Annotated in this window: 40 protein-coding genes; 24 read left to right on the forward strand and 16 right to left on the reverse strand. The window is 46.1% G+C overall.

Features of this window, described 5'->3' with window-relative positions; all coding sequences use genetic code 11:
• The coding region (locus K5Q92_RS17085) for a hypothetical protein (RefSeq protein WP_220770134.1) at window positions 1–539 on the reverse strand (539 nt) is incomplete at its 3' end.
• A gap of 267 nt (window positions 540–806) precedes the next feature.
• Between K5Q92_RS17085 and K5Q92_RS17090 the strand changes: the two genes are divergently transcribed.
• The 3 genes from K5Q92_RS17090 to K5Q92_RS17100 are packed head-to-tail and all read left to right on the forward strand — an operon-like array spanning window position 807 to window position 6,715.
• Window positions 807–1,751, forward strand: coding sequence for a thioredoxin family protein (locus tag K5Q92_RS17090; protein ID WP_024015935.1), 945 nt, complete (start codon window positions 807–809; stop codon window positions 1,749–1,751).
• 2 nt (window positions 1,752–1,753) lie between these two features.
• Window positions 1,754–3,142, forward strand: a complete 1,389-nt coding sequence (locus K5Q92_RS17095; protein ID WP_024015936.1) for a conjugal transfer protein TraH — start codon at window positions 1,754–1,756, stop codon at window positions 3,140–3,142.
• A 3-nt stretch (window positions 3,143–3,145) separates the two neighbouring features.
• Window positions 3,146–6,715, forward strand: coding sequence for a conjugal transfer protein TraG N-terminal domain-containing protein (locus K5Q92_RS17100; RefSeq protein ID WP_064497034.1), 3,570 nt, complete (start codon window positions 3,146–3,148; stop codon window positions 6,713–6,715).
• A gap of 32 nt (window positions 6,716–6,747) precedes the next feature.
• On the opposite strand, the gene eexS is transcribed toward K5Q92_RS17100, so the two are convergent.
• Genes eexS through K5Q92_RS17135 form a run of 7 tightly spaced genes read right to left on the reverse strand, consistent with a single transcriptional unit; the run spans window position 6,748 to window position 10,423 of the window.
• Window positions 6,748–7,179, reverse strand: a complete 432-nt coding sequence (gene eexS, locus K5Q92_RS17105) for an entry exclusion protein EexS (protein ID WP_024015938.1) — start codon at window positions 7,177–7,179, stop codon at window positions 6,748–6,750.
• Between the two features lie 57 nt (window positions 7,180–7,236).
• A complete protein-coding gene (locus K5Q92_RS17110; protein WP_000566755.1) occupies window positions 7,237–7,770 on the reverse strand; it encodes a FlhC family transcriptional regulator in 534 nt (177 codons plus the stop codon).
• Entirely contained in the window at window positions 7,767–8,066 is a 300-nt protein-coding gene (locus K5Q92_RS17115; RefSeq protein ID WP_000210563.1) for a flagellar transcriptional regulator FlhD, read from the reverse strand. The genes K5Q92_RS17110 and K5Q92_RS17115 overlap by 4 nt, the downstream gene beginning before the upstream one ends.
• Window positions 8,063–8,611, reverse strand: coding sequence for a lytic transglycosylase domain-containing protein (locus tag K5Q92_RS17120; RefSeq protein ID WP_024015939.1), 549 nt, complete (start codon window positions 8,609–8,611; stop codon window positions 8,063–8,065). Before K5Q92_RS17120 ends, K5Q92_RS17115 begins: the two co-directional genes overlap by 4 nt.
• On the reverse strand, window positions 8,598–9,260 hold the full coding sequence (locus K5Q92_RS17125) for a DUF6475 domain-containing protein (RefSeq protein WP_024015940.1): 663 nt from the start codon (window positions 9,258–9,260) through the stop codon (window positions 8,598–8,600). The genes K5Q92_RS17120 and K5Q92_RS17125 overlap by 14 nt, the downstream gene beginning before the upstream one ends.
• Entirely contained in the window at window positions 9,247–10,116 is an 870-nt protein-coding gene (locus K5Q92_RS17130; RefSeq protein ID WP_024015941.1) for a hypothetical protein, read from the reverse strand. Before K5Q92_RS17130 ends, K5Q92_RS17125 begins: the two co-directional genes overlap by 14 nt.
• Before the next feature lie 55 nt (window positions 10,117–10,171).
• Window positions 10,172–10,423, reverse strand: a complete 252-nt coding sequence (locus K5Q92_RS17135) for a helix-turn-helix domain-containing protein (RefSeq protein ID WP_024015942.1) — start codon at window positions 10,421–10,423, stop codon at window positions 10,172–10,174.
• Between the two features lie 117 nt (window positions 10,424–10,540).
• Here K5Q92_RS17135 and K5Q92_RS17140 point away from each other — a divergent pair, with 117 nt between their 5' ends.
• From K5Q92_RS17140 to deoD, 10 genes are all read left to right on the forward strand, one after another.
• Window positions 10,541–11,188, forward strand: coding sequence for a LexA family transcriptional regulator (locus K5Q92_RS17140; RefSeq protein WP_000854920.1), 648 nt, complete (start codon window positions 10,541–10,543; stop codon window positions 11,186–11,188).
• Window positions 11,189–11,444: 256 nt separating this feature from the next.
• The gene (prfC, locus tag K5Q92_RS17145; RefSeq protein WP_220770135.1) at window positions 11,445–13,031 is read left to right on the forward strand and encodes a peptide chain release factor 3; all 1,587 of its coding nucleotides are present in this window, start codon (window positions 11,445–11,447) and stop codon (window positions 13,029–13,031) included.
• 293 nt (window positions 13,032–13,324) lie between these two features.
• Window positions 13,325–13,516, forward strand: a complete 192-nt coding sequence (locus K5Q92_RS17150; RefSeq protein ID WP_220770162.1) for a hypothetical protein — start codon at window positions 13,325–13,327, stop codon at window positions 13,514–13,516.
• A 10-nt stretch (window positions 13,517–13,526) separates the two neighbouring features.
• Entirely contained in the window at window positions 13,527–14,300 is a 774-nt protein-coding gene (locus K5Q92_RS17155; RefSeq protein WP_220770160.1) for a TatD family hydrolase, read from the forward strand.
• Window positions 14,301–14,479: 179 nt separating this feature from the next.
• Window positions 14,480–15,739 (forward strand): NupC/NupG family nucleoside CNT transporter, encoded by a 1,260-nt coding sequence (locus K5Q92_RS17160; protein ID WP_220770136.1) that lies wholly within the window; start codon window positions 14,480–14,482, stop codon window positions 15,737–15,739.
• A 341-nt stretch (window positions 15,740–16,080) separates the two neighbouring features.
• On the forward strand, window positions 16,081–16,923 hold the full coding sequence (locus tag K5Q92_RS17165; protein WP_220770137.1) for an outer membrane protein OmpK: 843 nt from the start codon (window positions 16,081–16,083) through the stop codon (window positions 16,921–16,923).
• 584 nt (window positions 16,924–17,507) lie between these two features.
• On the forward strand, window positions 17,508–18,281 hold the full coding sequence (gene deoC, locus K5Q92_RS17170; protein WP_220770138.1) for a deoxyribose-phosphate aldolase: 774 nt from the start codon (window positions 17,508–17,510) through the stop codon (window positions 18,279–18,281).
• A gap of 163 nt (window positions 18,282–18,444) precedes the next feature.
• On the forward strand, window positions 18,445–19,776 hold the full coding sequence (gene deoA / locus K5Q92_RS17175; RefSeq protein WP_220770139.1) for a thymidine phosphorylase: 1,332 nt from the start codon (window positions 18,445–18,447) through the stop codon (window positions 19,774–19,776).
• Window positions 19,777–19,789: 13 nt separating this feature from the next.
• Complete coding sequence (locus tag K5Q92_RS17180) at window positions 19,790–21,010, forward strand: phosphopentomutase (protein ID WP_220770140.1); 1,221 nt, start codon at window positions 19,790–19,792, stop codon at window positions 21,008–21,010.
• A 103-nt stretch (window positions 21,011–21,113) separates the two neighbouring features.
• Window positions 21,114–21,824, forward strand: a complete 711-nt coding sequence (gene deoD / locus K5Q92_RS17185) for a purine-nucleoside phosphorylase (RefSeq protein ID WP_220770141.1) — start codon at window positions 21,114–21,116, stop codon at window positions 21,822–21,824.
• Window positions 21,825–21,930: 106 nt separating this feature from the next.
• Here deoD and K5Q92_RS17190 read toward each other — a convergent pair whose 3' ends face one another.
• Complete coding sequence (locus K5Q92_RS17190) at window positions 21,931–23,028, reverse strand: YtjB family periplasmic protein (protein ID WP_220770142.1); 1,098 nt, start codon at window positions 23,026–23,028, stop codon at window positions 21,931–21,933.
• A 78-nt stretch (window positions 23,029–23,106) separates the two neighbouring features.
• Between K5Q92_RS17190 and serB the strand changes: the two genes are divergently transcribed.
• Window positions 23,107–24,108, forward strand: coding sequence for a phosphoserine phosphatase SerB (serB, locus tag K5Q92_RS17195; RefSeq protein WP_220770143.1), 1,002 nt, complete (start codon window positions 23,107–23,109; stop codon window positions 24,106–24,108).
• Window positions 24,109–24,409: 301 nt separating this feature from the next.
• Complete coding sequence (locus tag K5Q92_RS17200; RefSeq protein WP_220770144.1) at window positions 24,410–25,318, forward strand: alpha/beta fold hydrolase; 909 nt, start codon at window positions 24,410–24,412, stop codon at window positions 25,316–25,318.
• Between the two features lie 18 nt (window positions 25,319–25,336).
• On the opposite strand, the gene K5Q92_RS17205 is transcribed toward K5Q92_RS17200, so the two are convergent.
• The gene (locus K5Q92_RS17205; RefSeq protein ID WP_220770145.1) at window positions 25,337–25,948 is read right to left on the reverse strand and encodes a response regulator transcription factor; all 612 of its coding nucleotides are present in this window, start codon (window positions 25,946–25,948) and stop codon (window positions 25,337–25,339) included.
• 229 nt (window positions 25,949–26,177) lie between these two features.
• On the opposite strand from K5Q92_RS17205, the gene K5Q92_RS17210 reads away from it, so the two are divergent.
• From K5Q92_RS17210 to nrfD, 4 genes are all read left to right on the forward strand, one after another.
• Window positions 26,178–27,962, forward strand: a complete 1,785-nt coding sequence (locus K5Q92_RS17210; RefSeq protein ID WP_220770146.1) for a sensor histidine kinase — start codon at window positions 26,178–26,180, stop codon at window positions 27,960–27,962.
• Window positions 27,963–28,307: 345 nt separating this feature from the next.
• Window positions 28,308–30,584 carry a thiosulfate reductase PhsA gene (phsA, locus tag K5Q92_RS17215; RefSeq protein WP_220770147.1) on the forward strand — a complete coding sequence of 759 codons (2,277 nt, stop codon included), beginning with the start codon at window positions 28,308–28,310 and terminating at the stop codon, window positions 30,582–30,584.
• A 12-nt stretch (window positions 30,585–30,596) separates the two neighbouring features.
• On the forward strand, window positions 30,597–31,169 hold the full coding sequence (locus K5Q92_RS17220; protein WP_220770148.1) for a 4Fe-4S dicluster domain-containing protein: 573 nt from the start codon (window positions 30,597–30,599) through the stop codon (window positions 31,167–31,169).
• Entirely contained in the window at window positions 31,166–32,113 is a 948-nt protein-coding gene (nrfD, locus tag K5Q92_RS17225; protein ID WP_220770149.1) for an NrfD/PsrC family molybdoenzyme membrane anchor subunit, read from the forward strand. The genes K5Q92_RS17220 and nrfD overlap by 4 nt, the downstream gene beginning before the upstream one ends.
• A 535-nt stretch (window positions 32,114–32,648) precedes the next feature.
• On the opposite strand, the gene K5Q92_RS17230 is transcribed toward nrfD, so the two are convergent.
• Complete coding sequence (locus tag K5Q92_RS17230; RefSeq protein ID WP_220770150.1) at window positions 32,649–33,380, reverse strand: DedA family protein; 732 nt, start codon at window positions 33,378–33,380, stop codon at window positions 32,649–32,651.
• A gap of 397 nt (window positions 33,381–33,777) precedes the next feature.
• Between K5Q92_RS17230 and K5Q92_RS17235 the strand changes: the two genes are divergently transcribed.
• Window positions 33,778–34,239 (forward strand): DUF2127 domain-containing protein, encoded by a 462-nt coding sequence (locus K5Q92_RS17235; RefSeq protein WP_220770151.1) that lies wholly within the window; start codon window positions 33,778–33,780, stop codon window positions 34,237–34,239.
• A gap of 144 nt (window positions 34,240–34,383) precedes the next feature.
• Here K5Q92_RS17235 and K5Q92_RS17240 read toward each other — a convergent pair whose 3' ends face one another.
• Window positions 34,384–36,801: a PilZ domain-containing protein gene (locus tag K5Q92_RS17240; RefSeq protein WP_220770152.1), complete on the reverse strand. Its 2,418-nt coding sequence runs from the start codon at window positions 36,799–36,801 to the stop codon at window positions 34,384–34,386.
• A gap of 466 nt (window positions 36,802–37,267) precedes the next feature.
• On the opposite strand from K5Q92_RS17240, the gene radA reads away from it, so the two are divergent.
• Window positions 37,268–38,641, forward strand: a complete 1,374-nt coding sequence (gene radA, locus K5Q92_RS17245) for a DNA repair protein RadA (protein WP_220770153.1) — start codon at window positions 37,268–37,270, stop codon at window positions 38,639–38,641.
• Between the two features lie 80 nt (window positions 38,642–38,721).
• On the opposite strand, the gene K5Q92_RS17250 is transcribed toward radA, so the two are convergent.
• From K5Q92_RS17250 to K5Q92_RS17260, 3 genes are all read right to left on the reverse strand, one after another.
• On the reverse strand, window positions 38,722–39,123 hold the full coding sequence (locus tag K5Q92_RS17250) for a PilZ domain-containing protein (RefSeq protein WP_220770154.1): 402 nt from the start codon (window positions 39,121–39,123) through the stop codon (window positions 38,722–38,724).
• 115 nt (window positions 39,124–39,238) lie between these two features.
• Window positions 39,239–39,769: a YgjV family protein gene (locus K5Q92_RS17255; protein ID WP_259649615.1), complete on the reverse strand. Its 531-nt coding sequence runs from the start codon at window positions 39,767–39,769 to the stop codon at window positions 39,239–39,241.
• Between the two features lie 193 nt (window positions 39,770–39,962).
• The gene (locus K5Q92_RS17260) at window positions 39,963–41,150 is read right to left on the reverse strand and encodes a BamA/TamA family outer membrane protein (protein ID WP_259649616.1); all 1,188 of its coding nucleotides are present in this window, start codon (window positions 41,148–41,150) and stop codon (window positions 39,963–39,965) included.
• Window positions 41,151–41,376: 226 nt separating this feature from the next.
• Between K5Q92_RS17260 and K5Q92_RS17265 the strand changes: the two genes are divergently transcribed.
• The 3 genes from K5Q92_RS17265 to K5Q92_RS17275 all read left to right on the forward strand — a co-directional run bounded on the left by K5Q92_RS17265 (window position 41,377) and on the right by K5Q92_RS17275 (window position 45,423).
• Window positions 41,377–42,357 (forward strand): hypothetical protein, encoded by a 981-nt coding sequence (locus tag K5Q92_RS17265; protein ID WP_220770156.1) that lies wholly within the window; start codon window positions 41,377–41,379, stop codon window positions 42,355–42,357.
• A 127-nt stretch (window positions 42,358–42,484) separates the two neighbouring features.
• Window positions 42,485–43,723 (forward strand): DEAD/DEAH box helicase, encoded by a 1,239-nt coding sequence (locus K5Q92_RS17270; RefSeq protein WP_220770157.1) that lies wholly within the window; start codon window positions 42,485–42,487, stop codon window positions 43,721–43,723.
• 341 nt (window positions 43,724–44,064) lie between these two features.
• The gene (locus tag K5Q92_RS17275; RefSeq protein WP_220770158.1) at window positions 44,065–45,423 is read left to right on the forward strand and encodes an NCS2 family permease; all 1,359 of its coding nucleotides are present in this window, start codon (window positions 44,065–44,067) and stop codon (window positions 45,421–45,423) included.
• A gap of 429 nt (window positions 45,424–45,852) precedes the next feature.
• On the opposite strand, the gene K5Q92_RS17280 is transcribed toward K5Q92_RS17275, so the two are convergent.
• The gene (locus tag K5Q92_RS17280) at window positions 45,853–47,208 is read right to left on the reverse strand and encodes a YjiH family protein (protein ID WP_220770159.1); all 1,356 of its coding nucleotides are present in this window, start codon (window positions 47,206–47,208) and stop codon (window positions 45,853–45,855) included.
• Between the last annotated feature and the right edge of the window lie 172 nt (window positions 47,209–47,380).

Here is a 47,380-nt window from a genome sequence, read left to right on the forward strand (position 1 = left end):
AGACCCCGAAGCGTTTCTAAGTTTCCTGACTTAGGCTTTTCTTTATATTGGGAAGCGTACTCTTCAACAAGAATTTCTTTTACTAAATTAATTGTATCGTCTGAAACATCATCAAACGATTGAAGAATTTCTAAAATTGGTTTTTCTGGTAGAGCTATTTCTTTACCGCTATTGAGCTTGGATTTTCTTTCCTTACCGACATCCCTCGTCGTGTAAAAGCCCAAATATACGCTGTTGCTGGTGCGAAATTGATCTACATAGATGTCATAAAAACTGACCAACGTATTTATAACCGGAGGACTAAAAATTGTGAAATTGCCATTCAAGTCATAATTCTTGTCTTCTTCGAAGTAATTACTGACTTCTCCATCTACAATAGTCTGATGGGAAACATCTTCGAGATTTTCCACCGCAGTAAAAAATACAGTACTTCTATCCTGCTGAATCGTTTGCAGCATGAGCTTAATCGCCCTTATGAGCTGTAATCTAAAGCCTTTGCCAGAGTCTCCAGCTTCCCTATTGATAGTCTCTACTGCCATAAAAAAGTGTCATCTTGATTTAATCTGGCCAATGTACACGATCACTCTTTAAAAGTTAACCCACAGCTATATTTCCTCTGCAAAGTTTGATAGTTCGATGTCCGCTCCTAGCTCAAAACGGAAAACCATATTTTTGGCTCATTAAAGTTAGCTGTTACTGGTCAAGACAGCTAGTCAGAAACACACACGATTCATTCATCTATCTGGCTAATCGCCCTGACGGGGATCTTTAGCATGTTAGCTCTATGAAATTTTCTGGAGCTGACAATGAGAACCCCCTTGTTCCCTTGGTTCATCCTATGGGTGACCATCCCAATCATTATTTTCTTGCTATTCATCTTGCCCGCCCATGCCAGTGATGGACCATTCTATCAGCGTGGTCAGGAAGGCTGGTTTTGGTATCAGGTTATTCCTGAACCTGAGCAGCCTGATGAGCTGATAGAGCCGGAAACTGGTGTCGTGGAGTCCAGTCAGAGCGAACTAAAGCCCTTCAGTGCCGCATGGTTCCGAGAGCATATGCAATCGTTCATGGACAAGGCAATTGATGAGCCGACGAATGAGAACGTCAGAGCCTATCTGTATCTCCAGCGCGTCATGATGGATAAGGGCTCACAGTTTGCTGATGTTAGTCAGCAGGTGGTCATGGGCGATCCTGTTTTGGATGAAATCAGTCGCAGACCCTTGGCGACCTATGCTGCCAATCGGATGGATCGAGAAGCTGGCGCTCAACGTGATGTAGCTTTAGGTGAAGTAGCGAAGCGGGCTGGTTTGTTCTTTTTCTATCGTTCGGATTGCCCTTATTGCCATGCTCAAGCGCCTATCATCGAATCTATGGCCTTGAACTATGGGTTCGAGGTGTTTGCTATTGCTGTCGATGGCTTGCCTTTACCCGGTGGAGAGTTTCCCAATTACAAAGTCGATTCAGGACAAGCCCAATCCTTGTCCGTTACGACTGTCCCTGCCGTGTTCTTAGTTGACCCGCCTAACGTTATTACTCCGATTGGACAAGGCGCAATGAGCCTTGATGAGCTCAATAATCGAATCATTCTCGCAGCCCATCAAGCCGGTTGGATTGACGATCAAACTTACTATGCCACCAGACCTGTTCAACCCGGCGTGTCACTCGCGATGTCAGCCCAAGAGCTTAACGAAAAGATATTACAGGACCCTGAGTTCCTTGTTCGCTATCTGCGTGCACAAGGAGGGTTATAACAATGAAAAAAGTAATCCGAGTATCGCTAATCGCCTGTGCGATTGGTTTTTCATCTATGAGCCAAGCAAGCTTGCAACAGGAGATGAACCAGTTGTTTGGTTCAATGACCAACACCACTGCGCCTGGTGTATTCGAGAGTCAGCGGCGTGGCGTTATATCTGGAGGAAGCGTTGTTGTTCGTAACAGGATCATGAACGAGAACCTCGTCTCTATGGTGCCACCGTCATTCCAAGCCGGTTGTGGCGGCATTGATATGTTCGCGGGAAGTTTGTCATTTGTTAACGCGGATCAGTTTGTTCAATTACTTCGCTCTGTTGCTGCAAACGCCAAAGGATATGCATTCCAATTGGCGCTCAGTGCTATGTGTGAGAAATGCTCCCAGCACATGGAGACACTGCAAAAGAAAATCCAGCAGTTGAACGAATATTTTGGCAATTCCTGTCAAATGGCTCAGGGAGTCGTGAACGATACCCTAGCTGCTTTTGGTAAGAAGGGGCAAACAGAGGCCAGCATGTTGAGCTCACTTAAAGGGGCTGGAGACATTTTTACCAGTTGGAGTGAATCCAATGGTAAGAACCCATATGAGAACGCTTCGAGTGTCGCGGCATCTGATGTGAACAAAACGATTAAAGGTAATTTGGTTTGGCGAGCATTGAAACGTCACTCGGCATCAAGCTGGTTTGCATCTGGGGATGACCGTTTTCTTGAAGCGGTTATGTCCGTGACGGGCTCGATCATCGTTGGTGATTTAGCGAATGCGGCTGATGGTCAAGGTAAAGCCCCAAAACTGACCAGACTGAATGGCAATAAAGTGACTATTGAACATCTAATTCATGGCGGTAACGTCGCTATGTACCGATGTGACACAGTGACGCAAGACGGTTGTCTGAACCCAATAATCACTAACGTGACTCTTACCGGGTTATCAACTCAGGTAGAAAATTTACTTCTTGGTACAGGTTCTAGTAACGGCATTATTTTTAAGTTTGCTCGAAATACAGGGGCTGCTAGCGCCACCGAAAAGGCTTTTATGACCTCGGCTCCTGCCAGCATTGGGGGCATGATTCGAACTCTTTCTGCATTAAATGAAGGGGCCGCTAGGTCGTTTGCTTCACGAGCGGCACCATTTATTGCTGTTGAGATGGCCCGAGCATTAGTTGAAGACATGCTCAATGCAGCTAGAAGTACCTCCGGTGTGGAAGATCATGCCTATGCGAAGTTATTAACGGAAGACCTTGAACGTGCACGTCGCCAAATCAATGAGGAGTACGCCGCGTTGCAGCGAAGATACGGCTCAGAGCAAGAGTTGCTGGCACATTTTAACCAGGTGATACAGACCATTCGCAAACAGCGTTATTACACCGTTAAATCTACGGCGCTGGGGGAATAGGTCATGTGGGAAATCTATTCCATCGGGGATTCGGCTTTTTTAGAGCAGGTCCTGAACGCTGTCGCGATGATCACTGGTACAGGCGATTTTACTTCAATGGTTCGCATTGGCTTGCTCATTGGGGTATTGATGGTCTCTGTCCAGGCCTTAATGCAAGGCGGTCGTGGGATTAACTTTCAACACGTTTTAGTCTCATGGCTAGTCTTTGCAACCATGTTTGGACCCAGTACCCGAGTGAGCATTGAGGATGCGTACACCGGACAAGTTCGAGTGGTTGATAATGTGCCCATCGGTGTTGCTGCCGCAGGTAGTACGATTTCGACTGTTGGCTTTCAAATCACGCGATTGTTTGAAACCGCCTTCTCAACTCCCGCGATGACGGAATACGGCTTTGCATCCAGTTTACAGTCACTGATTAAAGTGAGAAAACAGGTGATGGATCGCTCTGGGTTGGGTGATGCAAATCGTGTCGGCGGCTCGGACATCGAGCAATCGTGGTTTAACTACATCAAAGAGTGCACCTTGATTGGTATCGACATCGGCCAAAAGAACCTCGATCAGGTGCTGAGTGATCCTAACCCGATGACAGCGATTAGGTTTGATTCGCGCATTTATGGCACTCGAATCATGCTCAGTGGTAGCAGTAGCGATCTGGACTGCACCGATGCCTATAGCCAACTGAAACTCATGACAGAATCAACCTTCATTCCAAGGCTTAAACAGGTTCTGTCAGCCTCATTGGGGACTTCGTCAGCAACGGACACTGATGACGTGATCCGAAATGCACTGAATAACCTTGGTTTGGCTTCGGTTAACACCCAAGAGTATATGACCGCGTCAGTGCTTTTGCCTATTTATGAGCAAAGCGTGACGGGCAAGTATATGGATGATCAAGCTTTCACCGCAGCCGTTATGGTTAACCAAGCGATTGAGCAGCGTAATACGCAATGGGCGGCGGAGCAGACCCTGTTCCAGAGTATCGTTCGTCCGATGATGACGTTTTTTGAGGGGTTCATTTACGCCATCACCCCATTGATGGCCTTTGTGATAGCCCTTGGCCAAATCGGGATGCGAATGGCTGGGAAGTACTTGTTAATCCTGCTTTGGATTCAACTTTGGATGCCTGTCATGGCCATCATTAACCTGTATATTCATTTAACCGTTGCAGGGAAAATGTCTGCTCTTGATGCCTTTGCAGGTACAGAAGTGCCATCTTTTGCTGGGATGATGCAGATGGATTCAGTGCTGCAAACCTGGATAGCTACTGGCGGCATGTTGGCGTCGAGTGTTCCGGCGATTTCGCTCATGCTCGTTTATGGCTCAGCAATAACCGCTACCCACTTGGCTGGGCGTCTACAAAACGGTGATGCCATTGATGAAAAGCTGGCAAGTCCAGATGTCGCGAAAAATGCCCCGGTAATGCAATCACAGTCAATGTTCCAAAATTCAGCCCTCACTGGTTCTGCTATGACCGGCGCGTCAAACCTACTAAGCAGTTTCTCTGTCGGAAACGCAGTGGGTTCAATGGTCGGCTCTGCAAAAGAATCCATGACTCAGGCAACTCAAGCCTTTAGCCGTCAGGTTGGCAATACCATGAGTCGAACCTTTGGTGAAAAGCTAAGTTACGACAACCTTTCTTCGGTTGGACGTCAGATTGGTTCTTCTAACTCCGCATCTAGCGCCGTTGTTAATCAGGTTACTGATGACCTGCAAACTCGGTATGGTTTTGGAGACGATAAAAAAGATGCTGTACGTGGCTTGGTATCGGGCGTGCTATCGGGAGGCCTAAGGGTCGGTGGCGATGGAACCATTACTAATCCCGGTGAGAAAGAAGTTGCTGATAAGGGCTTTCTTGGAAGGCTTCTTGGTACTGGCGGCAATGATTCTCCACAGGGCAACTTGCCAGGAGTCGATAAGCCAGACTCATCTCGTGTACCAAAACTATCAAGGGTACGAGCAGGGCTGGATTTAGGTGGTAACTTTAGTGGCCAAGTTGAGTCGTCAGAAGGCAGTTCTCGATCTACGACCGCAAATACGCTCACTGGGGAGATGCAAAGCTTGGCATTAAGTGATTCACGACGTGCTGAGTATCGCGATGCGATGGTTAAGGACCTTTCAGATTCAAGACGTTCTGGCGTTGAAATGTCGTTGTCTAACCAAGACTATCAGTCACTTCAGAGTTCAGCACAAGACGTTGTCACGGCATCAAATCGCTTTAGTGAGCTTGATCAGGCCAGCTACAGTCTATCAGGACAAAGAAATACTGATGGTGCGACGTTAACCCGATTAGCGGCGGACAATCCTGAAGTCATGGATTATTTAGGTCGCTATATGAACCAGCATGTTGAAGCAGGTAACCGTTTACGTGAAAACCTTCCAATGTATCAGCGCTTGCTACCTGATGATAATCAGGCGTATGTAGCGGCAGCTATGGAGTCTTTAACCTATAGCAACTCTTCAACGCCCGCTGAACGCGACAATGATTATCAAGCTGCAATGACGGTTATGGCCATGGCTACCGGAGCCGATTTACGATCAATTCAGCCGCGCTCAAATGAAGGCTTGTCATCAACTGCACCTACTTTTGGTGGTACTCAAAGCCAAGTTGAATCGGGTGTATTGGGCGGCTACGAGGATGCAGCAACAGTTCAAACTCAGTTCAACGCAGCTCAATCGGCTTACCAAACCAATCTGTCTGGTATAGATGGACAGTTGAATGCGCATCAGCAGCAAGCTCAGCAGGCCGTAGCTACTGACACAAGTACCTATCAATCTGGACTAAACAGTGAAGCTGGATCTCAGTGGCGATCACGCATTATGGCTGATGATAGCGGAGTTTCTGGTGCTGAAATGTTCTTCAACAGCGCCAGTGCTATTGGTGATTTCAGTGGCAAGCATACTGATGCAGCTCTGCATACCTTGAATCACTTTGGCGAAGACTATGAGAGTTACAAAGAACAAGCGCTTGAAGATCCTGGCTCACGAGGTTTCTTGCACAACGCAACGGTGGCCAGCAAATCAACCTGGGATGGGTTAAAAGCCGCCGTTGATGCCGGAACCTCTTTGGAAAATCCATTGACGGCGTTTAATGATGCATACAGTGGATCGAGTTCGCAGTATGCCTCCGAAGTAAACTGGGGCACTAAGTCTGAAGCCATGTTGGCGGGGGCATTTGGTGCGGCAGTTAACAATCGATATGGTGAGTTCTTAGAACAGTATGCCGATGATTTCAAACAGGAAGCATACAGCGAAGGGCAGAGAATGGGATTGACCCCGATTCAAAGTCAAGTGTTCGCTCAAGCTTTCAATGAAGGTTTGGCGGGACGCGTATTCAACTCTGAAGACTCATCGAGTTGGTCGCCTGAAATGCTAGGTCTAAGGGAGCAAATGCTAAATGAGTATCGTCAAAAGGATGAGAGTGGCGCTTACATCCCTGACAGTGTGTCTGAAGAAGATAAAGCATTTGTGGATAAGCAGATAGCGGTGATCTCAAATGCATCGCTTGCGGGAGATTATGCTCAGAACAACTTGATCGATATTAGGGCTTATAACCAGGCATCAGGAAGGAACTGAAAATAGAAGGTAGCCAGCTTGTGGTTGGCTGGCTATTTTTTTGGCTTTTTGGGATACCTTGGATAAAAGCCATCAAAAAACGAATGGAGCTTATACCAATACCATTTTTCTTCAATGCTCAAAGTTCTACCCGAATCTTTAACTTGGCTACTCAAGAATCTAATTCCAGTACAAATAGCTAAGAAAGAGAGTCCCAAACCAACAATTGTCCAACTCGCTTGCCAATATGCGATTGCTACAAGCATAGTGATTATGGCTATAAGTCCGATGGGATTACAGGTCGCTTTGAAACCCAAGTAGCTGAAAAAAACGACGGTGCAGAACAGAAATGGCAAAGCCGCTAACTTGGCAGATGCCGTTAATATTTCTGAAGGAAAGAAATGAGCCGCAGCCAAAGTCGCCAGAAAAAGCCCCAGTGATATAAACCAGCAGCGTGCTGGTAAAGATTTAAGTAAGTTTGTCATCTTCTTAGTACTCTCAAAGTGCACGGGAGGTGCACAATCAAATCATGCATCTGCATGTTAGTTCTCAAAAAGTGCTCTAGTGGTTTGCTCGGCCATAATCTCACACACAGGACATTTAAGCTGAATGCGCTGTTGTGATACCGTCAAATACAGACTGCCGCATCGACACCGGTGTAAGGATGCAAGCTGTGATCTTAAATCACGAGCTAGAACCCAACCTTCATTGATGGTCAGTTTTTTCCAGGGGATCTCAGCTGGAAGATCTGCTTCTTTTCTTGCAACCAAATACGCATCGTAAGCCTTCATCAAAGCATCGATATTTAATTGCTTGTAGACATTATCACCACCAATATTGACATAAAGCGCCATAAGCAGGGAGCCTTCAACTAATGCTCTTCTGCTTTTGACGATGGCATCAGATTCTGGCAATTGACCAGGACAAGGTGACTTGCCAGTCACTTCTTTGTGGAGCCTTCTGATAATGTGGATTGGCAAACCTGTATCGAGCGCGATAATGGTTGTTCGAAATCCGTATTTAATAAGCAGCGAGGCTCGGGTAAATAGCTCACTTTTGGACAGGTTATCAATCATGCATCCCCCTTGTTGTTTAGGGTTGATAATAAATAAGCGATTCTTGGGATACCTGTGCCTTTGCTCTTCACCATCTCAATCAGTTGGCTTTGGTTACCCCTTGGTTGAAACAGCATGAATGATGAGGTCGCCACTCGTTGCAGGTCGTCAACACCAGCATTAATCAGAGCATCAACCACGTCGCGTGTAAGTCCAAAGCGCAAGACGGCCTCTTGCGGATCAATTCGCGCCAATTCTCGTGCTGCGTGTAGGTACGCCAAATTTAATTGATAGAAGTCTTGTTGATTGGTTGTCATTGACGGACCTCCAGTTCATGTAAAATATTGCGATAGATAGAAAGCACTCTTTGCCCATACCAGCGTGCACGCTCTTCGTTCCAACTGTGATAGCGGCCTATGCCAAGCTCTAAATCATTTGGTGAAGACTTGATTGCTTCGGCCAAAATACTTGAGCCGACCGTAAGGTTGGTGATGGGGTCTAGCAGTTCCGCTGCTGAGCTCACCCGATGCCCATGCCAATGCAAATTGATTTGCATAAGGCCAATATCGAGCTGATATTTTTCAGTCTCTTGCAGTGCCTGGTTTAACAGTTGCTCTGCTTCTGTCTTAGATTTGGCGTAGGTTGCGTTTGAACCATTGCGAATTGCGTATGGCCATGGACTGGTCATGTTGAGACCACGATGTGAGGCCGACTCAGCCAAGGCAACGGCGTAGAGCATGACTGGATCAATACCAACGCTATGTGCTGCTTTTTCCCACTGATAGCCCGGAAACGCATAGACTGAAGTGCTTGCGGACATGGCTATCACTAGGGCAATGGTTTTTGCTTTAATCGTTTTCATTTTTGTCCTCTAATTGATTTCCGAGAAGCGCCTGAATGGCTTTCGGGCTTATTCTTTTTAATGGCACTGCGCTAAAGTCGGCGATGCCTCTCGTATAAACTTGTGCCGCTTTTGACCAGTCGCCTACGGCAACCGGCGCTTGCATATCAAATCCTTTTTGCTGGTTCTGATGGTCTGCAATACCCTGTAATAGCCTTGGGTATTCACCCACTTCGTCCCGCAGCAAGTAAGCCTGGTAGCGTGTTAAAAACTCTTTTTGCTTAAAGGGGTATTCCCTGTCATCAACCTTGCAGAGTTCAACCCATCCACCCATGTCTGAAATCACGCGGTGGATAAGCGCATCGTCAAACATCACGGATGTCCAAGCGCCAACCTGACGAACAGCCTTGTCAACTTTGTTCCAAGCAACCATGGCTCTTGAACCTGAGTTGCCGTCGATATGCTTGATGACGTCAGCGGGCTTTGGAAAAAATTGCCCAGTATCCGGTGATTGAATATGCCGAGTCAGACCGATTCGCACTTCTTCAATGCTATAAGCACGAAGGGCTTCAAATGCGATGGATAGCAATTGCGGTGATACGCTTTTGCCATACATGGCCCAAGCTGCTCCCCAAATTTCAGCAAACTCGCGTTTATCAACCTCCTGCACTTGAACGAACCTCCCGAATACCTGGTCCGGCCCAGCTTTCAGCAATGCGGCGATTGCTTTCTTCAATATTCAATTGGTGATTGCTGCCCTTTAGGCTCGTCGATGATTGCTGTACTTCATCAATGCGAACGTACTCGTCTTCCCATTGCCGGTTTAAAAGCCAGTTATGTGGCATAGGGGTCTTAGTCCGATCTTGATACTGCAATCGGTTGTCTCGTTGCTCTTTCCAGCGTGTTAGCACTTCCAAGGCGAGTTCATGGTCTTCATTGAGGCCCATGCGTAGCCATTCTTCTTTGGCTTTCGCTTTTTTTTCTTTGCGTATTTGTACATCCCAGAAGTCTTCAAACTGTATCTGGTCAACAGTTTTAACTGTTGGTTTATTGCTTCTCTCAGAGTCATCCGACCGTTGAGAGTCCCTTACCGGGTTGCCATCAGGCATAAACAATGATGAAAATTCTTCTGGAAGCCGAGCTTGAAAAGCGGCAAGAGATTTCAAAAGCGATGCCATACCAACGAAGTCGGCAGGTACATCTTTAAGCAACCGAAAGGCTGCCTTACCTTGGTTTGGGTTTTCGATTGGGTTGTGCTTCAGAAAGCTTCGAATCAAAGTCCAACCAGATCCCTCGCAACGAATCAGGAACTGATCTTGTTCTAACTCACTTAACGCCTTGGCAACCTGTTGCTCATCCCAGTTCAAGTCAGAAGCAACGTAACCAATCGGCAGTCGAAAGCAGCCAAGCAAATTACAATGTGGGCATGTAAGCAAATACAGTCCTAGCAACTTCGCAGAGTCACTCCAGGACAAAACGTTTTGCTTTAGCCAAAAGCGGGTATAGACCTTGCCATAATCACGCATGGAGGTACTCGCTTCTGTGTTTACGTAAAATGCTGACCATTACTTGCCCTTAATCCTACTGGTTACTGGCTTTCAGCTCGCTTGGGCATTCGGGATAGATGTCCGGTCTTAACTGAGATCGGGTTACCTGTCCTTGCGTAGCTTGTTCGATGGGTAAAACGAATTCAGCGGGAACACGCCCTGATTTATTCAACCAAAACCAGACGTTTTGCTGTTTTGAGTTGATGGCTCTTGCTAATGCTGATTGCCCGCCGACCAAGTCAATGGCACGGCGGAGATGTTTTTGTGTCGTTTTGAACACTTCCATACCGTCTCCTATTACAATAATAACTGTTACAAGATTGAATGTTACAGTTTAAACTGTAGATAAGTCAACAGTTAAAATTGTTGAAAGACTACAGTTTTATTTGTAGAATGCGGGCTTATGAAAACTTTATCCGAACGACTAAACCATGCCTTGCAGCTTACTGGGGTAACTCAGTCTGAGTTGGCTCGTCGCATTGGTATCAAACAGCAGTCGATCAGCCAGATTTGCTCTGGTAAATCGGCTAGGTCTCGTTACACCATGCAGATCGCGGAGGCGCTTCGCGTGAATGCTCATTGGCTCGCCACAGGTGATGGCGAGATTGGCTTGGGGGTCGGTAATGTAGAAGTCGGGCCTGATATTAAGGGAAGAATTCCTCTCATTAACTGGGTTCAGGCCGGTGATTGGACTGAAATAGCGGAGGGATTTGCCCATGAAGATGCTGAGGAGTGGCGTGAAGTCACTGGGAAAGCACATGAGGGTTGTTTCGCACTTCGCGTAAAAGGCGACAGTATGGAAAATCCAAGCGGAAAAAAATCCATACCTGAGGGGGCAGTGATCGTTGTTGATCCTGAGTTACCTTACTCTTCAGGTTCATTGGTTGTTGCGCGTTTGGATGATTCGAAAGAAGCAACCTTTAAGCAGTTGGTTATTGATGGTGAACAGAAGTATCTAAAACCTTTGAACCCGCAATACCCTGCAATACCGATCAACGGCAACTGCACCATCATCGGTGTAGTACGACAAGCTATCATCGATTTCTGGTAGCGAAGGAATTTGTGGTTTAGCCACAGTTGTTCATTAGCTGAAGAAGCAACGATTGCAAACAGCTACAACTGAGCATTGGTGCACGCTGAGAGTAAATGGTAACCGATTAGATAACCATTGATTGTTTATAAAGTCAAGATCAGCGAAAATAGCGGCCAATTACGATTAACACGACGGATTTGACAAGCGAAGAACTGAAAAGAGAGTACTTCCAAAAGTGTGTACAAATCCGTGTACAAACTAAAAGAATTTATACATGGCAAACCAAGATTTTCTTAATGAAATCAATAAGCGAAGGACCTTTGCTATCATCTCTCACCCAGATGCGGGTAAAACCACCATTACTGAAAAGGTTCTTTTATTCGGAAACGCGTTGCAGAAAGCGGGTACGGTAAAAGGCAAAAAGTCAGGTCAGCATGCTAAGTCTGACTGGATGGAGATGGAAAAAGATCGCGGGATCTCGATTACAACCTCTGTAATGCAGTTCCCATATAACGATGCTTTGGTTAACTTGCTTGATACCCCAGGTCACGAAGACTTCTCTGAAGATACTTACCGTACATTAACGGCGGTAGACTCATGCTTGATGGTTATCGACTCGGCGAAAGGTGTTGAGCAACGTACTATTAAGTTAATGGAAGTGACGCGTCTGCGTGATACACCAATCGTGACCTTCATGAACAAACTTGACCGTGATATTCGTGACCCAATCGAATTGATGGACGAAGTTGAAGAAGTTCTCAATATTGCCTGTGCTCCTATTACTTGGCCAATTGGTGCGGGTAAAGAGTTTAAAGGTGTTTACCACCTATTGCGCGATGAAGTTATTCTTTATCAAAGCGGTATGGGCCATACCATTCAAGAATCTCGTATCATTAAAGGGCTTAATAACCCAGAACTTGACGAAGCGATTGGCAGTTACGCTGCCGATATTCGTGACGAGATGGAACTGGTTGTTGGCGCATCACACGAATTCGATCATGAATTGTTCTTAAAAGGCGAGTTGACGCCAGTTTATTTTGGTACTGCATTAGGTAATTTTGGTGTTGACCATATCCTTGACGGTATCGTTGAGTGGGCTCCGACACCACAGCCTCGTGAAACCGAAGCCCGTGATGTACAGCCAGAAGAAGAAAAATTCAGTGGTTTCGTATTTAAGATCCAAGCAAACATGGATCCTAAACACCGTGACCGCGTAGCCTTTATGCGAATCTGTTCAGGTCGTTACGAACAGGGCATGAAGATGCACCATGTGCGTCTAGGTAAAGATGTGAACGTCAGCGATGCGTTAACCTTTATGGCGGGTGATCGTAACCGTGCTGAAGCTGCATATCCTGGCGATATTATTGGTCTTCATAACCACGGTACTATCCGTATAGGTGATACGTTCACCCAAGGCGAGAAACTTCGCTTTACTGGTGTGCCTAACTTCGCGCCTGAGATGTTCCGTCGTATTCGCCTAAAAGACCCATTAAAGCAAAAGCAGCTGCTTAAAGGTCTTGTACAGCTTTCTGAAGAGGGCGCAGTACAGGTATTTAGACCTCTCGATAGCAACGACTTAATTGTAGGTGCCGTAGGTGTGCTGCAGTTTGAAGTGGTTGTCGGCCGTCTAAAGACCGAATATAAGGTTGAGGCTATTTACGAAGCGATTAGCGTTGCGACTGCCCGTTGGGTTTACTGTGACGATCATAAGAAACTGGACGAGTTTACCCGTAAGTGTAGCCAAAACTTAGCTTTAGACGGTGGTGATAACCTGACTTATATTGCGCCTACTATGGTTAACCTCAATCTTTCGATGGAACGTTATCCTGATATTGAGTTCGCTAAGACACGCGAAAACTAAACTAGTATTCGCTAAGGGATCCATCGCTAAAACCCCAGGCATTGCCTGGGGTTTTGTTTTTTATTAACCCAAGTCAGCATAAGCGGCTGCTTGACTCATGGCGGTTTTTGGCAAGCAGTTTCAAGGCAGTAGCGGAAAGAATGCTTGTCCGCAATAAACGTTTCAGAATAGCGAGCTTCAGGCCCACAGTGCATTCACTAAACTTGTAAATTCTTATACTGATTGGTATTAGCTTAGGTACCTTGCACTTATATCGAAAGGGCTTATAAACTCAAGGGTAAAGGAGGGCGTATATGAAGTTTATAAAAAATGTCTGGGCTAAGTACATTCAGTGGTGTGATGCTATGGGCTTAACGCCTGAGAATCGCCGCAGCTGCGCGCCGCGTTTATCAGAACCGGAACTGACTAGTATTAAGTTGAGGGCTGAGGCACAACCAAGTCCTTTACCCGAAGGCGCTGCTAAGCGTGAACTTAACGGAAAATAAAGGCGAAATGATGCAAGCCATTATCGACAGCCACGCTCATTTAGATTTTCCTGAGTTTGATCTAGACCGTGGCTCCTTATACGCGCAGATGCATAGCTTAGGGATCAGTCAGGTTGTGATCCCCGGCGTTTCGGCCGATAAATGGCAAAACCAGATTGCCATTGCCAAGCGGTACGGCAGTTACTTTTCATTAGGGGTGCATCCTTGGTATTGTGAAAATGCCTCAGCTAAGGATATGACTGACTTAAAGAGCTTACTTGAAGCGCATAAAGATGATGCCAGCTTAGTCGGCGTGGGTGAATGCGGGCTCGATAAGTTACATAAAAGTAATTTCACTACACAAATGAAGCTTTTCAAAGCTCAAATCTGTCTAGCTAAAGAGTTTGATCTACCTCTCATTATACATTGCGTTAAAGCTCATGAAGAAACGCTAAATTTGCTTAAAAGTGAGGCTCCGCGTAGGAAAGGGGTCATTCATGGCTTTTATGGTGGCCCTCAATTGGCTATGGGATATGTTAAATTGGGTTACAAGTTGGGTATAGGTGGGTTGTTACTCAATGATAATGCACCTAAGTTACAACAAACCGTGGCCGAATTACCGTTAGAATCCTTCATTGTTGAAACAGATTCACCTGCGATGGCGCCAAAAAATAGGCAAAATATTCGTAACTCGCCGCTAATTTTGCCTGAAATCCTCAAAAAAATGGCAAATTTACAAAAAAAATCCCCCGTTCTTATTTCAGAACAGATGTTTTCTAATGTTACGCAACTCTTTGACCTTTAGTTTTTTTCTGTTTAAACAGATGTATGTCGCACCAAAAATTCCAACAAAATCATTGAAATAAAACCTCAAAAATTTGATCAATACGACGCTTTTAGCGACGTGGTCGGGTATAATCGGTCTCGTAGGAAAAGGTTGGTTAACAACATAATTAAAAAGTATTAACAATAGGGTGATGGTTAATGGATATTTTAATGAGTTTAGTAGGGGTGGTCACCCTACTAGCGATAGCCTTCGGGTTATCAAACAATAGAAAAGCAATTAACAAGCGTACCGTATTTGGTGCATTGGCAATTCAAGCCGCTTTCGGTGGTTTCGTATTGTATGTTCCAGTCGGTAAAGACATTCTGAAAAGTGTGTCTGACGCAGTATCTAGTGTAATTGGATACGCACAAAACGGTATTGGTTTCTTATTCGGTGATCTAGCTAACTTTAAAGTTGGCTTTATTTTTGCCATTAACGTACTACCTGTCATCGTTTTCTTCTCTTCTCTAATCGCAGTTCTTTACTATTTAGGCATCATGCAGTGGATCATCCGTATTATCGGTGGTGGTCTACAAAAAGCACTTGGCACAAGTCGTACAGAGTCTATGTCTGCTACAGCGAACATCTTCGTTGGTCAAACTGAAGCGCCATTAGTTGTTCGTCCGTTCATTGCGACGATGACTAACTCTGAACTATTTGCCATCATGGTGGGTGGTCTTGCATCTATCGCTGGTTCAGTTCTAGCTGGTTATGCGCAGATGGGTGTACCAATTGAGTATCTAGTTGCCGCTTCATTCATGGCAGCACCAGGTGGTCTATTAATGGCTAAACTGATGCACCCTGAAACAGAAGAAGCTAAGAACGACATGAGTGACTTACCAGAAGATCCTGATAAGCCAGCTAACGTTCTTGACGCTGCAGCTGCAGGTGCTTCATCTGGTATGCACCTAGCACTTAACGTTGGTGCAATGCTTCTAGCATTCGTTGGTTTGATCGCTATGATCAACGGCATCATCGGTGGTGTTGGCGGATGGTTCGGTATGGAGAACCTAACGCTAGAATTGATTCTAGGTTACATCTTCATGCCGCTAGCATTCCTTATCGGTGTACCTTGGAACGAAGCGCTTGTAGCAGGTTCTTTCATCGGTCAGAAGATTGTTGTTAACGAATTCGTTGCTTACCTAAACTTTGCTCCATACCTAAAAGATCTAGCCGATGGCGGTATGGTAGTAGCTGAGACGGGTGTAGCGATGACTGACCGTACTAAAGCGATTATCTCTTTCGCTCTATGTGGTTTCGCTAACTTATCTTCAATCGCGATTCTACTTGGTGGTCTAGGTGCAATGGCTCCTACTCGTCGCCACGACTTAGCTAAGCTTGGTATCCGCGCGGTTATCGCTGGTTCTCTAGCTAACTTAATGAGTGCAACCATCGCGGGTCTATTCCTAGCGTTGTAAGCCTCTTTTAGACTGAGCCTATATGGCTCAGTCTTTGTTTTAGCTCTAGTCAAGTTAAAACAAATGTAAGCCTATCGTTTTCTAAACCAAATGTTCGTTGAAATGATCAATAACTAGGATTAGGGGTTGTTTCGACTTAAAAACAACAATAAGAGTGATAAAGCAGTATTTACTGCCTTGAAATCACAAAGGTTGTTTGAATGTTAAAACTTAGTGTTCGCATTTTTACATTAATCATGTTGATGTTTGACGTAAATAAAGTAAAATGCGCGCCATAAAAAAGAAACGCTGACTCTTCAATAAAGAGGAGCAGCAAACCATAAATAGAAATGGGGTTGATGATGAAAAACGTTAAAACTTTAGCACTAGCTGCTACAGCAGTTGCTGCAACTATGTCTGCACCTACATTCGCTGCTGACCGCTCTGACCTACGCGCTGGCGACTACAGCTGGATGCAGTTCAACGCGATGTACGCTGTAAACGAACTTCCACGTTCTGACGCTGATGACGGCGGACACGATTACCTAGAAATGGAATTCGGTGGCCGCGCTGGTATCGTTGACCTATACGGTTATGTTGACGTGTTCAACCTAACAACTAGCAGCTCTGGTGACAAAGCTACTGGTACTGATAAGAGCAGAATGTTCATGAAGTTTGCTCCTCGTTTCTCTATCGATGCGATGACAGGCTGGGATCTATCTGCTGGTCCAATCCAAGAAGTTTACTTCTCTACTCTATTCAACTGGGGTGGCGGTGTTATCGGTGAAGACGTTAACGCTTCATTCTGGGGTATCGGTGCTGACGTTATGGTTCCATGGTTAGGTAAAACTGGCATGAACCTATACGCTCACTATGACATGAACCGTAAAGACTGGAACGGTTACCAGTTCTCTATGAACTGGTTCAAGCCTGTTGTTAACTTCGACAACGGTACTTTCATCTCTTTCCAAGGTTATGTTGATTACCAGTTCGGTGGTGATGACTCTTGGGGTGATGAGTTCGTACCAATGAGCTCAAGCGGTGGTGCTGCTTACTTCGGTGCTCACTGGCATTCAGAGAACTACGCTCTAGGTTATGGTCTAAAAGCTTACCAAGACGTATACCTACTTGAAGACGGTGCTGGTATCGTAGGTCTAGAAACTACAGGTTTCGCACACTACTTCACAGCTACTTACAAGTTCTAAGCATTAGCTTAAACCTTGTGAGTCTATGTCAGAGCCGCGAATTTCGCGGCTCTATCTAACTTCCACTCACTGCCACGTTCATCATTAAAATTTAATTTCAGCTTTTGGTCAGCTAAATAGCGAACGGTAATACAAAGGTGTTAGTTTTTACTTAAGCATCAGCTATATTTATTATGCTCACGAAAGTGGGTTTAGTTAACAAGCTTGTTTAGGTAAGTATTGACTACTCTTCTCTAATAAAAATCGACATAAGAGAAGTTACAGTAAAAGTTACAATAGATTTATTACGCGCTAAAACGGATTTTTCGCGGAAAGGCAGAAATAGCAGTTTCAATCTCCCTTCCCGGTCTTCATGGATTCAAGTCGTGACACTAGTGTCAGGATGGTTGCGCTCATTGGAGTTAACAACGTTGGATACCTGAATAGTATTTTTGTGTCTAGAGTCTGTAAGAACCTAGGCATATATTCGGCAATGCCCGAAGGCCCGGCCCATAACTATAATCAAAATAAGCCAGTTCAAGGCATCGCCGTGCGGTAATTTTCTGTTTTAAATTAATAATTTGAATCTTTCTCGGAGAGCTATTATGAGCGACTTAAAAAAAGCAGCACAACAAGCCATTAATCTAATGGATCTTACAACCCTGAATGACGACGATACCGATCAGAAGGTGATCGATCTTTGTCATAAGGCTAAGACGCCTGCTGGCGATACTGCTGCAATCTGTATTTATCCTCGCTTTATTCCTATTGCGCGTAAAACGTTGAATGAAATCGGTGGCGAAGATATCAAGATCGCGACTGTGACTAACTTCCCACACGGTAACGATGATATCGCTATTGCTGTGTTAGAAACTCGTGCAGCAGTTGCCTATGGTGCTGACGAAGTTGATGTCGTATTCCCATACCGCGCACTTATGGAAGGCAATGAAACTGTTGGTTTCGAGCTAGTTAAAGCCTGTAAGGAAGCGTGTGGTGAAGACGCCATCCTTAAAGTGATCATTGAGTCTGGCGTGTTAGCCGATCCTGCTCTTATCCGCAAGGCATCTGAGCTATCTATTGATGCTGGCGCCGATTTCATCAAGACCTCTACTGGTAAAGTTGCTGTAAACGCAACCCTAGAAGCGGCAGAGATCATGATGACAGTGATCAGCGAAAAGAACCCTAAAGTTGGTTTCAAGCCAGCAGGTGGCGTAAAAGACGCTGAAGCAGCTGCTGAGTTCCTTGGTGTTGCTGCACGTCTACTAGGCGATGACTGGGCGACTCCAGCAACATTCCGTTTCGGCGCTTCAAGCCTGTTGACTAACCTACTTCATACACTTGAGCTAGGCGATGCACCACAAGGTGCACAAGGTTACTAACCTTTAAAGATTAAACTTGTTGTTAAGTGTGATCTAAATCTTATTAGGTGTATCAAAAGTTCGTTAGTATGTAACAATATTACGGCTTTTGATTCCCCTTAAGCAGATTGATAACTGAAACTTCTATTTAATGGAAACTAAGTTACACTCTTGGAGGTAGTACATGTTTTTAGCTCAAGAAATTATCCGTAAAAAACGTAATGCGCAGGCTCTTTCGACCGAGGAGATCCAATTCTTCGTCAAAGGGATCACTAACAATACGGTTTCTGAAGGTCAGATCGCAGCCCTAGGTATGGCGGTCTATTTCAATGACATGAACATGGATGAGCGTATTGCATTAACGACAGCGATGCGTGACTCCGGCACTGTGCTCAACTGGCAGTCACTGGATCTAAACGGTCCGATTATCGATAAGCATTCAACTGGTGGCGTAGGAGATGTCATTAGTTTGATGTTAGGCCCTATGGCGGCAGCATGCGGTGGTTATGTACCGATGATTTCCGGTCGCGGCCTTGGCCACACTGGTGGTACGCTCGATAAATTTGACGCCATTCCGGGTTATAATACCGAGCCAGACAGCGCGCTGTTTCGTAAGGTAGTAAAAGAAGCGGGTGTGGCTATTATTGGTCAAACTGGCGATCTCGTTCCCGCCGATAAGCGTTTCTATTCTATTCGTGATAATACCGCAACGGTTGAGTCCATCTCGTTAATCACAGCTTCCATTCTTTCTAAAAAGCTTGCCGCAGGTCTAGATGCATTAGCCATGGACGTTAAGGTCGGTACGGGCGCATTTATGCCAACCTACGAAGCTTCTGAAGAGTTAGCACGCAGTATTACTGCTGTTGCTAATGGCGCTGGCACCAAGACTACGGCATTACTCACTGACATGAACCAAGTGTTAGCGTCATGTGCTGGTAACGCAGTTGAAGTGAAAGAAGCGGTAGACTTCATGACAGGCGCTTACCGTAACCCTCGTCTTTATGAAGTGACTATGGGACTATGTGCAGAAATGCTGCAGCTTGGCGGTATTGCAACTAGTGAAGCGGAAGCTCGCGCTAAATTAAACGCAGTATTAGATAACGGTAAGGCGGCTGAGATCTTTGGTCGCATGGTGTCAGGTCTAGGTGGCCCGGCCGATTTTGTTGAGAACTACAGCAAGTATCTACCTGAGTCGCAAATTATTCGTCCAGTTTATGCGGACAGAGCCGGTTTCGCATCGGCGATGGATACCCGTGAACTTGGACTGGCAGTCGTTACCTTAGGCGGCGGTCGCCGCAAGCCGGGTGATGCTCTGGATTATAGTGTTGGACTTTCAAAAGTCTGTGCGCTTGGCGATGAGATCAATGCCGATAAGCCGATTGCCTTTATTCATGCACAATCTGAAAGCGCCTTTGCTGAAGCCGAAGCGGCAGTGAAAAAAGCGATTCACATTGGTGATACTAAACCGGAAAAAACACCGGAAATTTATCGTTATATCCGCGAGTCGGATCTGTAACGGAGCACAGTTTATGAAACGTACTATAATCATGATGCTAGATTCGTTTGGCGTCGGTGCAGCGCACGATGCCGAGGCGTTTGGCGATGTGGGTTCTAACACTTTTGGTCACATTGCTAAGGCCTGTGCCGAAGGTAAAGCGAATGATGGCCGTGAAGGACCATTGAAGCTTCCTAACTTAGCGCGCTTAGGCCTAGGCCATGCATCGAAAGAGAGCACAGGTGAATTTCCTGCTGGCTTTGGTGATGATGTAGAAGTGATTGGGGCATACGGTCACGCAGAAGAGCTGAGCTCGGGTAAAGATACACCAAGTGGTCACTGGGAAATGGCAGGTGTACCTGTCCTTTATGAGTGGGGCTATTTCAGTGATTTGACCAACTCTTTTCCACAAGAGCTAACCGATAGAATCCTAGCGAGAGCAGGGTTGACGGAGTTTTTAGGTAACTGCCACTCTTCGGGTACAGTTATTCTTGAAGAGCTTGGTGAAGAGCATATGCGTACAGGTAAGCCAATTTTCTATACCTCTGCTGACTCTGTGTTCCAAATCGCTTGTCACGAAGAGACATTTGGTCTTGAGAAGCTATATGAGCTTTGCATTATCGCTCGTGAAGAGCTTGCCGATTACAATATAGGTCGTGTGATTGCGCGTCCATTTGTCGGCACAAGCCCGAGTGACTTTGCTCGCACAGGTAATCGTCGTGACTATGCAGTTGAGCCACCAGCGCCAACCGTGCTTGATAAGCTTAAAGCGGCAGGTGGTGAAGTCGTGAGTGTTGGTAAGATCTCTGACATTTATGCTCATTGCGGGATCACTAAGAAGGTTAAGGCGACAGGTCTTGAAGATCTATTTGACGCGACCTTAGAGCAAGTTAAGCAAGCGGGTGACAATACAATTGTATTCACTAACTTCGTTGACTTTGACTCTCATTACGGTCATCGCCGTGACGTTGCTGGATACGCACGTGGGCTTGAGTACTTCGATTCTCGTCTACCTGAGATCTTAGCGTTGCTGGATAAGGATGATTTCTTACTACTAACTGCCGACCATGGCTGTGATCCAACTTGGCCTGGTAGCGATCATACTCGTGAGCGTGTGCCAGTTCTAGCCTATGGTGCTGGCCTTGAAGCTGGCTCATTAGGACGCCGTAGCAGCTTTGCTGACATGGGACAGTCGATTGCAAGCTACTTTAAGCTTGAACCTATGGAATATGGCGAGTCATTCGTTCGTTCATAATCCGTGAAAAGATTTTAAATTTGACGGCTCACTTTGAGCCGTTAGCAAACAAAGACTCAAGTTATTAACGACGGTCTAAAAAATACAAATAGGGGTTATTCTGATGGCAACACCACACATTAATGCCGTAGACGGCGCATTTGGCGATACAGTTCTATTTCCAGGCGATCCACTACGCGCTAAGTACATTGCTGAAACGTTTCTAGAAAATGTTGAGCAAGTGACTGACGTTCGTAACATGCTAGGTTTCACTGGTACTTACAAAGGCGTTCGTATTTCAGTTATGGGTTCAGGTATGGGTATCCCATCTTGCTCAATCTATGCAACTGAATTGATCAAAGATTACGGCGTTAAGAACCTAATCCGCGTGGGTACTTGTGGCGCGATCAGCACTGACGTTAAAGTTCGTGACGTGATCATCGGTATGGGTGCATGTACTGACTCACAAGTTAACCGTTTACGTTTCAAAGGCCAAGATTTCGCAGCTATCTGTGATTACAGCCTACTAAGCGCAGTTGTTAAAGCTGCTGACGCAAAAGGTACTAAGTACCGCGTTGGTAACGTATTCTCTGCTGACCTTTTCTACACGCCAGACCCATCTATGTTTGACGTAATGGAAAAGATGGACGTGCTAGGTGTCGAAATGGAAGCTGCTGGCCTATACGGCGTAGCGAAAGAGTTCGGTGCTAAGGCGTTGTGTGTTGTTACTGTATCAGATCATATCCGTACAGGTGAGAAGACCTCTTCTGATGAGCGTCAAACTACCTTCAACGAAATGATTGAAATGACGCTAGAAGCGGCTATTACACTGTAATCGTTTCAGCACTGCAGTTATAGACTGCTCAATAAAAACGGACGCTTATGCGTCCGTTTTTGTTTTATAGCTTAGTCAGTCTTTTCCCAGACGTTATTTGCCCGCATTAGTCAGAGTTAGGAGCTTTATTTGAGTCTGGCTTTGGGCTTGCTTTAGCCTTTGGCTTTGTTTCAGACTTTTTCTTAGTCGTTTTCTCTGCTTTCGCAACTGGTTGAGCCTCTGGTTTAGTTTTAGGCTTAGTGGCTGTTTTACGTTTCGTGGCAGCTTTGGGCTTGCTAGACAACGCTTTAGGTTTGCTGGCAACTTTGGCCTTAGCTTTGCCCTTGTCATCGCTTTGCGCAAGCTCTGGCGCTTGATTGGACTCAGAAGTAAGCTCTTGAGCAGGCTCTGACGGTTCAGCCATAGATTGAGTAGTGGCTTCAGCCTTAAGCTTAGGTGCCACCGCAGCGCCCTCCGGTGCGATGGTTTGCTCTTCGGCATTCATTGCAGTTTTAGTCATATCAGTTGAATTGCTTTTTTTGGCCTGCTTGTTAGCCTCACTAGCTTGCTGCTTTGCAGCCTTTGCTGCGGCTTTTTCAGTTTTTTTGGCCAGTAACCGTCGTAGCTTAACTCTGGCTTTACGCCTATCGAAGTCTGCGCGTTTGAAAGAGAGCGCCCGAGATAGCAACATGCCTATGAGGCCTGCAATTAACAGCATTATCTGTTGCTGCTCCATGTTGATATGGTGAGCCTCTTTAATCTCATTAAAGAAGTATTTAGGCTCTAGACGTACCTCTACATAACCTAAATTTTTACCATCTTGCGACACGGCTTCAACATAGGGCGGGTACTGCTCCAAAATTGAGGTCAGCTCTTCAGAGTCGGGCTCTAGATCTTCATCGATAACGCTTTGAGCAAATGATAGTCTTACACCGTCTTCGCTGAAGATACTGGCAGACATGACTTTAGGATCTAATACCAATGCTTGAGCTAACCACTGTAGTTGCTCATCATTTTCCAATTGAAGTGCAGGCGCAGCACCATAAGCCGTTTGTTGAACCAGCAATCTCGCCATCTTTTCTGTTTGGGACTTTAGAAGCTGCTGTCCTTGTAGTAGGCTAGTTTCCCACAGCTGATCGAGACCGATGAATAATGCAATCGCTATGATGATTTGTAATAGGCGACTTATTCGATGGCTCTTTTTTAGGCCTTTTAAATAGAACACTGAAACCCTTAATTTATTGTGTACTCACCTAATCATAATTGATTATGTCTGTGCTCGGTAGCTGGAGAGCTATAACTAATGGAAAGTTTGAGTCAATCGACTGTTTTTGCTTGGTTAAGTACCGAAGGTAGCATGTCTTTTACTGCTGGGGAACAAAGTTATTCCTGCCATGTCGAGGCTGAATATCCTAGAGGTTTTTCTCGTTATCGGATTCTATTTTCCGAATTAGAAACCCTAAACACAGTGCAACTTATCAATGAGGCTATAGAGAGTTGGCTTAGCTCCCTCGATGTCAACCTGAGCCTAGCTTTGATTAAGCGTGATTGCGGCCTGAATTGCCTTGAGGTTTGCACATCAGAGGCTTTAAGCGCCGAGCAGATTGCAGCGATTAGTGAGACGATGTCTTTAGAGCTATTTGAGTTAGCAGTCGATGCGCCTCTGCTAAGCCAAGCGGGTCTATTGGTAATGGATATGGACTCAACTGCGATTGAAATTGAGTGTATCGATGAACTAGCCGAAATGGCGGGTGTAGGCGCAGCTGTGGCGGAAGTCACTGAGCTCGCAATGCAAGGCGAGCTCGATTTCGAGCAGAGCCTAAGGGCTCGCGTTGCTAAGCTTAAAGGTGCTAACGCTGAAATTATCGATACCTTATGCGCCGAGTTGCCGCTAATGCCTGGTTTAAAGGAGATGATTGCCGAGCTGCAGAGTCATGGCTGGCGCACTGTGGTGGCTTCAGGCGGTTTTACGCCGTTTGTGAACTATCTTAAGCAGCAATTGGCGCTAGATGCCGCTTATGCGAATAAGCTCGATATTGATGACGGTAAACTACTTGGTACCGTCTCTGGAGAGGTCGTCGATGCTCAATATAAGGCCGATACAGTGCTTAAATGTGCTAAGCAGTGGCAGATACCAGTAGGGCAGAGAGTAGCGATAGGTGATGGCGCAAACGATATTCCGATGATCAATACTGCCGACTTTGGTATTGCTTACCATGCTAAGCCCAAATTGGCTCAGGCGGCAGATGTCAGCATCAATCGACTCAACCTTAAGGTGTTACCTTATCTATTTCAGCGCACTTAACTGGTAGATGGTGCTAGATATTAGACATTAAATATTAGAGATTAGCTATCAAGTTTGAGCGTTGATACTAATTCTAGCGTTATAACTGGGCGTTACGATTTGAGGCTCATAGCAATTTTGTTATGAGCTTTTTTATGTTTAAAAGAGACTGCTATCACCTTGATCCCTTTGATTGATTTCATCCTTATCGTGTTTTAAGACTGGTTCCGCCGACTGTGTTAGGGACGTTATTAGAGTCTTTACTCTTGTTTTTAGGCTAGTATTTCAGTAGCTTAGTTAAAAAACATAAGAGTGTTAGTCATTGAATATTCAACAAAAGTCTCTTTATATTCCCTACAACCATGGTCATCTGCATTTAAGGCAGATAACGCCAGTTCACCCTGACATGAGTAAACCGCCAGTGCTTATGCTGCATGGTGCCATGTCAAATGGGCGCGTGTTTTACAGTGATTCAGGCAAGGGACTTGGTTGTTATTTGGCGGACTCGGGCGTGGTGGTATATGTATTAGATACCCTTGGTCGAGGCCTGAGCGAGCCAAAACTTGCTCGTGGTTTTAAAGCTGGTCAAGGTGAGGTTATTCGAGAGCAGCTCCCCTTAATTCAGCAGTATATCCTATCGCTTCACCCTAAGGTTGAGCGAGTGCATTGGTGTGCTCACTCTTGGGGCGGGGTGTTAATGGCTAGTGCGATTGCGCGTTACAGCAACCTACAAGGAACGGTTGCCTCCTTGGTGACATTTGGTAGTAAGCGTCGCATTGAGGTCAAGTCGATTAAGAAGTGGCTCAGTGTCGATCTTATTTGGAATAAGGTCGCACCGATAATCGCTTGGCGCAGTGGCTACCTGCCTGCCGATAAATTGAAAATAGGCATGGATAATGAGTCACGGGCATCATTACGCCAGAGTATCGATTGGGTACGAGGTAAGTGGATCGACAGTGACGACGGCTTCGATTATCAACAGGCGGCAAGTCGTGCCAATTGGCCTAAATCTTGGTTCATCGCGGCGAAAGGCGATACCGTGTTAGGTAATCCAAGTGATGTAAAGCGGATGATCGCAGAGTGCCAAATTAAGCAGGTTGATTATACCTTATTATCAAAAAAGCAGGGCTTTAAGCACGACTATGATCATGGTGGGATGCTCACCCACAAAGATGCGGTGAACGACCATTTTCCCCGAGTTAGAGATTGGTACCACAACTTTAATGGCTAACCATTACCTTCGATAAACCTATTCAGACTTATGAGTGAGTAGTGGGGCAAGTTTGACGAGTTCAGCTAAGTTATTTACTCCTAGTTTCGTCATTAGTTTTGAGCGGTGAACTTCGATGGTTCTAATTGCCACGCACAGCTCATTTGCCATCTGTTTATTGGTGTTGCCAGCGATCACTAGCTGGAAAATCTGGGCTTCCCGTTCAGACAGGGTATCAATTAAGTCTTGGTTAGTGCGTTTTTGGTGCTGCTCAGTACTGTAAGCTAGCCCTTTGGCGATTGATTGCGATAGTAAGCTACCCTGAACCGGTTTTTGGAAGAAGTCGAAAGCCCCGTTCTTAAAGGCATCCACAGCCATAGGCACATCGCCATGCCCAGTTAAGAAGATTACGGCCAGTGGGCTCTTAGCATCACTGAGTAGTTGTTGTACCTGAGGTCCAGTTAGCCCTGGCATCCGTGCATCTAAAATCACGCATCCAGCTTGGCTTAAGTCGACCTCAGCCAAAAAGCGATCGCCGCTATTAAAGCTACTGAGCTTATAGCCATAGCCTTCCATCAGAAAGCCGATCGAGTCGATAATCGCGTCATCGTCATCGACGAGATAGACTGGCCCATTAAGCTGCTGTTGCACGAAGACCCCTTATGTTTATTAGTGTTTAGATGATAGATATCCCAGTTCGCTGCTTTAATCCAACAATATTCTATAAAGCATGAATTGCATCACGCTCTTAAATTCCAAGGCTAGCGTAAGCTATTGCTAAATAACATAACTCCACTTTTACCTGAGCGAGTGCCTCAAGCAGTCGTGTTATGGCTTTACTGGTAAACAGTGAGTGGCTTTGATTTTTAAGGAACTTTAATTGTCTCGACTGTTGCTTTGTATATGTGTGCTTTTGTTCTCATCGGTGGCTTGGTCTAAGCCGCAGCAGTTCTACGTGGGCGTGTTAGCAAACTGGGGACACCAGCAGGCCGTGGAGCGTTGGACGCCCATGATGGAGTATCTTAATGAGCAGGTGCCTAATGCCGAGTTTCATGTGTATCCGGGAAACTTTAAGGCGCTAAACCTCGCGATGGAGTTGGGGCAAATTCAGTTTATCATTACTAACCCAGGACAATATCTATACCTCTCTAATCAATATCCCCTGTCTTGGTTAGCAACGATGCGCTCTAAGCGCCATAACGGTACTACCTCAGCTATTGGTTCGGCGATAATTGTTAAGGCTGATAGTAACTATCGCACCCTGTATGACTTAAAAGGCAAGGTGGTAGCGGCGAGTGATCCTCATGCGCTGGGGGGCTATCAAGCAACCGTAGGCTTGATGCATGGTTTAGGTATGGATCCTGATACCTTTTTTGGTGAGACTAAGTTTTTAGGCTTCCCACTCGACCCTCTGCTCTATCAAGTGCGCGATGGCAATGTGGATGCGGCCATCACCCCCTTGTGTACCTTAGAGGATATGGTGGCGCGTGGCGTACTTAAAAGTAGCGATTTTCGAGTGTTGAATCCGAGTCGCCCCGATGGGGTTGAGTGTCAATGCAGTACCACCCTGTATCCGAACTGGTCATTTGCTGCGACAGAGAGCGTTAGCACTGAACTGAGCAAGGAGATCACCCAAGCTTTACTCGATCTGCCTTCAGATTCACCTGCGGCGATCAAGGCGCAACTTAAGGGCTGGACCTCTCCTATTAGTCAGCTTGCCGTGATCAAGTTATTTAAGGAGTTGCATGTTAAGTCTCCCGACAGTAGCCGCTGGGAGGCGGTGAAGAAATGGCTGGAGGAGAATCGTCACTGGGGGATCCTGTCTGTTTTAGTATTTATTGTCGCCACGCTTTATCACCTATGGATTGAGTATCGCTTCCATCAAAAGAGTAGCTCATTAATTGAGTCTGAGCGTCAACTGAAACAGCAGGCCGTGGCGCTTGAGCGTTTGCAAAGCGCTTCAATTGTGGGCGAGATTGGCGCAGGTCTCGCTCATGAGATCAATCAGCCCATTGCCGCGATTACCAGTTACAGTGAGGGCGGCATTATGCGTTTGCAAGGAAAGCAGCAGGCGGATGTCGAGTCTTGTATCGAGTTATTAGAAAAAATCCATAAGCAATCGACTCGAGCGGGAGAGGTGGTGCATCGAATTCGTGGCTTATTGAAGCGCCGAGAAGCGGTGATGGTCGATGTAAATATTCTCACTCTAGTGGAGGAGAGTATCTCACTATTAAGGCTTGAGTTAGCCAGGCGAGAGATCCAGATTAATACCCAGATAAAAGGCGAGCCCTTCTTTATCACTGCCGACCGTGTTGGCCTACTGCAGGTGCTAATAAACCTTATCAAGAATAGTTTAGATGCTATTGCCGACAGCGAAAATGCCCGCTCGGGGAAAATACACATTGATCTGGACTTTAAAGAGTCTCAGGTCAATGTGCGTATTAGTGATAATGGCCAAGGTTTAGCGATGGACTCCGATACGCTTATGGCGACCTTCTATACCACAAAGGTGGACGGTTTAGGCCTAGGACTCGCTATTTGTAAAGAGGTGATTAACGACCATGGTGGCCACTTCATGCTAAGCAACCGTGACGATGGGGTGTCGGGCTGTGTAGCGATGCTGAGCTTGAAAAAGCGCGGATGTGAGACGCCAATCGAGGTGTGATTTAAGCATTATTACACTGTTTATCTGACGTGGATGTGCGGCTATTTAGCCGCACATTTTGTATCGAAAACATGCCGCAGCCAGCAAAATTTTTAATCGTTTTGCCTTTATGTGGTTTACCACAATTTACACCTTTACTTCGCTGTGTTGGTGCAAATTTGAACTGTGAATTGCTTCACAAACGCCGCGTTCTCACATCCGGTATGTGGTTTACCACAATATTCAATATCACTCTCCTCAATAACAATGATGAAAACCTTAGGAAATAAGTTGATTGTGTTCAACAGTCAACTCAGGGCTTCATCTATAGCTCTCCTAAGGACAACTGTCATTGGGAGATTTATCATGAAACTAGATCGGCGAACCTTTATCAAAGGGGCCGGAGCCGGCACAGCGACTTGCGCATTAGCAACGCTGCCAGGCTCTTTAGCTGCCTTTGGGGATTCACAACTGCAAGGTAGCGCAGAGTCTGTCGCAAGTATTTGTGAGATGTGTTCAACTCGCTGCCCGATATCGGCACGTGTCGTCAACGGTAAGAACGTATCGATTCTGGGTAACAAGAAAGCGAAGTCTTTTGGTGGCGCCGTTTGTGCTCGTGGCGGTGCGGGTCATAGCCAGCTTTATGATAAACAGCGAATCGTTAAGCCATTGAAGCGCGTTGGTGAGCGCGGGGAAGGCAATTGGCAAGAGATTGAGTGGGATGAAGCCTATGAGCTGATTGCGCAGAATCTTAATAAGATTAAAGCTGAGCATGGCGCAGAGACTGTCGCTTTCTCATCTAAATCAGGCTCACTATCGGGGCACCTTTTCCATTTAGCCAAGGCCTTTGGTAGTCCAAACACCTTTACTCACGCGTCGACCTGCCCAGGCAGTTATGTTATCGCTGCTAAAGCGATGTTTGGTGGCAAGATTAAGCGCGACTTAAGTAACTCTAAGTACATCATCAACTTCGGTCATAACCTCTACGAAGGCATTAATATGTCAGAAACCAGAGGCATGATGAATGCACAGATGGAGAAGGGCGCTAAGCTGGTGGTGTTCGAACCACGCTTCTCGATTGTGGCTGATAAGGCCGATGAGTGGTACGCGATTAAGCCGGGGACCGATGTTGCTGTCGCATTGGCGATATGTCATGTTTTGATTGAAGACGATTTATACGATAAAGCGTTCGTTGCCCAGTATGTTTCGGGATTCGAAGAGTTCGCTAAAGAAGTTAAAGCCTACACACCTGAGTGGGCCGAGTCTATCAGCGATGTGCCCGCCGAAGATATTCGCCGCATTACCCATGAATACGCTGCTGCAGCGCCACATGCCATGGTGGATTTTGGTCACCGTTCATCGTTTACCACCGAAGAGTTTGAGATGCGCCGTGCGCTATACGCTGCCAACGTATTGATTGGTAACATCGAGCGTAAAGGCGGCTTGTATTTTGGTAAGAAAGCCTCGAGCTATAACAAGTTTGCCGGTGAGCCTGTTGCGCCAACCTTAGCTAAACCAGGTGTCGATGGCATGCCAAAAATTGATGCTAAGCGTATCGATATGGTGGATGAGCAGTATGCGTTAACTTGGTCCTCGGGGGGCATTTACCAGACGATTCTTGACTCTACATTGGACGCGACCCCTTATCAGCTCCGTGCGTGGGTGATGAGCCGTACTAACCCTATGCAAACCATGACAGATAGAGCGCGTATCGTTAAAACCATGCAAAAGCTTGATTTTGTGGTGGCGTGTGACATCTATATCAGTGAAAGCGCGGCCTATGCCGATGTATTCCTTCCTGAGTCTACCTACCTTGAGCGTGATGAAGAGGTTGCCGATAAGTCGGGTAAGAATCCAGCCTACTATGTGCGTCAACGTGTCGTGGAAACGATCGGTGACACTAAGCCGAGCTGGTTAATTTGGAAAGAGCTTGCTGACAGACTCGGTCAAGGCCAGTACTTCCCTTGGGAGAACATGGAAACCTTGCAGCTGTTCCAAGTGCAGCGTGATTTTGACCTATTGAGAAAAATCAAAGAAGACGGCTATGTGAGCTTTGGTAAGCCGCTAATGTTGCGTGAGCGCGGCATGGTCAGAGACTTTGTGAATACCTACCCCAATGCTAAGGCTGTCGATGAAGATGGTACTTACGCCAGCCAGCTAAGCTTCAAAACCCCGACTGGCAAGATTGAGTTGACTTCTGCCAAGGTCGAGAAAATGGCGCCGGGTCGTGGGGTCATTCGCTACCGCGAAGTGACGATGAAAAAAGCCGATGAGCTGTTTTTCATTCAGGGTAAGGTCGCCGTTCATACCAATGCTGGCACCCAGAACGTACCTATGTTGGCAAATCTGATGTCAGATAATGCGGTTTGGATCCACCCCATCACGGCGGGGCTATTGAAGATCGCCAATGGTGACAAGATCCGAGTCTATAACGATACCGGCAGTGAAGAAGGTCATGCCCTAGTTACCCCAGGTATTCGACCCGACACAGTATTTGCCTATATGGGCTGTGGTTCAAAGAACAAGGAACTCGCTCGTGCAACCGGTAAAGGTGTGCATTGCGGTAACTTACTTCCACATGTGACCTCTCCGGTAACGGGTATGAATTTGCATACCACCGGTGTCAAGATTGCCAAGATTTAATCGGAGTTAATTATGACTAAGCGTTATGTTCTCGTGCACGATGAAAATAAGTGCATTGGCTGCCAAGCGTGTAATGTGGCTTGCCGCAGTGAAAACAATGTGCCTGAGTCGGTGACTCGCATTCAGGTTAGAATCGAGGGGCCTTATGGCAACTTTCCGCACCTACATTTTAAGTATAACCGTGTCTCTTGTGAGCAGTGTGAGAACGCTCCTTGTGTCAAGGTTTGCCCTACGGGGGCGGCTTACGTTAATGACGATGGCATTGTCTCTATCAACGAGAAGAAGTGTGTAGGCTGCCTCTACTGTGTTGCCGCTTGCCCTTACAAAGTTCGATTCATTAACCCTGAAACACGGGTGCCAGATAAGTGTGACTTCTGCAAAGAAACGCGCCTAGCGCGCGGCGAAGAGCCTGCTTGTGTGACGGTTTGCCCAACTCAAGCACTGGTGTTTGGTGATGCCAATGATATGAGCTCCGAAGTGCGCAGAGTGTTAGATACAAAACCTAACTACCAACAGAAGGTAAACCTTGGCACCGAGCCTCGTGTCTACCGTATTCCTAGCCGTAAAGGAGGGATCAAAGCATGAATAATATCTGGGGCTCGATGGAGCAATACGATCCGGTAGTGTGGAACTGGATCATCGCGGTGTACTTGTTTATGGCAGGCCTGTCAGCAGGCTCTATGCTGGTGGCCATAGGACTTAAATGGTACAAGCAGAGTCGTGGTCAGCCGACAGAAGGTTTACCTGTCATTAAAGCTGCTGCGGTAATTGGCCCTGTGGCTATCTGTTTGGGGATGGCGCTGCTGGTGCTGGACTTGACGAAGCCATTTGAGTTTTATCATATCCTGCTCAACTACAACCTAACGTCAGTGATGGCATGGGGTGTAATTGCACTGCTGGTTTATATTCCGCTAGTGTTTGTGTTTGCGGCGTTGGTATTTGAAAAACAGGTTCTGCAATATGCCCCTTGGCTTGCGGGGACGCTGAAAGTCTGTCGTCAGCTAGAGAATAGCCTGAATAAGCTGATTTTTGGCCTGGGTCTCGGTGTTGGCGTATATACAGGTTTTCTGTTGTCGGCGATGATCAGTTACCCAATCCTGAACACAGCGGTATTACCGGCGCTGTTCTTGGCCTCTGCCTTGTCAGTGGGCTCTGCGGGTAACATTTTGGTGGCAACTCTGTTCTTCAGTAAGAAAGAGTCAGATTGTATTGAGCAGGTGCACCGTATCGAATATCCAGTGGCCTTTAACGAAGCACTCTGTCTCGTTCTGTTATTTGTCGGTCTTAATTTCTCGGGTCCTGCTGCTCAGGCGGCAACTGCTGCAATTACGACCGGCACATGGGCCAGTGTATTTTGGCTTGGCGTGGTGGGCTTAGGCCTTGTGGTGCCGGTCCTTGCCAGTACATTAGCACCTAAAGCTTGGCGTCACACAAAGGGCTTTTTAATCACTGTTTCTTGTAGCACGATTCTCGGCGTACTCGCACTACGACACTTCGTGGTTTACGCAGGCCAGAGTTATATCAGTTAAGCGCTAAATACCTCGAGACTCAATCGACGAGACTCTATTGAAGCCCGAACGTAAGTTTGGGCTTTTTTTTGCTCTCAATTCATGAATGATACTCAGTCGTTCAATCAGTCGTTCAATCAGTCGTTCAATCAGTCGTTCAATCCTCAGTCGTCTCTATTGTCATGCTGTGCTGTGTAGTGGTTGTGGGCGATTTGTCAGGTTAAACCTAAGGCATTAGAAGCTATGGACTAAGTTCAGGCCTGTGTAGCGGCTATCCAAGCTATCGCATTAAATGAGTAATCAATTCTAGATGCGTTGATGACTGAATGGATTATTCAGGAGTTAAAGTAACGGCGGCGTAGTTGCCTAACTTGCTTGAGCCGAGCGTAAAGATTCCTTTTGCTTTCCAGATTTACCTTCGGCAGTTTTAACTTCTACCTTATAAACAGGTGCTTAGCACGATGGGGGAGCATGTTTACGCAATTTTTTCGGCAAAACAAAAGCCACCTTTGTGAGGTGGCTTTTGGATGATAGAAATTTAACTAGGGTAGCGAGACTATTTTATGGTTTTCTTCATTATAGGTTGCGCCTTGGGTAGCACCGCCTCTTGAATTATCTCACTGACAATCGGTTTTTTTGCGCGTCTCTTCTTAATGATGAAGCTACTTAACAGACTAACAATGGCAATCGCCAGCGTTAAGAATGGAGCGATAATGAGTACCATGGTGACGACACGAGCAATGCTCTCTGGCAGGTAGGATAGGGCGTATCCAAAGCCAAGTAATAATGCGCACCAACTCACGGCACTTAACCAAGCAAAGTAGTGGAAGTTTGAGACTTTCTTGATATGTAGCCCCATCATTAATGGCAATAGAGGGCGTACAACAGGAATGAAGCGCGCGGTAAATAGAGCCAGCAGTCCATGTTTATTAAGTAGAGTATCAACTGTCTTCATACGGTTTTCGGGTACCGCATCTATCCAGCGCTGGATTTTAGGTAGCCTATGTAGCCATCTACCTTGAATGAACGCCACCCAGCTGCCAGTCGCGCCGGCAATGACCAAAGCGGCAAATACTGTTGGGAAGCTGATTATTCCTGCTGCGGCTAGGCTGCCTGAGAGGATAACAACGCTATCACAGGGCATGGGGGCCGCGGGAAGAAATGCACTTTCTAGCCAAATTAAGGTGAAAACGCAGACGTATATCATGGTTGCGCTACCAGGGCTCTGCAATGAAGCGAAGTCTTGTTGCCATAGGGCTGTAATGACTGAGACGAATGAATCTAGCATTGTTGGTGTTCCTAAAGGGGCATAGTTATCAAGGCGATGACTTAATCCAGCTAAGCGTTGATATAATTGCTTGTCGTAGTGTTTATCCTACCTAGAGCATCTCCGATTTGCGGACATAAATCGCCTTAGTTAGCACTATACCTCAGGAGTTATCGGGGCTAATTAACTATTCGCCTTCATTAATAAAAATACATCTTCAGTTCATTATTAATTAATGAGTGGTTAAATATGAGCCAGCGACCATGGGGGTTGGCCGCACAAATGAGTCAAAATGCACTCCACCATTAAAGCTAGTTAATACCGCACTTATATATTGTAAAATGGCGTAAAATAGGTAAATAGCGCTATTTGCAATCATTGATAGCTATAGAGTCTCTCTTTAGCCTTAAAGGATCCCATGTCATCAGTTAAGAAAGGCTTAAAAGCCATAGCACTTCTTGAGGCCACTAAAGGCCTAATATCGGTATTAGTCGTTTTTGGGCTGCACAAGCTAGCAGGGCAAGATATTCAGTTGGTGGTGGAAGAGTTACTGCGGCACTCTCATTTAAATCCTGCAAATCACTTAGTACAAGAGGTAATTACCGAGGCTGGGAAGGTGACGAAGGAAAATATTATGTTTGTGATAGCCGGAGCCTTGTTGTATGCCGCGATACGTTTTGTCGAAGCCTATGGTCTTTGGCATAGCCTAGTGTGGACCGAATGGTTTGCGTTACTCAGTGGCGGCATTTACCTCCCTTTTGAAGCCTATGAATTATTGACTAAACCTAATTTGCTTACGGCTGCAGTGCTACTGATTAACCTTGCGGTTGTCGGCTATATGTATCGAGTGATAAAGCATCCGCCAGCGCCTCAAGTCTAGCTATATCTGGTTAAGGGATCTTAACTTTAACTATCTCAGCTTTAGCCTGCTCAACTGCAGGCTTATTAAGCCTCGGGTGCTGGTGATGTCCAAGTCACAGTTATTATCAGGGGCACTGCAAAGTTTCAGAGTGCGAGCGCAGGGTTAATCGTTAAGCTCAGGAAAGCGTAATCGCACCTCATGGGTGACATCTAGTAGCTCACCAACGCCAATAATATTCCAAAGCTGCTCCTCTAGCTTTTTGGCTTTATGGGAGGCGTGGATCTGGATGTAGTCTCGTTCTTTGCGAATATAGTTTAAGTCGGGTTTGCCTGTCGCGCCGCGATAGACTCTCAGCGCCATAAATTCACCAAGGTTCTGGCTACGCTGAATAAAGCTCAATTGCTGCGAGCGTTCAGGTAGATCCTGCTCACCGATACAGCGTACTTTTATCTGTCCTTGGGACATACGTGAGATCTGCACATAGACTTCAAAATGGGATAAACCATGTTGTGGTTTCATTGTGCGAATTGGTGTGATGAAGTCACGCTTTAGTCTATCGTTATTTAGCAGTGGCGCGAGATCATACTCAGTAGTGCTATCACGCTGAGAGGCAAAAATATTGGCGACATGGTTTTGCTCGGTGCCTATGCCTAGCGTTGAGATATAGGCTGATTTTTCCGTACGCTCTAGATAGTAAGGTAAAGAGGCGAGCTTACGCATGACGATGTTTTTCATGCCATCGGCCAGTTCTTTAACGTCTTGATTGTTCTCGCTGAGTTTTTCTAGTTTTTCGCGGTTATGTTCAATTAACTGATTTAAGAACTCGACTCCCACATGAGGCGTATGACCTATTTGCGCCGCAAAGTGCAAGGTCACGCCATCTTTACGGGTGCGGATTAAGCGATAGGGCAGGGACTGAAGCATACGCTTGCCTGCGATAGCTTGCAGCTTAGGGAAGCTAGTTAAAACTGGCTCAGCTTGATTGAACTTGACGGGAGTTGAGAGGGTGAGCTTCATGCCGCGGCTGGAGATATCGTCAGTACTCGCTATGGTATGGATCTCGCCTTGGCTTAGCATCACTGCAGTTTTAAAGGCGAAGCGTGATTCGTTGCGTCGCTCGCTAAATTGCAGTGAGATCGGTTTTATGGCGTGTTGAGTTATTTTCTGTTGACCAAAAATTTTCAGTTCATTTACACTGACTTGAGTCTCGCTAGCTAAATGAACGGCGCTCCAACTCTTATACTGCTCTGCCGCTTTCTCTGGGGTGATATCACTAAGCTGCAGCACATGAGTAAATGCGCCAAGTTGTGCTTCGGTGAGCGCTGAATAGCGCGCTTCATCCCCAGGTAGGACACTGGCCTTGTAGGATTGCTGATGATCTATCACTTGCTTGGTGACTTTAAAAATGCGAAAGCTAGCCTTGTTAGAGGCAAAGTTGAGCAAAAGTGCCAACAGGTTACGTGCCTTGAGCTCGGCTAAGCTAGCTGAGTAAAAGTAGAGCGCCCCTCGAGCTCTAAAAGTAAAGCTGAAAAACAGAGTGTGGGGGCTATTGTCTTCAGAGTCGATGATGCACTTGATTCTAGCTGGGGTAAGGAAGGCACCTAGCTGACTAATATTATCTTCATCTTTAAAGTACTCACTGACACTTTGGTTATCACGACTCAGTAGCATATGACTCAGTGATAGTCTTACCTCGTCGGTATCACTCTCGCGGCCTTTGCCACTAACAAACAGTGGTAGGTGTGGCAGGTGCGGCAGGTAATGGCGTTCAAACCCCAGTCCTTTTGTCGTTACTAAGACATCATTGACATCGACCTTGTAGCGAAATTTATAACCTCGGATCAGTTTTTCTAGCATTTGAGCTAATGCTTCGCTGCCGGAAACTCGCTTTAACCTTAACCAGCAGTATTCATGATTCTCTTCAGCATCGACAATTTGATAGTCGATACCCTGTTGCAGATCCTCATGGTAGTACTCTTTCCCAAGTTCCAATAGCTTGATACGAACGGGTATATGAGACTGTAACCCCTGCTTTGTTGGAATACGGATCCTAGCGCCGCCAACGGAGAGATCGACCGTGATCCCCTTTAAGCTAAGATGCCCCTGAATCACACTGATCCGCATGCTGTAGTTCATACGCTCTTCGCTACGGGCAAAGTAACTGCCTAATACCACGGCCTTAGCAACAAATGGTGAGGCATCGACGGCGACTTCATTCTGGCTAGATTGCCGTTGTTTTAGAATTCGACGCTTGTGAGCCTCAATCACCTGCTCGTATACACCTAAGGTATACTCGTCGCGATAGAGGGCGAGAGCCTCTAAAAACCTTTCTTTAGCAGGGGCGTCTAGGTAATGTTGCTGGCCTGCAAAAGTAAACTCCTCACAGTCGAGTTCGGTTTTATTGCGTAGATCGATCAGTCTCGTGCAGGCTGAAGCCAGTCTATTGAGCTCCATCTTGAGTAAAAAACGAGTTGAATTGGTTTCATCGGCAGTAAGTTGTTCGAATAGCTCCGAAAACTCAGGCTCCATTAATAGGGGTTTTAACTGTTCAATAAGAGCTTTATGCAATTCTAAAGTCATTAATCACTTCTTTTGGGATGCTAAATAGAGCGATGGCTGATAGGATTTTATACCAATCAGTATAAAGATCTGAACGCTCAGCGAGAGTTTAGCGGTTCTGAGGCAAGGTCATTAAATGCTCCTGCTTGAATGACATTCACCACATCCATGTGGTTTGCAACGAGTGAAGAGCATAGTTATTCTACGGTTAAGCTCGTTAACACTGCATCAGAGGCGCTAAAACTCGCCATTTTGGAGCGTTTTTGGCTGCCTACTTCTGCGTTGAACAGCTTCACAAGGGAGTAACCATTCTTTCAGCTATTCGCCTTGAATTAGTTTGCCAAAAAGCGCTCTGAGTAGATCAGCTTCTTATATTGATTGGTATTAGACATTTTTTTAAGGGAGTATTCGCTTATTACCCCTACTTTAATTAGTATCGGCCAATATTGGCATTACTTTACCGATTTTATGTGATTTAGAAAGGGCTATGGCAAAGAACAAAACAGCTTACGTATGTAATGAATGCGGTCAGGATTTTCCTCGCTGGCAGGGACAATGTAGTGCCTGTCAGGAGTGGAACACCATTAGTGAACTGAAGATCTCGGCGATTAAACCCGCTCGCGCTTCGGTTTCTGGTTACGCGGGCTCTGTGGGCGGCGGCTCAAAAAAATTAAACGAGATTGAAGAGTTTGAAGCTCAAAAGATGCTCACAGGGATTGGCGAGCTTGACCGCGTCCTCTGCGGAGGGTTGACCACGGGATCGGTGAATATTATTTCAGGGGATCCGGGGGCGGGTAAAACCACGATTCTATCGGATCTTGTCTCTCGCATGTCGCAGTTAATGCCATCTCTTTACTGTACTGCCGAAGAGTCACTGTCTCAGTTTAAAAACCGAGTCAATCGCCTTAAGTTAGACTGCAATGAAGACAACCTCTATTTGATGGCAGAAACCAGTGTCGAAGCCATTATCGCCGAATTAGAAGAGAAGAAGATTAAGTTTGCGGTAATCGATTCGATTCAGGCGGTAGTGACTGATTTAGCTAACGGTAGCCCAGGCTCGCCATCACAGGTTAAAGGCAGTGCCCAAGCATTAACTCAGTATTGTAAGCAAAACAATGTGACCATGTTTTTAGTGGCGCACGTTAATAAGAATAATGAAACTGCCGGGCCGCAAACGCTTATTCATATCGTCGATTGTTTGACCCACATCGAGTGTAACGACGGTCAGGTGCGTACCCTTAGGGCGAATAAGAACCGTTTTGGCGATGTCGACACTGTGGGCATATTTAAGATGACTGAGCGCGGCATGATAAGTGTCGATAATCCGAGTGAGATCTTTCTGTCGGGCTCAACCACCGAGTCACCGGGAGCCGCAATCACCTGTATCCGTAAGGGCAATCGTAACCTACTGCTTGAGATCCAGTGTTTAACTACTGAAACCGAAGCTGAGTTTCCCCAGCGCGTTTGTGTGGGCTTAAATATGAACCGAATCAAGATGCTGACCGGTATCTTGCGTAAGCACACTAAGACCAAAATCTTCCACGACACCTACTTTAACTTGGTGGGCGGGCTTAAGATTGATGAGTCTGAAACCTGTATTGATTTGGCGTTGGTGACGGCGTTGCTCAGTAGCTTGAATGACTTTGTAGTACCGAGAACAACCTGCATCATGGGGGAACTGAGTTTAAACGGTGACGTTCGCCCTATCGACAGTGGCGTGCCACGAGTCAGGGAGGCGATTCAGCATGGCTTCACCGAGATTTTTATTCCCTATCGTAATTACCATAAGTCTATGGAAGGCTCTGGAGCGAAGATTATTCCGGTGAAGACGATTCATGAGTTGCTAGAGTTAATCAACTAGCGATTCATCCACAACAAAAGCGTCGCAAAAATTGCGGCGCTTTTATCTGACGCTATCCGTTATCGCAGTCGACTTGTCTACTACTGAGAGTTGGAATTTAAGTTAGAGCCTAAGCTAGCGCAGTTATCCGGCTTGAATAACCGTTCTAATTCTCTATCGAGTAGAGTGGAATCGCCTAAGTTTAGTTCCAGTAGTCTGCGAAGGTGACTAATACTCTCAACATCGATGTGCTGGCAGGCAAGACCTAGGTGTTGATTTTCCCTGTGTACTAATTTTGTTAGCATTGAGACCTTAAATTCAGGCTCCTGAAGGCTGAACTCCAGTGTTAGTTCGCTGCCACAAAAGCTAAAGTCTTGAGGGAGTTCGACTAAGGCGCCATTAAGGCTAATATCCAATAGCTTGGTTGCCCAGCAGCTATCATGATTGATTAACTGGGCATCCGTAGCAAATATTATCCGCGAAAATAATCGTCTGTCATCCATATCTAACCGTGATCCCTACAGCGTGTATCATTATCTTATGGCAATCATAGCTAAGTGACTATGGTTGTACAAATTTCAAGCGGATAAATTGACCTTAGATGGTAAGTTGGAACAGTCAAGCGGTCTGCTCATCAAAGCACTGAGCCTGTCTATAGGGCATTAGACTGCGGGTTAATATCAGCAGTGTGACAACTTGATATACGATCCCTGACCAAGAGCTTAGGTAGACGGAAAGCGTTAAGTTAAGTAGGTTGCTTATCATCATCGCCGAGCGCAATTTAGTACCACTTGAGTAAAAGAGCGCAAAGCTCATCAGCACGGCGCTTGCCACAGCGCACCATTCGCTCCAATGCTCGGCAAATATCCATCCCTGTAGAAGGGCAATACTCGAAAACAGAGCAGGCAAGCCCCTTTGATGGCTGCGGGTTCGACATGTCGCGAAACGTAAAAGATTAAGCAGCTGATTAAACATGCCTAAGCTGCTGCCAAGCAAACCTAAGTGAACTGCAGTCAGGCTTGAAGCAATCAGATTACCAGAGAGTAATTGTCGATCATTTTTCTGAGAGTTGGCCCACCAACCCACTGCCATCGAAATGAAGCCTAAGACTTGCGCCCATAATAACGCGTGATGTGATAATTCAAACACTAAACTGCAAAACCTAAAAACGGAAAAAAGGCTTGGTATTGTCGTTTTTTTGAACGCTAAAGCTGTGATCGTAAGCGTTTAACTCGGTTTTAATTATTCACATTTTGTTGGAGTTGTGAGCCAGCTCTCGCTATATCAGGGTTGCCTAAATTAACTTGCTTAGTGAGAGGCGACGACAGTCACTATTGTCTCTTTAAAATCCGCTGCCAACATTGATATACAAAGCGGTGTCCTCTGGACCGCGAGCAACATCGACTCCCATGTGTAAGCCGTACCGCCTTGCTATGGTGTATCTAAAGCCTGCACCGTAAGCATTTTGCATCTCGCTGTCCCACATATCGCGGCTACTCTTGCCTGTGACTCCAGTTCCAGCAAAAGAGAGTAACATCCAGCGAGGGTTTAGCTTCCACATGATTTGTACTTCGCCTGAGCCAACGTTTTGACCCTGATAGCGATTTTTGGGGATGCCACGTAGATGGATAAAGGGGTAGGTGAAAATCGGCAGGCGCCCGTTGCTGTCTATGGTTTGATATTGCAGTTTTAAACCTAAGGTGAGGCTGTTTGATAGCGACCAATAGTTCAGCCCCTTAACATTAAGTGTTTGGTAGTTGTAATCACTACCGAGATCTTTACTAAACCAATCGTATTCGAGCAGGTAATTGTAGCCGCTGGTGGGCATGAAGAAGTTGTTTAAGCTATCGTATTCGGCAATGGCGCCAATCGAGGAGATTTTAGGGGGTCTGTTGATAATATCTGCGAGCCTATCTGCAAGTTCAGGTGGGATATTTTCAAATTCACGGCGACTGCTTAAGTCTAGGCTGACATACTTTTGTGATATCCCAAGAAACAGAGGGCTTTCATCGATACGAAATTGCAGCTTTTGAATAACACCAAAACCCTGCATATTCATGTCTAACGACAAGTCTTGGGCAAAGTCTCTCTGGCTGTAAAAGCTCATATTGATATCGCCATAACCCCCACCGACAAGGTAGCGAATGCTGTCTTCTGCCCAGGTTTGCCTGTGACCTGCAAATGCCATCTTAGTGCCGTTATCTGTTGCGCCAAGGCCAACAACCGAGATCCCCGGCGTTAATAGCTGTGCGCCGCCATCGATTGAGTGAGTGGCAAGCTCTTTACGTGCCTGTTGTTGCTGGGCACTTTCATGTAAAAACATCCCCATAACGGCAATGCCGTTACCCACCGCAGGTTCGGTGATAATCGTTGGGACGGGTAAAAAACCATAGGCGTTTTCTGCAAGGTATTGTCCAGCATCAAAGTAGCCATCGATAGGATCGAAAAACTCAACTGCCGCGATAGTGTCAAATGCTAGAGAGCCTATGATAGCGGCAAGGCTAATGTTGGCTATTTTGTTGATGGGCATACTGTTTTTCTTATAATCTGTGTTTTGCGTATAGTATAAGTTAAAGTATAAAAAGAACAATAAAGTAACAAGTTGATAACTAGGTTGTCAGTGCAGATGGTTATACCCCATGAAATGCGCTTACCACCTTCGCGGATGAGCCTGAATAACGGTTTCAATTTTTAGATGATTCGGCCATCATAGCTACATATCAAGGTGTACCAAGCGTTGGTGGTAGGAATATCAGATGGTTAGCAGAAGTAAGCCTCTTAAGCTATTTGCAGCAATAGTGTTCACTATAGCGAGCTGCCAATTGTTAGCTAAGGATGCCACAGCACAAGGTCGCGAAGCGACACCCACCTTGGAAAGTACGAGAGTTGTTAAAGAGTCCCAAGGGCAAACAGCATCGAGTTCTGATTTGCCTATGGCGCCCCAAGTGGTGAAGTATTACCAGCAGGATTCCCGCTTCAACTACCGTATTGCACTGCTTAACTTAGTGTTAGAGAAAACCGCTGCGAAGTATGGCCTCGCCAAACTGGAGCCTCTAGCGCAGGTGGTCAGCCAGAGTCGCGGTCTGGTAATGTTGCAAGATAACCAGATTGATGTGGTTTTTCTCGCGACAACCAAGCAGCGGGAGCAAAGATTCTTACCTGTAAAAATTCCGATTATGCGTGGGATCTTAGGCTTACGTTTACTGCTTATCCATAGAGATAACATTGAGCGTTTCGCCGCAGTGGCAAACTCTGCAACAAATAGTTTTGGGCAATTTAAGCAGCTTGAGGCTGGCTTTGTATTTCATTGGGCGGATTTGGCTATCTTAGAAAGTAATCATATTCCAGTACAGAAGCAGCCTAACTATGAAAACCTATTTGCTATGCTAAATGCCAAACGCTTTGATTACTTTCCCCGTGGTGTTAATGAAGCCTGGCGGGAACTTGCCGAACATTCAAAAGCCTTTCCAGATCTGGTTATTGATAAACATATCGCACTGCAATATGAATACCCTGTGTATTTTTTCGTGAATAACAACAACGGCGCACTAGCCAAGCGTATTGAGGAGGGGCTACATATGGCGCTAGCAGACGGCTCATTTAATCGGTTATTCTTAAAGCACCATAAAGCGCAGATAAAGCAAGCACAATTGCCCCAACGCAAACTGTTCTACTTAGATAACCCGACGTTGCCGGCGGGTACTCCAGCGATAGATAAAAGCTGGTGGCTGCAGTAGACGATTGCTCATTAGAGTCGTTAACTTCAAGGGCATGTTTAAATGTTAGCGCTTATTCACCTTGAGTTCTGGTAAACTCTATGGCTGTTTAGATTGTGATTTATGTATCAAGTTAAGGAATGCCAGCGTGTCATTTTCATCACTCCCTTTAGGTGACAAACTTCAATGCGTGATTGCACAAAAGGGCTACCAGCAGCCGACAGCGATTCAAGCAGAGGCTATCCCGGCTATTTTAGCTGGCCAAGATATTATGGCTAGCGCACAAACCGGAACCGGCAAAACCGCGGCATTTACCCTGCCATTATTGCAACGCTTGCTCGATAAGGCGGTTGATACCTCCCTACCCAATAAGTTGCCCTCGGCACTGATTTTAGCCCCAACGCGAGAATTGGCTGTACAGGTTAATGCCAACGTCGGTCAATATGCGGCGAATAGTGATATTTCTAGTGTAGTGATCTATGGTGGCGTGAGTATCGATGCACAGGCGACAAAGCTTAAGGCTGGTTGTGACATAGTGGTGGCGACACCGGGCCGCTTATTGGATCACCTTCGTCGCGGCTCATTGAGCCTATCGAGTATCGACTACTTAGTCTTCGATGAAGCAGATCGCATGCTAGACATGGGCTTTATGGATGAAATCAGTGCGATCTTAAAACAGCTGCCGGCTAAGCGTCAGACTTTGCTGTTCTCGGCGACTTTTAGCTCAGCGATTTACGATTTAAGTAAGAAACTCCTGCATAAGCCTTTACGCATAGAAGTCGATAAGGCCAATAGTGCGGCAGAGAGTGTCGAACAGATAGTCTATGCGGTTGATAGCGATCGTAAGACCGAGCTACTCTGTCATTTAATTAACAAGCATGACTGGCATCAAGTGCTTATTTTTAGCCGCAAAAAACAGACCGCAGACAGTATCGCGCAGAAGATGTTAGCAGCAGGGATCGAGACTAAGGCGTTTCATGGTGACTTAGGTCAAGGTGCCCGCGAGCAGGTATTAAACGACTTTAAGCTGGGCAAGATCAAAGCGCTGGTGGCAACCGATGTCGCGGCAAGAGGGCTGGATATCGTTGAGCTTAAATATGTGGTCAACTACGAGATCCCTTTTGTTGCCGAAGACTACATTCATCGTATCGGTCGTACGGGAAGAGCTGGCAGTACTGGTAAGGCGGTAACCCTCTATAGTGAAGATGACGCCTTGCTGCTGGAAGAAGTTGAGACGGTACTGGATAAGCGTTTAGCCCCGCAGTGGCTTACAGGCTTTGAACCCGATCTCACTAAAATGGAGCCCATTAGCCGCAAAAATAGCAAATCTGCTCAGCGCCAAAGAGCAAAGAAACGCGCCTTGGGTGGCGGTAAACGTCGTCGCTAAGTAATAGTAAATAAAGCAGTGCTTAAGCACTGCTTTTTTCGTTTTATAGCGTCGAAGGAGAGTTATTGACAAGTTAATGGATGTTTTTATTGATACTAATCAAAAATATTCTTGGTTAACTATTTCCGCCGTCTCGATTGCTGTAAACTCCGCGCCAACAAAGGCTGTGTTGGTAAGAGTAAATTTTACCAGGCATATTGCTCGCAGGTCACCTGTGTCGTGTTTTGGCATAAGTGGATCTCTCACCCGATATTTTAGTCGGGGCTCTACCTGCCATAGCCTAGTCGCCAACTGAACCCAGTTGGTTTGCCTAATATTTAAGAGATCAAAAGGTTAAAACTATGAAGTCTGAACAGACTCTGCCAAACTCTGCAACTCCTAGCGATTCTATTCTGGATCGTTACTTCAATATTTCTGCCCGTGGAAGTACCTTAAGACGCGAAGTTATCGCGGGTTTTACGACGTTCCTAGCCATGGTGTATTCGGTGATTGTTGTGCCAAATATGTTGGGCGCTGCCGGATTTGATACAGGCGCAGTATTTATTGCGACCTGTTTAATCGCGGCCTTTGGTTCGCTACTGATGGGCTTGTGGGCTAACTTGCCAATGGCAATAGGCTGCGCTATTTCACTTACGGCATTCACCGCATTTAGTATGGTGCTAGGGCAGGGGATCTCTATTCCCGTGACCTTGGGCGCTATTTTCTTAATGGGTGTAGTGTTCACACTTGTGAGCGTGACCGGCGTTCGTCAGTGGGTACTAACCAACTTACCAAAGGGGATCGCTCACGGTACCGGCATTGGTATAGGTCTGTTTCTATTACTGATCGCGACTAACAGTGTGCAGTTAATTGTTGCCAACGACACCGGCCTGCCTGTGGCGCTCGGGGATATTCATAGCCTACCTGTGATCGCGACTATCATTGGCCTTGCGGCGACTATTGGACTTGAACGCCGCGGCATGCCAGGTGGGATCTTATTGGTCATCATTGCGCTATCTGTATTCGGGTTAATATTTGACCCTGCGGTTAAGTTTCAAGGCTTTTTCGCTCTGCCTGATCTGATGTCTGATAAGTCACTTATCGGTCAGCTCGATATTATGGGCGCATTGAACCCTGTGGTGTTGCCTATCGTATTGGCATTGGTGATGACGGCTATTTTCGATGCAACAGGCACGATCCGTGCGGTAGCGGGCCAAGCCGACCTGCTCGATAAGAATGACAATATTATCGATGGTGGTAAGGCTTTAACTTCAGACTCTGTGAGCAGCATCTTTGCTGGCGCAGTTGGTGGTGCTCCTGCCGCCGTTTATATCGAGTCTGCGGCAGGTACGGCTGCGGGCGGTAAGACGGGCCTAACTGCAACGATAGTCGGTGTGTTATTCCTACTAATGATGTTCTTAGCGCCACTTAGCTACCTAGTTCCAGCTTACGCAACAGCACCAGCATTGATGTATGTGGGTCTACTGATGCTAAGCAATGTCACTAAGCTTGATTTTGACGATAAAGTCGACGCGATGGCGGGCTTGACCTGTGCGGTATTTATCATTCTAAGCTGTAATATCGTAACGGGTATTATGTTGGGCTTTGTGACCTTAGTGATTGGTCGTCTATGCAGCGGCGAATGGCGTAAGCTTAAGCCTGGCGTGCTCGCCATTACCTTAGGTTTAGTGGTGTTCTACATGGGCGGCTGGGCAATTTAAGCACCATCGCTTTAGCCATACGATATAAAAGCCAGTCCTCAGTGACTGGCTTTTTTGTCTGCGTTTATTAACCATTAGTGCTGAGTCGGTTTGACAGGTATTCACCGACTGCACGATTATCAATGAGGCTTGGATTGCTAGATCAATACGTCTCACGGATAACACGAACTAAGGGGTTAAACATCAAGATTGTTGGGCGCCGTGAAAGAAGCTATGAAACTGGAAATAGAGAAGGGCTGTGCACAGTCACGATTGCCTAGAAGCAAAGCTACGAGACTCAAAGCTCGCTAGCCAATATTGCTGAGCATGAGTCGATAATAGGCTGAGTGAGGCATTATATAAAGGTTAATGTAATGAATTTTAAAGATAAAAAAGCCAGTCACAACAGCGACTGGCTTAGTTAAAACCGTGACTCGATTTGAGGCGGTTTTAGAAGATTAGATGCGCAACACCTGCGATAACAGGAAGAGTTACGAGTGTTCTTAGGATGAAGATAACGAACAGCTCAAGGAAGTTAACTGGGATCTTACTACCAATCAGTAGTGCACCCACTTCGCTCATATAGATAAGCTGAGTCACAGACAAGGTCGCGATAATAAAGCGAGTCATATCTGATTCGATAGAGCTTGCTAGGATTGCTGGAATAAACATATCCGCATAGCCAACCATAATAGTCTTAGAGGCCGCAGCCGCTTCCGGAACTTGTAATAGCTCTAGTAGCGGAATAAAAGGCATGCCTAAGTATTCAAAGATTGGAGTGAACTCGGCAATCATCAGCGCGATAGTACCTATACCCATTACTACAGGGATCACACCAAAAATCATATCGACCACATTCTTCATGCCATCAATGAGGGTGTGCTTAACGCCGCCAGCTTGCGAAGCCTTGGTTAGCGCCTGATGTAGACCCCATGAGAATACACCGTGGCCCGCTGGAATGGTTTCATCGTCAGCGTGGCGAGGCGTTTCATCGACATAAAGATCTTTCTTCCAAGATAGCGGTGGCAGCTTAGGAACGACGATCGCCGCAACAAAACCAGCAAGACACACGGTCAAGTAGAAAGGCACGAAAAGATGCTCTAGTTGGACCTGAGAAATAACCACTAACGAGAAGGTAATCGATACAGCAGAGAAGGTGGTACCGATAACGGCTGCTTCTCTTTGAGTGTAGAAACGGGCTTCATACTGCTTGCTGGTCATCAAAATACCAACACTACCATCACCTAACCATGAGGCCATACAGTCGATTGCGCTGCGACCCGGTAGGTTAAAGATAGGGCGCATCACTTTAGTTAGCATGGTACCTAGCAGTTCAAGTAGACCGAAGTTCAGCAGTAGTGGCAGTAACATACCCGCGAATAAAAAGACTGAAAATAGTACAGGTAGTAGATCGTTAAGTACTAACGCGCCAGTGCTACCTGAACGGATAGCTTCAGGGCCAACATCTAAGAATGTCAAAGCGATAAAAATTGCACCCAATATACGCACGACTAGCCAGATAGGGCTTACGTTAAAGAGCGAGTTAAAAAAACGGTTCTCAACAATCAATTTTGGCTTTAATAGCTTTGTCACTAGCGAAGCGAAAGCGGTGAAGATAACAATGGCTGTTACGATACCGACGAGTACGTTGCTTAAAAGGTTTTGTAAGCCTTTTGAGATGATAGCGATAGGGATCGTCAGTGCATCTTGATAGCTGATAGGCATCATAAACAGCAGCAGACCAATCAAAGATGGCACGATGAACGTGAGTATTGTTTTTATATTATGGGTTTGTTTTTCTGACACTTTCTCTACACCCTAAATAGCGAGTTTTTGCTTAATGTGACGATAAATAGACGTCTATGCATCAACAGAAATATTATTGAATATCCATTCAACTGTTAGTTGGCGAGGTCGTCGCCTTAAAACATCGAAACAAAACGATTCAGTAATTCAATAGTGATATTCACTACTGCCG

Source organism: Shewanella sp. MBTL60-007 (assembly GCF_019654915.1).
Lineage (GTDB): Bacteria > Pseudomonadota > Gammaproteobacteria > Enterobacterales > Shewanellaceae > Shewanella.

Excerpts from the sequence above, each read along its gene's own strand:
- K5Q92_RS17120 (WP_024015939.1), bottom strand. The coding sequence starts at position 8,611 with ATGAAAACGATTAAAGCAAAAACCATTGCCCTAGTGATAGCCATGTCC.
- eexS (WP_024015938.1), bottom strand. The coding sequence starts at position 7,179 with ATGACAAACTTACTTAAATCTTTACCAGCACGCTGCTGGTTTATATCA.
- deoA (WP_220770139.1), top strand. The coding sequence starts at position 18,445 with ATGTTTTTAGCTCAAGAAATTATCCGTAAAAAACGTAATGCGCAGGCT.
- K5Q92_RS17220 (WP_220770148.1), top strand. The coding sequence starts at position 30,597 with ATGACTAAGCGTTATGTTCTCGTGCACGATGAAAATAAGTGCATTGGC.
- K5Q92_RS17180 (WP_220770140.1), top strand. The coding sequence starts at position 19,790 with ATGAAACGTACTATAATCATGATGCTAGATTCGTTTGGCGTCGGTGCA.
- K5Q92_RS17155 (WP_220770160.1), top strand. The coding sequence starts at position 13,527 with ATGCAAGCCATTATCGACAGCCACGCTCATTTAGATTTTCCTGAGTTT.
- K5Q92_RS17090 (WP_024015935.1), top strand. The coding sequence starts at position 807 with ATGAGAACCCCCTTGTTCCCTTGGTTCATCCTATGGGTGACCATCCCA.
- deoD (WP_220770141.1), top strand. The coding sequence starts at position 21,114 with ATGGCAACACCACACATTAATGCCGTAGACGGCGCATTTGGCGATACA.
- radA (WP_220770153.1), top strand. The coding sequence starts at position 37,268 with ATGGCAAAGAACAAAACAGCTTACGTATGTAATGAATGCGGTCAGGAT.
- K5Q92_RS17260 (WP_259649616.1), bottom strand. The coding sequence starts at position 41,150 with ATGCCCATCAACAAAATAGCCAACATTAGCCTTGCCGCTATCATAGGC.
- K5Q92_RS17110 (WP_000566755.1), bottom strand. The coding sequence starts at position 7,770 with ATGATTGATAACCTGTCCAAAAGTGAGCTATTTACCCGAGCCTCGCTG.
- K5Q92_RS17275 (WP_220770158.1), top strand. The coding sequence starts at position 44,065 with ATGAAGTCTGAACAGACTCTGCCAAACTCTGCAACTCCTAGCGATTCT.
- K5Q92_RS17130 (WP_024015941.1), bottom strand. The coding sequence starts at position 10,116 with ATGCGTGATTATGGCAAGGTCTATACCCGCTTTTGGCTAAAGCAAAAC.
- K5Q92_RS17135 (WP_024015942.1), bottom strand. The coding sequence starts at position 10,423 with ATGGAAGTGTTCAAAACGACACAAAAACATCTCCGCCGTGCCATTGAC.
- K5Q92_RS17140 (WP_000854920.1), top strand. The coding sequence starts at position 10,541 with ATGAAAACTTTATCCGAACGACTAAACCATGCCTTGCAGCTTACTGGG.
- nrfD (WP_220770149.1), top strand. The coding sequence starts at position 31,166 with ATGAATAATATCTGGGGCTCGATGGAGCAATACGATCCGGTAGTGTGG.
- K5Q92_RS17165 (WP_220770137.1), top strand. The coding sequence starts at position 16,081 with ATGAAAAACGTTAAAACTTTAGCACTAGCTGCTACAGCAGTTGCTGCA.
- prfC (WP_220770135.1), top strand. The coding sequence starts at position 11,445 with ATGGCAAACCAAGATTTTCTTAATGAAATCAATAAGCGAAGGACCTTT.
- K5Q92_RS17115 (WP_000210563.1), bottom strand. The coding sequence starts at position 8,066 with ATGACAACCAATCAACAAGACTTCTATCAATTAAATTTGGCGTACCTA.
- phsA (WP_220770147.1), top strand. The coding sequence starts at position 28,308 with ATGAAACTAGATCGGCGAACCTTTATCAAAGGGGCCGGAGCCGGCACA.
- K5Q92_RS17100 (WP_064497034.1), top strand. The coding sequence starts at position 3,146 with ATGTGGGAAATCTATTCCATCGGGGATTCGGCTTTTTTAGAGCAGGTC.
- K5Q92_RS17230 (WP_220770150.1), bottom strand. The coding sequence starts at position 33,380 with ATGCTAGATTCATTCGTCTCAGTCATTACAGCCCTATGGCAACAAGAC.
- K5Q92_RS17240 (WP_220770152.1), bottom strand. The coding sequence starts at position 36,801 with ATGACTTTAGAATTGCATAAAGCTCTTATTGAACAGTTAAAACCCCTA.
- K5Q92_RS17235 (WP_220770151.1), top strand. The coding sequence starts at position 33,778 with ATGTCATCAGTTAAGAAAGGCTTAAAAGCCATAGCACTTCTTGAGGCC.
- K5Q92_RS17095 (WP_024015936.1), top strand. The coding sequence starts at position 1,754 with ATGAAAAAAGTAATCCGAGTATCGCTAATCGCCTGTGCGATTGGTTTT.
- deoC (WP_220770138.1), top strand. The coding sequence starts at position 17,508 with ATGAGCGACTTAAAAAAAGCAGCACAACAAGCCATTAATCTAATGGAT.
- K5Q92_RS17250 (WP_220770154.1), bottom strand. The coding sequence starts at position 39,123 with ATGGATGACAGACGATTATTTTCGCGGATAATATTTGCTACGGATGCC.
- K5Q92_RS17160 (WP_220770136.1), top strand. The coding sequence starts at position 14,480 with ATGGATATTTTAATGAGTTTAGTAGGGGTGGTCACCCTACTAGCGATA.
- serB (WP_220770143.1), top strand. The coding sequence starts at position 23,107 with ATGGAAAGTTTGAGTCAATCGACTGTTTTTGCTTGGTTAAGTACCGAA.
- K5Q92_RS17265 (WP_220770156.1), top strand. The coding sequence starts at position 41,377 with ATGGTTAGCAGAAGTAAGCCTCTTAAGCTATTTGCAGCAATAGTGTTC.
- K5Q92_RS17150 (WP_220770162.1), top strand. The coding sequence starts at position 13,325 with ATGAAGTTTATAAAAAATGTCTGGGCTAAGTACATTCAGTGGTGTGAT.